Annotated in this window: 49 protein-coding genes, 1 tRNA gene, 1 other RNA gene and 1 pseudogene; 29 read left to right on the top strand and 23 right to left on the bottom strand. The window is 70.0% G+C overall.

The features are described from left to right. The first annotated feature begins 32 nt into the window (after positions 1-32). Entirely contained in the window at positions 33-1,289 is a 1,257-nt protein-coding gene (locus VMR06_RS00260; RefSeq protein ID WP_325371776.1) for an MFS transporter, read from the top strand. A 43-nt stretch (positions 1,290-1,332) separates the two neighbouring features. Here VMR06_RS00260 and VMR06_RS00255 read toward each other — a convergent pair whose 3' ends face one another. From VMR06_RS00255 to VMR06_RS00235, 5 genes are all read right to left on the bottom strand, one after another. After that, positions 1,333-2,298 carry a DMT family transporter gene (locus VMR06_RS00255; RefSeq protein ID WP_325371774.1) on the bottom strand — a complete coding sequence of 322 codons (966 nt, stop codon included), beginning with the start codon at positions 2,296-2,298 and terminating at the stop codon, positions 1,333-1,335. Between the two features lie 12 nt (positions 2,299-2,310). Next, on the bottom strand, positions 2,311-3,144 hold the full coding sequence (gene hutG / locus VMR06_RS00250; protein WP_325371772.1) for an N-formylglutamate deformylase: 834 nt from the start codon (positions 3,142-3,144) through the stop codon (positions 2,311-2,313). A 240-nt stretch (positions 3,145-3,384) separates the two neighbouring features. Further along, positions 3,385-3,714, bottom strand: a complete 330-nt coding sequence (locus VMR06_RS00245) for a DUF6587 family protein (protein ID WP_325371770.1) — start codon at positions 3,712-3,714, stop codon at positions 3,385-3,387. Next, positions 3,702-5,516, bottom strand: a complete 1,815-nt coding sequence (gene feoB / locus VMR06_RS00240; RefSeq protein ID WP_325371768.1) for a ferrous iron transport protein B — start codon at positions 5,514-5,516, stop codon at positions 3,702-3,704. Before feoB ends, VMR06_RS00245 begins: the two co-directional genes overlap by 13 nt. Next, positions 5,513-5,764: a FeoA family protein gene (locus tag VMR06_RS00235; protein WP_325371766.1), complete on the bottom strand. Its 252-nt coding sequence runs from the start codon at positions 5,762-5,764 to the stop codon at positions 5,513-5,515. The genes feoB and VMR06_RS00235 overlap by 4 nt, the downstream gene beginning before the upstream one ends. 268 nt (positions 5,765-6,032) lie before the next feature. Between VMR06_RS00235 and VMR06_RS00230 the strand changes: the two genes are divergently transcribed. The 4 genes from VMR06_RS00230 (at position 6,033) to ffs (ending at position 7,466) form a co-directional block, all read left to right on the top strand. Beyond that, positions 6,033-6,353 (top strand): cytochrome c, encoded by a 321-nt coding sequence (locus VMR06_RS00230; protein WP_325371764.1) that lies wholly within the window; start codon positions 6,033-6,035, stop codon positions 6,351-6,353. Positions 6,354-6,382: 29 nt separating this feature from the next. Next, entirely contained in the window at positions 6,383-6,754 is a 372-nt protein-coding gene (locus VMR06_RS00225; protein WP_325371762.1) for a cytochrome c, read from the top strand. A 429-nt stretch (positions 6,755-7,183) separates the two neighbouring features. Further along, positions 7,184-7,275 (top strand) — tRNA-Ser (locus tag VMR06_RS00220). Positions 7,276-7,369: 94 nt separating this feature from the next. Further along, positions 7,370-7,466, top strand: an RNA gene (ffs, locus tag VMR06_RS00215) — signal recognition particle sRNA small type. Positions 7,467-7,684: 218 nt separating this feature from the next. Here ffs and VMR06_RS00210 read toward each other — a convergent pair. Together VMR06_RS00210 and VMR06_RS00205 are read right to left on the bottom strand one after the other, a co-directional pair. Next, positions 7,685-8,041: a tRNA-binding protein gene (locus tag VMR06_RS00210; protein ID WP_325371760.1), complete on the bottom strand. Its 357-nt coding sequence runs from the start codon at positions 8,039-8,041 to the stop codon at positions 7,685-7,687. Next, complete coding sequence (locus VMR06_RS00205; protein ID WP_325371758.1) at positions 8,038-8,964, bottom strand: hypothetical protein; 927 nt, start codon at positions 8,962-8,964, stop codon at positions 8,038-8,040. Before VMR06_RS00205 ends, VMR06_RS00210 begins: the two co-directional genes overlap by 4 nt. 117 nt (positions 8,965-9,081) lie before the next feature. Here VMR06_RS00205 and VMR06_RS00200 point away from each other — a divergent pair, with 117 nt between their 5' ends. After that, positions 9,082-9,513: a hypothetical protein gene (locus tag VMR06_RS00200; RefSeq protein WP_325371756.1), complete on the top strand. Its 432-nt coding sequence runs from the start codon at positions 9,082-9,084 to the stop codon at positions 9,511-9,513. Between the two features lie 9 nt (positions 9,514-9,522). Here the strand turns inward: VMR06_RS00200 and ftsY are convergent, their stop codons facing one another. Then, the gene (gene ftsY, locus VMR06_RS00195) at positions 9,523-10,668 is read right to left on the bottom strand and encodes a signal recognition particle-docking protein FtsY (protein WP_325371754.1); all 1,146 of its coding nucleotides are present in this window, start codon (positions 10,666-10,668) and stop codon (positions 9,523-9,525) included. Positions 10,669-10,721: 53 nt separating this feature from the next. On the opposite strand from ftsY, the gene rsmD reads away from it, so the two are divergent. The 9 genes from rsmD (at position 10,722) to VMR06_RS00150 (ending at position 17,504) form a co-directional block, all read left to right on the top strand. Continuing rightward, positions 10,722-11,309: a 16S rRNA (guanine(966)-N(2))-methyltransferase RsmD gene (rsmD, locus tag VMR06_RS00190; RefSeq protein ID WP_325371752.1), complete on the top strand. Its 588-nt coding sequence runs from the start codon at positions 10,722-10,724 to the stop codon at positions 11,307-11,309. Between the two features lie 56 nt (positions 11,310-11,365). Further along, positions 11,366-11,875, top strand: coding sequence for a pantetheine-phosphate adenylyltransferase (gene coaD / locus VMR06_RS00185; RefSeq protein WP_325371750.1), 510 nt, complete (start codon positions 11,366-11,368; stop codon positions 11,873-11,875). Positions 11,876-11,968: 93 nt separating this feature from the next. Continuing rightward, positions 11,969-12,478: a hypothetical protein gene (locus VMR06_RS00180; RefSeq protein ID WP_325371748.1), complete on the top strand. Its 510-nt coding sequence runs from the start codon at positions 11,969-11,971 to the stop codon at positions 12,476-12,478. Between the two features lie 58 nt (positions 12,479-12,536). Further along, complete coding sequence (locus VMR06_RS00175) at positions 12,537-12,794, top strand: YfhL family 4Fe-4S dicluster ferredoxin (protein ID WP_325371746.1); 258 nt, start codon at positions 12,537-12,539, stop codon at positions 12,792-12,794. After that, complete coding sequence (gene ggt / locus VMR06_RS00170; RefSeq protein WP_325371744.1) at positions 12,791-14,515, top strand: gamma-glutamyltransferase; 1,725 nt, start codon at positions 12,791-12,793, stop codon at positions 14,513-14,515. The genes VMR06_RS00175 and ggt overlap by 4 nt, the downstream gene beginning before the upstream one ends. A gap of 10 nt (positions 14,516-14,525) precedes the next feature. Then, a complete protein-coding gene (locus VMR06_RS00165) occupies positions 14,526-15,395 on the top strand; it encodes an MBL fold metallo-hydrolase (RefSeq protein ID WP_325371742.1) in 870 nt (289 codons plus the stop codon). Positions 15,396-15,449: 54 nt separating this feature from the next. Continuing rightward, positions 15,450-15,971: a DUF4920 domain-containing protein gene (locus VMR06_RS00160; protein WP_325371739.1), complete on the top strand. Its 522-nt coding sequence runs from the start codon at positions 15,450-15,452 to the stop codon at positions 15,969-15,971. 7 nt (positions 15,972-15,978) lie between these two features. Beyond that, on the top strand, positions 15,979-16,638 hold the full coding sequence (locus tag VMR06_RS00155) for a TMEM43 family protein (RefSeq protein ID WP_325371738.1): 660 nt from the start codon (positions 15,979-15,981) through the stop codon (positions 16,636-16,638). Continuing rightward, a complete protein-coding gene (locus VMR06_RS00150; protein ID WP_325371736.1) occupies positions 16,635-17,504 on the top strand; it encodes a hypothetical protein in 870 nt (289 codons plus the stop codon). Before VMR06_RS00155 ends, VMR06_RS00150 begins: the two co-directional genes overlap by 4 nt. A gap of 63 nt (positions 17,505-17,567) precedes the next feature. On the opposite strand, the gene VMR06_RS00145 is transcribed toward VMR06_RS00150, so the two are convergent. The 3 genes from VMR06_RS00145 to VMR06_RS00135 all read right to left on the bottom strand — a co-directional run bounded on the left by VMR06_RS00145 (position 17,568) and on the right by VMR06_RS00135 (position 25,281). Beyond that, positions 17,568-20,459 carry a hypothetical protein gene (locus tag VMR06_RS00145; protein ID WP_325371734.1) on the bottom strand — a complete coding sequence of 964 codons (2,892 nt, stop codon included), beginning with the start codon at positions 20,457-20,459 and terminating at the stop codon, positions 17,568-17,570. A gap of 150 nt (positions 20,460-20,609) precedes the next feature. Continuing rightward, positions 20,610-21,536, bottom strand: coding sequence for a hypothetical protein (locus VMR06_RS00140; RefSeq protein ID WP_325371732.1), 927 nt, complete (start codon positions 21,534-21,536; stop codon positions 20,610-20,612). Between the two features lies 1 nt (position 21,537). Then, on the bottom strand, positions 21,538-25,281 hold the full coding sequence (locus VMR06_RS00135; RefSeq protein ID WP_325371730.1) for an IPT/TIG domain-containing protein: 3,744 nt from the start codon (positions 25,279-25,281) through the stop codon (positions 21,538-21,540). 656 nt (positions 25,282-25,937) lie between these two features. Between VMR06_RS00135 and VMR06_RS00130 the strand changes: the two genes are divergently transcribed. From VMR06_RS00130 to VMR06_RS00120, 3 genes are read left to right on the top strand one after another with little or no spacing between them, the layout of a single operon-like run. Further along, entirely contained in the window at positions 25,938-26,822 is an 885-nt protein-coding gene (locus tag VMR06_RS00130; RefSeq protein ID WP_325371728.1) for a carbon-nitrogen hydrolase, read from the top strand. Between the two features lie 51 nt (positions 26,823-26,873). Then, positions 26,874-28,103, top strand: a complete 1,230-nt coding sequence (locus tag VMR06_RS00125; protein ID WP_325371929.1) for a TraB/GumN family protein — start codon at positions 26,874-26,876, stop codon at positions 28,101-28,103. After that, positions 28,103-30,766: a DUF349 domain-containing protein gene (locus VMR06_RS00120; protein WP_325371726.1), complete on the top strand. Its 2,664-nt coding sequence runs from the start codon at positions 28,103-28,105 to the stop codon at positions 30,764-30,766. The genes VMR06_RS00125 and VMR06_RS00120 overlap by 1 nt, the downstream gene beginning before the upstream one ends. 82 nt (positions 30,767-30,848) lie before the next feature. On the opposite strand, the gene VMR06_RS00115 is transcribed toward VMR06_RS00120, so the two are convergent. Next, the gene (locus tag VMR06_RS00115; RefSeq protein ID WP_325371724.1) at positions 30,849-31,997 is read right to left on the bottom strand and encodes an NAD-dependent epimerase/dehydratase family protein; all 1,149 of its coding nucleotides are present in this window, start codon (positions 31,995-31,997) and stop codon (positions 30,849-30,851) included. 287 nt (positions 31,998-32,284) lie between these two features. Here VMR06_RS00115 and VMR06_RS00110 point away from each other — a divergent pair, with 287 nt between their 5' ends. From VMR06_RS00110 to VMR06_RS00095, 4 genes are read left to right on the top strand one after another with little or no spacing between them, the layout of a single operon-like run. Further along, positions 32,285-33,709 carry a PLP-dependent aminotransferase family protein gene (locus VMR06_RS00110; RefSeq protein WP_325371722.1) on the top strand — a complete coding sequence of 475 codons (1,425 nt, stop codon included), beginning with the start codon at positions 32,285-32,287 and terminating at the stop codon, positions 33,707-33,709. 35 nt (positions 33,710-33,744) lie between these two features. Continuing rightward, positions 33,745-34,500, top strand: a complete 756-nt coding sequence (locus VMR06_RS00105) for a c-type cytochrome (protein WP_325371720.1) — start codon at positions 33,745-33,747, stop codon at positions 34,498-34,500. After that, positions 34,497-35,804: a c-type cytochrome gene (locus VMR06_RS00100; RefSeq protein ID WP_325371718.1), complete on the top strand. Its 1,308-nt coding sequence runs from the start codon at positions 34,497-34,499 to the stop codon at positions 35,802-35,804. Before VMR06_RS00105 ends, VMR06_RS00100 begins: the two co-directional genes overlap by 4 nt. A gap of 2 nt (positions 35,805-35,806) precedes the next feature. Beyond that, on the top strand, positions 35,807-36,124 hold the full coding sequence (locus VMR06_RS00095) for a hypothetical protein (protein WP_325371716.1): 318 nt from the start codon (positions 35,807-35,809) through the stop codon (positions 36,122-36,124). A 57-nt stretch (positions 36,125-36,181) separates the two neighbouring features. Here VMR06_RS00095 and VMR06_RS00090 read toward each other — a convergent pair. Beyond that, positions 36,182-36,938, bottom strand: a pseudogene (locus tag VMR06_RS00090) (IS5 family transposase). A 233-nt stretch (positions 36,939-37,171) separates the two neighbouring features. On the opposite strand from VMR06_RS00090, the gene VMR06_RS00085 reads away from it, so the two are divergent. Further along, positions 37,172-38,149, top strand: a complete 978-nt coding sequence (locus VMR06_RS00085) for an AraC family transcriptional regulator (protein ID WP_325371714.1) — start codon at positions 37,172-37,174, stop codon at positions 38,147-38,149. 15 nt (positions 38,150-38,164) lie between these two features. After that, complete coding sequence (locus VMR06_RS00080) at positions 38,165-39,199, top strand: aldehyde reductase (protein WP_325371712.1); 1,035 nt, start codon at positions 38,165-38,167, stop codon at positions 39,197-39,199. A 161-nt stretch (positions 39,200-39,360) separates the two neighbouring features. Here VMR06_RS00080 and VMR06_RS00075 read toward each other — a convergent pair whose 3' ends face one another. Beyond that, entirely contained in the window at positions 39,361-40,053 is a 693-nt protein-coding gene (locus tag VMR06_RS00075) for a hypothetical protein (protein WP_325371710.1), read from the bottom strand. Between VMR06_RS00075 and VMR06_RS00070 the strand changes: the two genes are divergently transcribed. Beyond that, complete coding sequence (locus VMR06_RS00070; protein WP_325371708.1) at positions 40,046-40,666, top strand: class I SAM-dependent methyltransferase; 621 nt, start codon at positions 40,046-40,048, stop codon at positions 40,664-40,666. The genes VMR06_RS00075 and VMR06_RS00070 overlap by 8 nt on opposite strands. Positions 40,667-40,798: 132 nt before the next feature. Here the strand turns inward: VMR06_RS00070 and VMR06_RS00065 are convergent, their stop codons facing one another. The 3 genes from VMR06_RS00065 to VMR06_RS00055 all read right to left on the bottom strand — a co-directional run bounded on the left by VMR06_RS00065 (position 40,799) and on the right by VMR06_RS00055 (position 46,360). After that, positions 40,799-43,171: a S8 family serine peptidase gene (locus VMR06_RS00065; protein ID WP_325371706.1), complete on the bottom strand. Its 2,373-nt coding sequence runs from the start codon at positions 43,169-43,171 to the stop codon at positions 40,799-40,801. A 317-nt stretch (positions 43,172-43,488) separates the two neighbouring features. Next, entirely contained in the window at positions 43,489-45,480 is a 1,992-nt protein-coding gene (locus tag VMR06_RS00060; RefSeq protein WP_325371704.1) for a hypothetical protein, read from the bottom strand. 214 nt (positions 45,481-45,694) lie between these two features. Next, positions 45,695-46,360 (bottom strand): helix-turn-helix domain-containing protein, encoded by a 666-nt coding sequence (locus tag VMR06_RS00055; protein WP_325371702.1) that lies wholly within the window; start codon positions 46,358-46,360, stop codon positions 45,695-45,697. A gap of 647 nt (positions 46,361-47,007) precedes the next feature. Between VMR06_RS00055 and VMR06_RS00050 the strand changes: the two genes are divergently transcribed. From VMR06_RS00050 to VMR06_RS00040, 3 genes are all read left to right on the top strand, one after another. Then, positions 47,008-49,857, top strand: coding sequence for a TonB-dependent receptor (locus tag VMR06_RS00050; RefSeq protein ID WP_325371700.1), 2,850 nt, complete (start codon positions 47,008-47,010; stop codon positions 49,855-49,857). Positions 49,858-50,008: 151 nt separating this feature from the next. After that, entirely contained in the window at positions 50,009-50,557 is a 549-nt protein-coding gene (locus tag VMR06_RS00045; RefSeq protein ID WP_325371698.1) for an RNA polymerase sigma factor, read from the top strand. Next, positions 50,554-51,534: a FecR family protein gene (locus VMR06_RS00040; protein WP_325371696.1), complete on the top strand. Its 981-nt coding sequence runs from the start codon at positions 50,554-50,556 to the stop codon at positions 51,532-51,534. Before VMR06_RS00045 ends, VMR06_RS00040 begins: the two co-directional genes overlap by 4 nt. Before the next feature lie 13 nt (positions 51,535-51,547). Here VMR06_RS00040 and VMR06_RS00035 read toward each other — a convergent pair whose 3' ends face one another. The 4 genes from VMR06_RS00035 to VMR06_RS00020 form a co-directional block, all read right to left on the bottom strand. Next, positions 51,548-51,979 (bottom strand): hypothetical protein, encoded by a 432-nt coding sequence (locus VMR06_RS00035; protein WP_325371694.1) that lies wholly within the window; start codon positions 51,977-51,979, stop codon positions 51,548-51,550. A gap of 323 nt (positions 51,980-52,302) precedes the next feature. Beyond that, entirely contained in the window at positions 52,303-52,644 is a 342-nt protein-coding gene (locus tag VMR06_RS00030) for a hypothetical protein (protein ID WP_325371692.1), read from the bottom strand. Positions 52,645-52,655: 11 nt separating this feature from the next. Continuing rightward, the gene (locus VMR06_RS00025; protein WP_325371690.1) at positions 52,656-52,967 is read right to left on the bottom strand and encodes a hypothetical protein; all 312 of its coding nucleotides are present in this window, start codon (positions 52,965-52,967) and stop codon (positions 52,656-52,658) included. 155 nt (positions 52,968-53,122) lie between these two features. Continuing rightward, positions 53,123-53,770 carry a DUF922 domain-containing Zn-dependent protease gene (locus VMR06_RS00020; protein ID WP_325371688.1) on the bottom strand — a complete coding sequence of 216 codons (648 nt, stop codon included), beginning with the start codon at positions 53,768-53,770 and terminating at the stop codon, positions 53,123-53,125. Between the two features lie 146 nt (positions 53,771-53,916). On the opposite strand from VMR06_RS00020, the gene VMR06_RS00015 reads away from it, so the two are divergent. Next, positions 53,917-55,938 (top strand): ferritin-like domain-containing protein, encoded by a 2,022-nt coding sequence (locus VMR06_RS00015; RefSeq protein WP_325371686.1) that lies wholly within the window; start codon positions 53,917-53,919, stop codon positions 55,936-55,938. A 201-nt stretch (positions 55,939-56,139) separates the two neighbouring features. Here VMR06_RS00015 and VMR06_RS00010 read toward each other — a convergent pair whose 3' ends face one another. Continuing rightward, positions 56,140-57,033, bottom strand: a complete 894-nt coding sequence (locus tag VMR06_RS00010) for an NAD(P)/FAD-dependent oxidoreductase (protein WP_325371684.1) — start codon at positions 57,031-57,033, stop codon at positions 56,140-56,142. A gap of 136 nt (positions 57,034-57,169) precedes the next feature. Beyond that, on the bottom strand, positions 57,170-57,671 hold a 502-nt coding region (locus VMR06_RS00005; RefSeq protein WP_325371682.1), incomplete at its 5' end, for a cytochrome b.

Below are 57,671 nucleotides of genomic sequence, written 5' to 3'. Positions count from 1 at the left end.
CTGTCTGGTTTGACCGCCCTCGATCCCGCCCGATGTCCGCATCCTCCAACGATCTTCCGCTGCCCGCCCCGGCCGCTCCGGCACCGGCCGTCACCGCGTTCCCGGTATTGGCCACGCTGAGCGTGTGTCATCTGCTCAACGACCTGATCCAGTCGCTGCTGCCGGCGCTGTATCCGCTGCTCAAGGACGCCTTCGCGCTCGACTTCGGCCAGATCGGCCTGATCACGCTGACGTTCCAGTTCACCGCCTCGCTGCTGCAGCCGGTGATCGGCCTGTACACCGACCGCCATCCCAAGCCGTACTCGCTGGCGATCGGCATGTGCTCGACCCTGCTCGGCCTGCTGCTGCTCTCGCGCGCGACGAGCTTTCCGGTGCTGCTGGTCGCCGCCGCCCTGATCGGCACCGGTTCGTCGGTGTTCCATCCGGAGTCCTCGCGCATCGCGCGCATCGCATCGGGCGGCCGCCACGGCCTCGCGCAGTCGCTGTTCCAGGTCGGCGGCAACGTCGGCTCGGCGATCGGGCCGCTGCTGGCCGCGTGGATCGTCATGCCGCGCGGCCAGGTCAGCGTCGCCTGGTTCGCGCTGGCCGCGCTCGCCGCGATCGTGCTGCTCACGCGCATCGGCGGCTGGTACGCCGCGCGGCTGGCGGCGGCACCGCTGCGCCGGGGCGGCGGCGCCACCGCCGAGCTGCGGCTGCCGTCGCGGCGCATCGCCGGCGCCCTGCTCGTGCTGGGCCTGCTGATCTTCTCGAAGTATTTCTATCTGGCCAGCCTGACCAGCTACTACACGTTCTATCTGATGCACCGCTTCGGCATCGACGCGCAGGGTGCGCAGCTGCGCCTGTTCGTGTTCCTCGGCGCGGTCGCGGTCGGCACGATCGCCGGCGGTCCGATCGGCGACCGCATCGGGCGCCGCTACGTGATCTGGGGCTCGATCCTCGGCGTGCTGCCGTTCACGCTGCTGCTGCCGCATGCGGACCTGCTCTGGACGACGCTGCTGACGATCCCGATCGGCCTGATCCTGGCGTCCGCCTTCGCGGCGATCCTGGTCTACGCGCAGGATCTGGTGCCGGGCCGCCCCGGTACGATCGCCGGCCTGTTCTTCGGTTTCGCGTTCGGCATGGGCGGCCTCGGCGCGGCCGTGCTCGGCCAGCTCGCCGACCATGCCGGCATCGCCACCGTCTATGCGCTGTGCGCGTGGCTGCCGGCGATCGGCCTGCTCGCCTGGTTCCTGCCGGCGCTGGCGCCGTCGCCCGCCGCGGGCGGCGCGGCGATCAACGGCAGAACCTGAGCCGGGCGCGCGCCGGCGCGGTCTCCGGTCGCGCCACCGAGCCTCAGCGCGGACCGCGGCGCGTGTCGATCGGCCCGGGATCGGCAAGCGCGCCGGCCGGCGGGCGCTCGTCGGGACGCGCCGGCTCGCGCCGCGATGCGGCCAGCACGCCGATCAGCACCAGCACGGTGCCGGCGATCTGCCACGGACCCATCGCCTCGCCGAGCACCAGCATGCTGAGCACGATCGTCGAAACCGGACCGAGCATGCCGATCTGGGCGGTCAGGCCCGGGCCGATCCGCGCGATCGCGAGCATGACCGCGGCGACCGGAAACACCGTGCAGAGCGTGCCGTTGAGCAGCGACAGGCCCCAGACCGCCGGTGCCACCTCGGCCAGCGCGCCGACCCCGTCGACCAGTGCGAACTGCACCAGGCACAGCACACAGGCGACGATGCTCGCATAGGCGGTCAGGCGCAGCGCACCGATGCGGCCGACCAGCTCGCCGCTGCCGACCAGATAGACCGCATAGCTCAGCGCGCTCGCGAACACCAGCGCGCCGCCGAGCAGGACGTCGCGGCCGCCGAGGCGAAGATCGTGGCCGAACGCGAGCAGCACGCCGGCGTAGCTGAGCGCCAGCGCGGCCAGCTGGCGGCCGCCGACGCGGCGCCCGTGAACCAGGAAGCCGATCGCGAGCACCAGCGACGGCGTCAGGTACAGGATCAGCCGCTCCAGCGTCGCGCTGATGGTGGCCAGTCCGGCGAAGTCGAGAAAGCTCGCGAGGTAGTAGCCGAAGAAGCCGAGCGCGCCGATGCGCCAGGCGTCGCCGCGACCGATCCGCGCGCGTTCGCCGCGCCGCGCCCACACTGCCATCGCGACGAACGGCGGCAGCGCGACCAGCATGCGCAAGGCGAGCAGCGTGACCGCGTCGACGCCGTGGCGATAGCCGAGCTTGACGATGATCGCCTTGCCCGAGAACGCGATCGCGCCGGACGCCGCCAGCAGCACGCCGGCCAGCCGGCGATCGGCCACGGGCGCGGCCACTCAGCGGCCGTCGGGCCGGGCTGCCTGCCCGGCCGGCGGCGGCGAGGCCGGTTCGGCCAGCGTCGCTTCGAGCAGCGCGCGGATCAGCGCCTGCGTCGGCGCTGCCAGATCCTCGCGATAGGCATAGCGGTCCTCGTCCATGTAGCGCGCCTGCGCGAGCTCGAGCTGGACCGCCTCGACGCCGTGCTCGGGACGCCCGTAGTGGCGCGTGATGTAGCCGCCCTTGAAGCGGCCGTTGACGACATGGCTGTAGCCGGACTGCCGCTCGAGCACGCCGCGCAGGCGGTCCTGCAGCGCGGCACTGCAGCTGGCACCGTCGGCGGTACCGAGATTGAAGTCCGGCAGACGCCCCTCGAACAGGAACGGCACGACGCTGCGGATCGAATGGCCCTCCCACAGCACGACGCGGCCGTGCCCGGCCTGCAGCCGCGCGAGCTCGCCGGCGAGCGCCTCGTGATACGGCCGCCAGTAGATCTGCACGCGCTCGGCGATCTCGTCCGCATCGGGCGCCTGTCCGTCGAGATAGACCGGCTCGCCGCTGAACTGCACGGCCGGGCACAGGCCGGTCGTGTTGCGGCCCGGATACAGCGAGGTGTCGTCGGGCGGGCGGTTCAGGTCGACCACGTAGCGCGAATGCCGCGGCACCAGGACCGACGCGCCGAGTTCGCGCGCGAACGCGTACAGGCGCGAGACGTGCCAGTCGGTGTCGGGCGCGCGCCGCGCCGACGGCGTCAGGCGCGCCGCGATCGCGTCGGGAATCGCCGATCCGTCGTGCGGCAGGCTGACCAGGAGCGGCCGCGTGCCGCGGTGCAGGGTGTAGATCGTCGCGGACATGGATCTCTCGTCTCGGTGCATGCGCCGGACGGGTGTGGCGTCCGGCCGGTTCGCGATGCTAGCAGGCGGTGCCGGATCGCCGTCGCGGCATCGCGGCGGGACGCCGGGCGGCCGCCTCGTGACCGGCCCGGCCGATGCCGGCGCGCGGACTCGCGTTCGACCGATGCATGCGAGGGAGCCGCCTGCCATCGCGAGGGGGCGCGCGAAACGATGACGGCCGCGGCGGCCATGCGGCGAACGCTACGGCGCGCCGCGGCCGCGCGAGGTCGGCGGGCGGCGATGGAACACCAGCGGCTGCACGCGATCGGCCTCGGCCGGCCGTGCCGGGCCGCAGCTCGCGCAGGGACCGCAGCCGTCGCCGCAGGAACCGCCCTGCACACGCTCGCGCCGCAGGCGGCGGCCGAACGCGCGCAGCATCGCGGCGTGCTCCGGCCGGTCCAGACGCGCGGCCAGCGCCGCCAGGCCGCGCCGGCGCAGACGTGGCGCGAGCCGCCCGAACGCGCTCCACGCCGCCCAGACGACGATCGCCGCGACCGCCGGGATCTGCAGCCAGGCGCTCACGTCAGCCACCGTGCGATCTGATAGGTCAGCAACGAGGCCAGATACGCCAGCGCGAACAGATAGCCGGCCATGATCCAGACCTGCCGCCACGAATTGGTCTCGCGGCGCACCGTCGCCAGCGTCGACAGGCACATCGGCGCGAACACGTACCAGGCCAGCAGCGACAGCGCGGTCGCCAGCGACCACTGCGTCGCGACGATCGCCGAGAGTCCGTCCTCGTTGCCGGACAGTGCGTAGACGGTCGCCAGCGACGCCACCGCGACCTCGCGCGCGGCCAGGCCCGGCACCAGCGCGATGCAGATCTGCCAGTTGAAGCCGAGCGGCGCGAACACGACCTCGAGCAGGCGGCCGATGCGGCCGGCCAGGCTGTACTGGATCGCCGGCCCGGCCGCGCCGTCGGGCGGCGCCGGAAAGCTCGACAGGAACCACAGCAGCACGGTCAGCGCGAGGATGATGCCGCCGACGCGCTTGAGGAAGATCATCGCGCGTTCCCACAGGCCGATCGCGATGTCGCGCGCGTGCGGCCAGCGATACGAGGGCAGCTCCATCATCAGCGCGTGCTCGCTGCGGTCGCGGCGCAGGCGCTTGATCACCCAGGCCACCGCCATCGCGCTGACGATGCCGGCCACGTACAGCGCGAACAGCACGATGCCCTGCAGATTGAACACGCCGGCAACTGCGCGCTGCGGGATGAACGCCGCGATCAGCAGCGTGTAGACCGGCAGCCGCGCCGAGCAGGTCATCAGCGGCGCGATCAGGATCGTGGTCAGCCGGTCGCGCGGATCGGCGATGCTGCGCGTCGCCATGATGCCGGGGATCGCGCAGGCGAAGCTCGACAGCAGCGGGATGAACGAGCGTCCGGTCAGACCGACGCGCAGCATCAGGCGGTCGAGCAGGAACGCCGCACGCGGCAGATAGCCCGATTCCTCGAGCACCAGGATGAACACGAACAGGATCAGGATCTGCGGCAGGAACACCAGCACGCCGCCGACGCCGGCGACGATGCCGTCGACCAGCAGGCTGCGCAGCACGCCGTCCGGCAGCAGCGCGCCGAGCGCCTCGCCGAGCGCACCGAAGCCCGCCTCGATGCCGTCCATCAGCGGCGTGGCCCAGGCGAACACGGCCTGGAAGATCACGAACATCAGCGCCGCGAGTATCACCAGTCCGATCACCGGGTGCAGCACGATGCGGTCGATCGCCTGATCGGTGGCGGCGCTGTCGCGCGCACTCGACACCGCGGCAGCCAGGATGCGCCGCACCTCGGCATGGAGGTCGGCAACCGGATGCGCCTGCGGCGCCGGCAGTGCCTGCGCGTCGACGCGGTCGATCAGCGCCTGCGCGCCGTGGCGGCGCACCGCGACGGTCGGCACGACCGCGATGCCGAGTTCGCGCGACAGCGCCTCGACGTCGACCGCGATGCCGCGCCGCTCGGCGGCGTCGATCATGTTCAGCGCCAGGATCAGCGGTCGGCCGAGCGCCTTGAGCTCGAGCACGAAACGCAGATGCAGCCGCAGATTGGTCGCGTCGACGACGCAGACGATCAGGTCCGGCACCGGCTCGCCGGGATGCCGGCCGAGACAGACGTCGCGCGTGATCGCCTCGTCGGGACTGGCCGCATCGAGGCTGTAGGTGCCGGGCAGATCGAGCACGCGGACGCGCCGGCCCGACGGCGCCGTGTAGTGGCCTTCCTTGCGCTCGATCGTGACGCCGGCGTAGTTGGCGACCTTCTGGTGCGCGCCGGTCAGCCGGTTGAACAGGGCGGTCTTGCCGGAGTTCGGATTGCCGACCAGGGCGATCTGCAGCGTGCTCATGCGCCGGCTCCGTCCGCGTCGGCGACGGTCACGCGCGCGGCCTCGCTGCGGCGCAGGGCGAAACGCGTCGAGCCGATCTGGACCAGCAGCGGATCGCCGCCGAACGGCGCCAGCGCGACGATGCGCACCGGTTCGCCGGCGACGAAGCCGAGTTCGCGCAGACGGCGCGCGATCGCATCGTCGGCCACGGCATCGACCACGCCGGCGACCGTCGCGGGGACATTCTTCTGGAGTTCGGACAGACGCACGGACAACCTTGATCGATCGCGACCCGCACAGCCGCCGTTCGGCAGCGAGCGCGGGCGCAAAGAAGCAGTATAGCCGCAGATGGGGGCGATACCCATTCGCATCCAGTGCCGCGCGCGACGCGGCCAGTCGCCTCCCGCGTCCGGGCGGCACCTGCGTCGAATGGCCGCAACGGCGGCCGCGCGGCGGCGCGCCGATTGCCAGGAAACGGCCGCCGCAGGCTATACTCCCGCCGATTTTTCCGCGTAGCCAGACGGATCCGAGCCCGACATGACCCGAGCTTTGCTGTTCGCCACGACTCTGCTGTTTGCCCTGCCTTGCCTGGCCGAAACCGGCAAGGGCGATCCTGCCGCCGGCAAGGTCAAGGTCTACACCTGCACCGGCTGCCACGGCGTCACCGGCTGGCGCAACGCGTATCCGAGCTATCACGTGCCGCGCATCGGCGGCCAGAACTACGACTATCTCGTCGCCGCGCTGCACGGCTACAAGAGCGGCGACCGCCAGCATCCGACGATGCAGGCGCAGGGCGAGAGCCTGTCCGACGAGGACATCCGCGACATCGCCGCCTACCTGTCCTCGATCAAGCCGTGAGCCGCCGGAGCCCGACCTGCATGCACCTGATGAAGCCGCTGTTCGCCACGCTCGTCCTGCTGGGCACCGCCGCGCTGCCCGCGTTCGCCGCCGAGGGCGGCCGCGCCGGCCGCGGCAACGTCGAGGCCGGCAAGGACAAGTCGCTCGCCTGCCAGGCCTGCCACGGCCAGGACGGCGCCGCCGCGATCGATCCGCAGTATCCGCGCCTGGCCGGCCAGTACGCCGACTATCTCGCGCGCGCGCTGCACGAGTACCGCGCCGGCGCGCGCAAGAATCCGATCATGGCCGGCTTCGCGACGACGCTGTCGGACCAGGACATCAACGATCTGGCCGCCTACTACGCGAGCCTGCCGGTCACGCTGGTCGACCTGGCCAAGAACCCGACCGTCGCGCGCGACTGAACTGGCACGCCCGCGCGCTTGTGTGCCCGGGGGCCCTCCGCTATTCTGCGCGGCCCTCCAAGCCCCGCCATGCGAAGCGCGCTGCGCGACTCATGCGCAGGGATGCCGAATGGATGGCGCTTCAGGGATGAAGTCGGAGTGATGATTGACGTGGTGCGCAGAGGTGTCCGAGTGGTCGAGCGCGATGGCTTTCGCCGTCGTCCTCGGACGACGGCGCATCGCGCGAGGATGAGGCAGGGATGCCGAATGGATGGCGCTTCAGGGATGAAGTCAGAGTGATGATTTACGTGGTGCGGAGAGGTGTCCGAGTGGTCGAGCGCGATGGCTTCGCCGTCGTCCTCGGACGACAGCGCATCGCGCGAGGATGAGGCAGGATGCCGAATGGATAGCGCTTCAGGGATGAAGTCGGAGTGATGATTTACGTGGTGCGGAGAGGTGTCCGAGTGGTTGAAGGAGCACGCCTGGAAAGTGTGTAAACGGGTCAAACCGTTTCGCGGGTTCGAATCCCGCCCTCTCCGCCAGTAAGCCGGCACCGCGCCGGCAACCGAACGGATCGCGATGAAGGCGCGCTCCGGTCGAATCGGCCCACGAGGCCGAAGACGTCTATGGTGGCTCCGTCGGTTCTCCCGCGACGATAGCCTGCAAATCCCGCCAGGTCCGGAAGGAAGCAACGGTAGCAGGTGATTCGGGTGCCGGGATCCGGCTGGCGGAGCCGCCACCCTTATCTCCCGATCGAATCGATCCCCCGCCCGGATCGGTGGCGCATGCCGCCGCAACGGCCGCCTGCCCGCGCGTTCGCGCCTGCCTGCCCGTGCGGTGCCGGATGCCGGCGCGTCCGACGCGGCATGGCGCGATGCGCGTGCGACGCTCGTGCCGAACGGCTCGCATGCACCTCGTGCCGACGCCGGCGGTCCGGCCGCCGCCCGGCGATCACGCCATGCGTGTCCCGTTCGGCACCGGCCGTTCGAGCGCGGTGACGACGACGCCAGCCTCGGTCGGGAAACCGGTCAGCAGGAACTGCGAGCGAAACGGCCCGATCTGCTTCTCCGGAAAATTGACGACGCCGACGATCTGCCGGCCGACCAGATCCTCGGGCCGGTACAGGCCGGTCACCTGCGCGCTGGTCTTGCGCTCGCCGTACGGGCCGAAATCGACCCACAGCTTGTAGGCGCTCTTGCGCGCCTCCGGGAACGGCTCCACGCGCAGCACGGTGCCGGCGACCAGATGCACCTTCTCGAAATCGTTCCAGCTGATCGTCGGCGTCTCGCCGTTCGCCGCCGCCCTCACCGGTTCGACGCCTGTGCCGCGCCGGTCTCGCGCTCGAGGCCGACCTGGATCCAGCCCAGATTGATGCCGATGCGCGCGCTGTGCGGATCGGCGAACGCATAGGCCAAGGCGCGGCCGTCGGCATCGTCGAGGATCGACAGCTTCAGCACCGGCGTATTGCCTTCGCGAAACGTCAGACGTTCCAGCAGCAGCGACCAGCCGCTCGGCGTGCCGTCGCGCCAGACCAGCGCGCTGCGGCCGCCCTCGTTGGACAGTCGCAGCTGCCGGTTCATGTGCCAGTCGCGGTTGTCGGCGCTGGCCTCCGGTCCGGCGCCGTTGACGGCGGCCCATCCGCCGTACCAGTCGACGCGGCGCGCTTGCGACACGGCGTCCGGACCACGTGCCTGATCGGCATACAGCCGCAGGTCGACGCCCTCGGCGCTGCGCGCGGCGGCGATCGGCAGAAACGCCGCGGCGGCGCCGATGCCCGGCGCGATCGTCGCGCAGGCCGCCGCATCCGCGGCGACGCGCCAGGCCGCGCCGCCGGCCGGGCCGGTCAGCGTGCAGGCGTCCAACGCGGTCCATTCGGCCGGATCGGGACGCGGTTCGAGCGTCGGCGCGGCCACGCGCGGCCGGTGCGGCAGCATGCGCGGCGTGCCGTCGGCAGCCGCGTCCATCTGCATCAGCCACAGCGTCGGCGTGCCGCCGTCGGCCTCGACGCGCCAGAGCTGCCAGCCGCCCTTGTAGGTGGCGATCGACAGACGCAGCCGCGGCGGCACGAGGCTGCCAGCCGCGCTGCCGGCCTGCCAGACCTGCTCGTGATTGTCGTAGAGGCCGTCGGCCGGTGCGGCCGCGACCGAGGGCGCCGGCGGCGTCGCCGAGGGGCGCAGGCTGTGACAGGCCGCGAGCATCAGCACGGCGGCGATCGGGACGAAGCGCTTCATCGCGAAAGCATAGCAGTCGCGACCGGCGGGACGACGGGGCGACGAACGGCGCCGCGCCTGCGCCCGCAGCGACTATGCTCGCGCTCGGCGACCGCCGCCGACCGCCCGGAACGGACGATGCCCCCGGAGATCCATCCCGCCGACCCGCGCCTGCGCCGCACGCTGGCGATCGTCATGGCGCTGGCCGTGCTCGCCGCGATCGCGGTGACGCTCGCGTTCCGGCACTGGATCGGCGCCACCGCCGATCTGCTCAGCACCGAACGCCTGATCGCCCTGCTGCGCCAGCTGATCGGTGCGCTGATGATGATGAGCGCAGCCTGTGTGCTGATGCTGGCACTGCATGCGCTACGCAGCGCTGCCGGCATCGACCGCGAACGGCGCTGGCCGCTGGCGGCCTCGCGCACGCTGCGCGACGTGCCGGTACGTCGCGACGCGGCGGCGCGGCGGATCGCGCGCGCGGCGCGCGCCGGCGCGCTGCTGCTGACGCTGCTGGCTGGGGCCGCGGCCGTGCTGGCCTGGCGCCTGCTCGGTCTGCCCTGGCCGGCCTGAGACGCGCGCTCAGTCCAGCACCGGCGGCAGCAGGCCGTCGACGAAGGCCGCCGCGTCGAAGATGCGCAGATCCTCGATGCCTTCGCCGAGTCCGACGAAGCGGATCGGCAGGCCGAACTCGCGCGCCAGCGCGAACACGACGCCGCCCTTGGCGGTGCCGTCGAGCTTGGTGACCACCAGACCGGTCACGCCGATCGCCTCGCGGAACTGGCGCGTCTGGTTGATCGCGTTCTGGCCGGTCGTGCCGTCGATGACCAGCAGCACCTCGTGCGGCGCCTCGGCGTCGAGCTTGGCGAGCACGCGGCGGATCTTCGACAGCTCGTCCATCAGGCCCGACTGCGTGTGCAGCCGGCCGGCCGTGTCGGCGATCAGCAGGTCGGCGCCGCGCGCCCGCGCGGTCTGCAGCGCGTCGAAGATCACGCTGGCCGAGTCGGCGCCGCTGCCCTGGGCGATCACCGGCACCTGGTTGCGTTCGCCCCAGGTCGTCAGCTGCTCGACCGCCGCCGCGCGGAAGGTGTCGCCGGCGGCGAGGATCACGCCGAGCCCTTCGCCGCGGTAACGCCGCGCGAGCTTGCCGATCGTCGTCGTCTTGCCGACGCCGTTGACGCCGACGACCAGCACCACGTGCGGCTTGTGCCCGGTGCGCACCTCGAGCGGCTGTGCGACCGGCGCGACCAGCGCGATCAGCTCCGCGCGCAGCGCCGCCAGCAGCGCCGCGGCATCGGCGAACTCGCGCTTGTCGACGCGGCGGCGCAGGCGCTCGACCAGATCGGTGGACGCGGCGACGCCGACGTCGGCGGTGATCAGTGCGGTCTCCAGGTCGTCGAGCAGGGCGTCGTCGAGCTTGGGATTGCGCACGAACAGCGCGCCGAGGCTGCGCGCGAACGCGCTGCCGGCCAGGCGGTCGCGCCAGCTGCGGCGCGCCGGCTCGGCCGTCGCGTCGTGCGCGCCGGCCGCTGCGGCGGATGGCATGGCGTCGGTGTCGGTGTCGGTGTCGGCCGACGGCGGCTCGACCTGCTCGACGTGCCCGGCGAGCGGTTCGACCGGCGCAGCGGGCGCTGCGGCATCGAGCGGCCGGTCGTCCGACGGCGCCACCGAGTCGGCCGCCGCCGGCGGCGCATCGGCGGCCGGCTTCTTCTTCCAGAACTTGAGCATTACAGGGGCGATGGGGCGAAAATGCGGGCGCCCATCCTATCACCGGCCTTTCCATGCACGGTTCCCGACAGGCGCCCGGCCGCCTGCGCATCATCGCCGGCCGCCTGCGCGGTTCGAAGCTGTCCGTTCCCGACGCGCCGGGCCTGCGGCCGACACCCGAACGCGTACGCGAGACGCTGTTCAACTGGCTGGCGCCGACGATCGACGGCGCGCACTGCCTGGACCTGTACGCCGGCACCGGCGCGCTCGGTCTGGAAGCCTTGTCTCGCGGCGCCGCGCACTGCGTATTCGTCGAGCGCGACGCGGCGCTGGCGCGCGCGCTGGCCGATACGCTGGCGCGCCTCAAGGTCGACACCGGCGAGGTCGTGCGCGGCGACGCGCTGAGCTGGCTCGCGCAGGCCGGCGAGCGGCGCTTCGATCTGGTCTTCGTCGATCCGCCGTTCGATGCCGACGCCTGGCAGGCCACGCTGCACGCGCTCGAACAGGGCGGCCGCCTCGCGCTCGGCGCCTGGATCCACGTCGAAGCCTCGGCGGAGCAGGCGCCGGCACCGCCGGCGAACTGGCATCTGCATCGCGAAGGACGCGCCGGCAGCGTGCGGCACCGGCTCTATCGGCGCGATCCGGCGCCCGCGCCGGCGTAAATCTTCGAACACGCTCCTGGTAAGCTTGCGCCGTCGTTTCCCACAGGCGATTCTCGATGCCGACCTCCGCGCAACGCTCCCGGCTCGCGATCTATCCCGGCACCTTCGATCCGATCACCAACGGCCACATCGACCTGGTCCACCGCGCCAGTCCGCTGTTCGAGCGCCTGATCGTCGCGGTCGCCGAAAGTCCGAGCAAGGGGCCGGGCTTCAGCCTCGAGGCCCGCATCGAGCTGGCACGCATCGCGCTTGCCGACGTGCCCAACGTCGAGGTGCGCGGCTTCTCGTCGCTGCTCGCGCACTTCGTCGAGGAGACCGGCGCCGGCGTGATCCTGCGCGGCCTGCGCGCAGTGTCGGACTTCGAATACGAGTTCCAGCTCGCCAGCATGAACCGCCATCTGATTCCGCAGGTCGAGACGCTGTTCCTGACGCCGGCCGAGAAGTACAGCTTCATCTCCTCGTCGCTGGTGCGCGAGATCGCGCGGCTCGGCGGCGACGTATCGGGCTTCGTGCATCCGGCCGTGCAGAACGCGCTGCGCCGACGCTGGGCGGCCGCCGACGCCTGAGCCCGGAAAGCACCGCCGCGTCACCGACGCGCCGGCAAGCTGGTACTCTGTCGCGACCCGACACTCGATCCCCTCAACGGAATCCTTAACATCATGCGCAAGCTCCTTCTCCCCCTCGCCGTCGCCGTCGCCTCGACGTTGGTCCTGAGCGCCTGCGACAAGGCTGCCGAGACGACGACGCAGACCGCCGCACCGGCCGTCGAGACCGTGCCGCTGCCGACCGATCCGGCCGACACGGCCGCCTGGAAGAAGTACCTGGCCAACGTCGTCACCAACAACATGCAGGGCGTGACCACGACGCGTCCGTACATGTACTACATCCCCGGCGGCGAGGACGACAAGGCGCTGGAGGATCGCAGCAACCAGCTCGAGAACGTGCGTGGCGTGGTCGGCCGCGGCGTGCTGCCCGGCAACATGATGGCGTTCGGCGGACCCGATTCGAAGATCACCGCGGACTTCGTGATCGAGGCGTTCCAGAGCGCGCAGTCCGGTTCGTTCAAGGACGTCGTCGTGCTGGTCATCGGCACGCCCGAGGACACCACCCGCGTCAAGGAAGCCCTTGCCGCGAGCGGCGCCAACGTGCGCGTCGCCGAACTGAAGTAACCCCTCTGCACACGGCCGGCGGCGCCGCGACGGCGGTCGCGCGCCGGCCCGAACGGCCATGTCGCTCAAGATCACCGAAGACTGCATCAACTGCGACGTCTGCGAGCCCGCCTGCCCGAACACGGCAATCTCGATGGGCGCGGACATCTACGAAATCGCGCTCAGCCGCTGCACCGAGTGCGTCGGCCATTTCGACACGCCGCAATGCGTGGAGGTCTGCCCGGTGGAATGCATCATCGTCGACCCGGCGCACCCCGAATCGCGCGAGCAACTGTTCGCGAAGTATCAGGCGCTGATCGCGAAGAACGCCGCATGAGCGCCGCGTTCCCCCGCACGCCGCGCCGCCGTCGGTGCGCGCTCGCCGCCCCGCTGATCGGCCTGGTCCTGCTGCTGGCCTGCGCGCTGGCGCAGGCGGCGCCGGACGCGCGGCCCGGCAAGGCTGCGATCGCCAGCGCCCATCCGCTGGCGACCGAGGCCGGCCTGGAGATTCTCGCCCAGGGCGGCAACGCGTTCGACGCGGCGATCGCGGTCGGTGCGGTGCTGTCGGTCGTCGAGCCGCAGAGTTCGGGCATCGGCGGCGGCGGCTTCTTTCTGCTGCATCGCGCCGGCGACGGCCAGGACCTGTTCCTCGACGCGCGCGAGACCGCGCCGGCGGCGACGCGCACCGAGCTGTGGATCGGCGCCGACGGCAAGCTCGATCGCGACAAGTCGGTCAACGGTCCGCTATCGGCCGGCATTCCCGGCGAGCCGGCCGCCTACGCCTGGCTCGCCGAACACCAGGGCCAGCTGCCGCTGGCGACCTCGCTGGCACCGGCGATCCGCCTCGCGCGCGAGGGCTTTCCGGCCTACGGGCGGCTGGTCTCGGCGATCGGCCAGCGGCGCCCGGTGCTCGAGCGCTGGCCGGCCTCGGCCGGCCTGTACCTCGTCGACGGCCAGGTGCCGGGCGAAGGACAGCGCCTGCGCTTTCCGGATCTGGCCGCGACGCTCGAGCGGATCGCGAAGGACGGCGACGCCGGCTTCTACCGCGGCGCGTTCGCCGCGTCGATGGTCGAGGCGGTGCGCGCGGCCGGCGGCACCTGGACCGAGCGCGACCTGGCCGACTACCGCGTGAAAGTGCGCACGCCGCTGACGCTCGACTATCGCGGCTGGCGCATCGTCACCGCGCCGCCGCCGTCGTCGGGCGGCATCGCGCTGTCGGAGATGCTCAACATCCTGTCCGGCTACGACCTGTCCGGACTCGATCGCGTGCGCCGCACGCACCTGACGATCGAGGCGATGCGCCGCGCCTACCGCGACCGCGCCGAGTACCTGGGCGACCCGGACTACGTGACGATGCCGGTCGCCGAGCTGACCAGTCCGCTCTACGCGGCCGGCCTGCGCGCATCGATCCATCCCGAGAAGGCCACGCCGAGCGCCCTGCTGCCCGGCTACGCGCCGCCGGTCGAGCCGACGCATACCACGCACTACTCGATCCTCGACGCCGACGGCAATCTGGCCGCGGTGACCAAGACCGTCAACCTGACGCTGGGCTCGGGCTTCGTCGTGCCCGGCGGCGGCTTCGTGCTCAACAACGAGATGGACGATTTCGCGCTGCGCCCCGGCGAGCCGAACGCGTTCGGCCTGATCGGCGGCGACGCCAACGCGCCCAAGCCGGGCCGGCGGCCGCTGTCGTCGATGACGCCGAGCTTTGTGATCGGCGCCGACCGCATCGGCGTGATCGGCACGCCCGGCGGCAGCCGCATCATCACGATGGTGCTCGAAGGCATCCTCGCCTTCGTCGACGGCGACGCGCCGGCCCAGGTCGCCGCCAATCCGCGCTTCCATCACCAGTACCTGCCCGACGTGGTCTCGGCCGAGCCGAACGCGTTCAGCGCCGAGGAGCGCCGCGCGCTCGAAGCGATGGGCCATACCGTCAACGCCGGCGAGCGCACCTGGGGCCTGATGAACGTGGTCAGCTGGGACCGCAGGAGCGGCGCGGTCGAGGCCGGCTCCGACCCGCGCGGCAGCGCCGGCAGCGGCAGCGCCGCGGTGCGATGAGGACGCTGCGATGAAACTGTGGTCGATACTCGGCAACTCGCAGCGCCTCGACGGCGGCGCGATGTTCGGCAACGCGCCGCGCGCGGTCTGGCAGCAGTGGATCGCGCCGGATGCCGACAACGGCATTCCGCTGGCCTGCCGCTGCCTGCTGGTCGAAGACCTCGACGGCCGCACCGTGCTGTTCGAGACCGGCATCGGCGCGTTCTTCGAGCCGAAGCTGCGCGAGCGCTACGGCGTGGTCGAGGAACGCCACGTCCTGCTCGATTCGCTGGCCGCGGCCGGCTTCGGTCACGAGGACATCGACGTCGTCGTGCTCTCGCATCTGCATTTCGATCACGCCGGCGGCCTGCTCGCGGCCTGGGAGGCCGGGCAGCCGCCACGGCTGCTGTTCCCGAACGCGCGCTTCGTCGTCGGCGCTGCGCACTGGCAGCGCGCGCTCGCGCCGCATCCGCGCGATCGCGCCTCGTTCATTCCGGAGCTGCCGCAGCTGCTGCTCGACAGCGGGCGTCTGGAACGCGTCGAAGGCGCGCCTGCGCCGAGCCTCGGCGAGTCGGTGCGCTTCGAGGTCTCGGACGGCCATACGCCCGGCCTGCTGCTGGCCGAGATCGTCGCGCCGGGCGGCGGCGTGGTGTTCTGCGCCGACCTGATCCCGGGCCGGCCCTGGGTGCACCTGCCGATCACCATGGGCTACGATCGCTACCCGGAGCTGCTGATCGACGAGAAGCGCGCGTTCCTCGAAGACAAGCTGGCCCGCAACGTCCGCCTGTTCTTCACGCACGACAGCGGCTGCGCGCTGGCCGCGCTGGCCCGCGACGCCAAGGGCCGTTACGGCACCCGCGACGAACACGAACGGCTCGAGGCCTGGCCGCTGGCCGCCTGAGCTTCCATACCGGCGCGGCGCATGCCGCGCCCGCGCCACCCAAGGAGAACACCAATGCGCACCGTCACCGTTCTGGTCCTGTCCTTCCTGCTCTGCGGCATCGCGTCGGCGCACGAAGGCGCGCACGACACGCCGGCCGCCGGCGGTCTCGACCACAGCCGCGAGCCGGCCGGCGCGACGCCGGTGCAGACCACCGAGGCCGGCGCCGTCTACGGCGCCGCGCTGTCGACGCCGGCCGCCGAGCCGGTCGCGATCGACGCCGCCTACGAGGATCTCGCCGCGCAGGTCGGCAAGGACGGCGCCTGGAGCGGCCGCATCACCCAGGTCTGCCAGAAGATGGGCTGCTGGCTGGTGCTGACCGGAGAAGGCGACCGCCACGCGCGCGTCTTCATGCACGACCATGCCTACAGCGTCCCCAAGGACGCCAGCGGCCGCGCGATCGTCTACGGCACGCTCAGCGAGAAGCAGCTCGACGCCAAGGAAGTCCAGCACCTCAAGGACGACGGCGCCAAGGCGCCGGCCGAACGCGAACTGCAGATCGACGCGCGCTCGGTCCTGATCCTCAAGAGCGCCTGAGGCGCCGATGCGCCGCCTGCCCGCCGTCCTCGTCGCGCTGGTCGTGGTCGCGCTGGCCGCGGCCTGGTGGTGGTGGCGTCCGGCCGGCGTCGACGGCGGGACGTCCAGCGCCGTGCCGGCGGTCGATCCGGCCGATCCCGACCCGGCCGACGAGGGCCGCACGGTCAGCCTGACCGGCGAGCTGACCGTCAGCGGCACGCCGCGCGACGATCAGCTCGGCGTCAGCGCGCATGCCGCCCTGCTCCATCGCGACGTGGCCATGTTCCAGTGGCGCGAGCACTGCGAAGGCGACGGCTGCCGCTACGACACCGGCTGGGAGGACGGCGCGATCGACTCGCGCGCGTTCCGCCGGGCCGATGCGCACCGCAACCCGGCCGAGCAGCCGTTCGCCGATGCAGTCTTCGAGGCCGACGCGGTGCGTGTCGGCGCGCTGACGATCGAGCCGGCCCTGCTGCGCACGCTGCCGACGCAGCCGCTCGCGGTGACGCTCGGCCAGCTGCCGCCGAATCTCGCCGCGAGTTTCAGCGTGCGCGACGGCGCGCTCTACAGCGGCGATCCGGACGCGCCCGCGGTCGGCGACGTGCGCATCCGTTACCGCCAGCTTCAGGCGCAGACGGTCACCCTGACCGGCATCCAGCGGGGAACCCATCTGCATCCGATCCCATGATCCAAACCGGCGGAACGGCGCGCGCGCATCGACCCCACTTCCCTTCCGCGGGCCGCAGCGGTGACACCGACCGCCGCAGGCACCTCGCTTCTGCACTCGCCGTCGCCGGCCTGCTCGCTGCGAGCGCACCGGCCGCCCGCGCCGACGACGACCGCTTCTCGCTGACGATCTCCGGCTTCCGCCCGACCTCGACGACCGAGTTCGAAGGCCGTTCGTCGGCGGTGCCCGGCGAGACGCTCAATCTCGAAGAGGACTTCGACCTCGCACGCAAGGCGACGCGCACGCGCATCGAGGGCATGGTGCGTCTCTCCGAGCGGCAGCGGCTGGTGTTCGTCTACTACAACATCAACCGCAGGCGCAGCCTCGCCGTCGACGAGGAGTTCACCTGGAACGGCCGGCACTACGACATCGACACGCGGGTCAGGACGCGCTTCGACTTCTCGCTGGCGACGCTCTCCTACGAGTACGCCTTCATCGATACGCCGACCTGGCTGGTCGCCGGCTCGATCGGCGCGCACTGGGCCGAGGCCAAGGCGAGCATCACGGCCGAGGACACCTCGCTGATCGACGAGAAGGAGCGCACCAGCGGCGGTTCGCCGGCGCTCGGCCTGCGCGTACTGGCGACGCCGACGCCGCGCTGGCGCCTGTCCGGCTATGCGCAGGCATTCAAGGCCCGCGTCGACGGCATCGATGCGCGCTTCACGCGCGCCGGCCTCGCCGCCGAGTACCGGATCTGGGACAACCTCGGCGTCCAGCTCGGCTACGACTGGTTCAAGCTCAGCGCCGACTACGCGCAGACCTACTGGTCCGGCAAGCTCGACATCGCGATCCGCGGCCCGACCGCCGGCGTCACCGTCGCGTTCTGAGGCGACTCCACCGTCTCCGCTAACTCGCTCCAGGGCCGCGCGCTGGCATCTGGGCAGTCCACCTTAACCACTGCTCCCTTCCGGCTCCGGGCCACTAGCTCGTTGCGAATGCCCTGTCGGCAATGTGCTGCGCGACGATCCGTCCGCCTTCGCGGCCGACGGCTCCGCGAAGTGCGTCTCGCACAACGGGTGGGGTACACCGGAGAACGATGCCGTCAAGGGCTTGGGGATGCCCGGCGTCGAAGCGCTGCCCAGCGGCGGCGTCAGGGCAGCCGCCTCGGGGAAGTTGAACAGCCACCAGCTGCCTGTGAAGTACTGGAAGTACAGCGTGAGATCCAGGCCCAGCGTCGTGCCGCGGCCGTAGTACCAGGGCGTGCTTTCGAAATTGCCACCGTATTCCTGATCCGACTGCCTCGGGAATGTCAGCGGCTGCGCCGCCGCGCGTGCGACGGTTGGACCGTCGGCGTAGGTCGCGACGGTACCGAGCGCGACCTCCTCGCGGTCGGTCAGGAACGCCACCCGCACGAACTCGGCCGGTGCCAGCTGTGCCGGCAGCGGAAGATGCCCGATCAACTGGCGGCCGAAGCAAATCGAGAGATCTTCCAGCGCGACCGCTTCGGCCCCGTCCGGGCCGGGCGGCTCGGGCACGTTCTCCGGCCGCAGCCACTGGTCCTCGTAGAGGTACCAGTCGGTGTGGTTCCACGACGTGAAGAACTGCGGCTCGACCAGATCCATCGCGCCGACGGCAATGCCGTCATGTTCCTCGCCGAGCTGTCCGCGATACGCCACCTGCAGGAACAAGTCGGTCGCATTGACTGGGATCGGATCGTCGCCAAAATCGAACTCGAGTAGCGCGCTGTCGTGCTCGCAGTCACCGGCTGCGCCAGTGTTGATGTTGCCAACGTTCGCGCAGGCGTTCGTCGCCCCGGGCAGTGGCCCGGGCAATCCGCCGTAGGCATCGATATAGAGCGGCTTGGAGACCGAAATCTCCGGCACATTGGAGCGGGTCTGCTCCGGCAGGCAGCCAGACGGCACGAATGGCTCCTGCGGCGTGAAATCCGGATTCAGCCGGACCACGTATTCACCCGAGAGGTCGTTCTGGTAGCACGGATTCCTGTGATAACGGGCGATCGCGACTAGCATGCCGGTCGCATTGCCATTGCCATCAGAGCCGCCCTTCATCGTCTGCGCAACCACGCGCCCGCTTCCTGATTCGGTGAGGCGTCCGTTCGCGTCTCCGGTGCTGTTGCGCGCCCGCACGCGGATCGCCGTGAAGCCAAACGTGCGATCGCTTGCATCGGCCTGAATCGGGACGCCATCAACTACCGTGTGCGGCTTCCCTTGGTCGAGCACACCGAACAGGCCATCGGGCGGAGCGGAAAGCGTTAGTTGACCGCGGAAGAAAAAATCGATCAGGCCGGCACTGTAGGCGATTGCTCGCGGAACACCGAGGTTCCCCATGGCCTCCAACTCCTCCAGCCCGATCGCATAACGCGGAGGCAAAGGAACTCCAGTGAGCGGTGCAATGGCGTTGAACGCGCTTTCCGTCAGGAGCGGCGGTGCTTCGAAGCTCGAGCCGTCACCCGCCTTTGGCATTGTGTCGGTGTACGCCGGGGAGACGGTATCGGGGACGGCACGAACCCAATGGACGCAGTTCGCCACCAAGCGAGCAGCGAGCGGCGCGCTGAGCCGGCAAGGCACGACGGACCGCGTGTAGCCTTCAGTCTCATCGACTGGCGTCGGCGGCTGATCGAAGAGGTTGCCGGAAGCGTGCGGCAGCGTTCCAGCCGTGAAGAAGCCGCGATTCGTGTAATCCATCAGGCCGTGACGTGAAAGCGTCGAGGCTTCCGGCCCGTCGCTTTGCTGCCTCGTCGAGAAGAAGCGAAGCGGTGTCAAGAACATTGGTGTCGCGTAGGTCCCCAGCTCAAGCTGGCGTGGAGCAGTGTCTTCATCCAGATGGAAGAATCCAGAGAGATAGCTGTTCTTCAGCACCGGAGGTTCGTCATCGTCGGCTCGCGTCACCCTGAGATTCGTATAGTACTCGTATGCCTTTTGCGCGCTTGAGTTGACCAGAGAGTGCGGGTCAATTCGCACATGCTGGGGCTGCGCACCGTCCTGCAGCAGATGCACGACGTCACCGAGGGACCTAAACACGGTGGCCCAGCGGTGTAGCCGATTTCTGGCATCAGCCTCACGCGCAGCCGTGGTGTAGGGAAGCGAGGCGGTGCCACGCTGATCAGTCAACGCGAACCACATGTTCTGGCGCGCATCTGCGTAGCTAAAATGGTTCCGCCGGGTCGAATCGGGAGAAGAAGATGCGGCGAAACTGTCTTGCTGGCCGAGCGCCCAGTTTACAGATTTCGACTCAGACAAGTCTCCATTTGCCAATGACCTATCGTGTACGGGGTCATAGAAATGGTTAAACACGCGCATGAGCCAGCCATGCGGATCGCCATCGGGCCAGATCACGTTACAGCCCGGCTTCGTTCCGTACATAAGGGGCCAGAGATCATCTTCTCGGATAGCCCCTCGAATGAGCCAGTTCTGGATGGAAAGCGACCCAGCGACGTTATCCAGTGCGGGCTCCCTGCCGAACCACCCCACGGACTGCAATGTCTCGATCTGGCAACTCTCATACCGATGTGGCAGCCGCACGTAGTCCACTACAGACGGATAGATGGGCGGATACGCATAGGGCTGAGAAACAGGAACATTGTCGAAGTAGGCCGTGGTGACCGAGGGAGACCAGTGGGACGCGAACGGTTGGGCGACAGGTAACCGATCCAACCCAAGAATCCACCGAATAGATCCTACCCCATCATCGGCGATCACGGATCGCTTGTAGGCATTGTATGTAATCAGGCCATGTGTCTCTGTCTCGAAGGCGGCCACCGTATGTCCGGCGAGCAAACCGATGACGGTCCCAATGGCCATCCAACTGACTCGGGCATTCATCTCCATCTCCTTCAATTGAGCGACTGTGACGATACTGGCCTAACCAACCCACGTGCCTCAGTCCTAACCGACGATCTCGGCTGGATAACAGAGATGTGCCGCGAGCGCGCAGAAGTCATCCCTACGCACGCACACATCTCACATTCGGCGTCAGTCGGATGGCTCGGCCGATGGCGGCCCCAGCTTTGTCACGATTCTCAACGATGGCCTTTTGGGATTGGATCCCTGGCACTCGTACTCATCGGGCACGTAGCGGAACGACTCGCAAAGGGCCCCGACAGTCAGGTTCCAATTGTCTCCCGCCCTCTCTCGTTGCTTCTTGAGTCCAGTCGATGCAGCGCAGTCCAGGAACGTGTCCGTGTGGACCTGTTCTGGCAGCACCCTGTCAGGCGGCAGGCCGCAGATCACGTGCCGGATGGACGTCTTCATCGCGCTCCGTAGATGCTTTGAGTCCTCCGAGTTCCCTTTCTCTTCAAGGAAGCACTTAGCCTGTCTCGCTACCGAGCTTGTGCGCACGATATAAGCGTCGAGCGCTACATCCGGCGTCCTGATGTCAATGGCTCGCATTTCGACCGGTGGCACGATGTAGGCGTCACCTTGCTTTGTATACGGGATACGCAGGGCCACATTAGGGACGGGCCGCCCTTCAATGACGTCCACTGCCCGCTGATGGTCCTTCGCTACGACATACCCATCCTTGTGATACAGCACGACCCACCCGTAGGCGTGGCTGAAGCCGGGCAGCATTCGCCGAAGCAAATCATCGGCGACGTCGATGTCTCCCGAGACTTCGGGTACCACGTAGTTTCCATCTGCGTCGGTCCGGACGATCTTCTGATATATGCAGCCTCGACCGACCTGGAACGGCGTGACCGACTCCAGCTGATAGTTCACAACGACCACAACGTCGGGTATTCCATGCCCCGTCTGGGAGTCGACTACGCGGCCGCGCTTCTCCGACAGCGTCTTCTCAAAGCGATAGGGCTGGATCATGACGAGGAACAGGTAGACCAGACCGAAAGCTGCAACGACCATCAGTAGCCGCTGCAACCATCGAACGAAGCGCGAACCTGCCATCTCACATCTCCAGGATGCGCCAGACGCCGTCGGGTCCCTGCATTAGGCGCAACGGGTAGCCGCTGCGCGTCTCGGCGTTCTGATCGCGAACCAGCGTCAGGTCCGCCATGGTTCCGGTGAACTGACCGTCCACGACCGTCCCGAGGCGCTCAGCGAACAGTGGCATCTGCGCGCCGAGCGTTGTGAGCACATCGAGGTACTCGGTCCGCCGGTCTGGGTGGAACGCGTGGGCTGCGCTGACCAGGTCTTGTGCCGCCAGCCGGTCTCTGAGATAGCCAAAGATGTCGCAGAGCATGCTGCGCTGCGCGACCCGGTCCCGTACGAGAATGTACCGATAGGCGACGATATCGCTCTGATTGATGTCGACCCTCGCCCGGTACAGGCCCGGGCGTGGGAAGGTGTAGGCGTTAGGAGCCCCATCCAGCGTCGCGCCGCGATACTCCGCAAGTCCGTCACCATTGAGATCCAGCCCAATGTTGGAGACCGTCACGCCACTGGGCAAATGGTCAAGGTCGACGCGGAAAACGGCCTGGAACGGACCCAGTCCAACTTGTCCCACCAGGTCCACGGCTTCGATCGCAAGCGGCGCAGGATCTGCATTAGCTTGTACGGTCACGCTCGCAGTCGCGGTGCTTCCGGTCATCGTGGTCGCAATTAAGTTGAGTGTGTTGGTGCCAGTCTCAATCGGGACGGCCACCGCCAGGAATTGTCCGTTGGCTGTGGCGGCCACGACGCCGTTCACGGTGATCCCGGTATTGACCGGACCCTGGAACGTGCCGGCGACATCGACCGAGTGGCCGTTGACGGTACTGCCGGCCATCGGGGATGTCACCACGACGCTAACTGGACCGCTGCCGTTGATGGAGCGCTCCAGCCCCAGTGAGGGAACGCCGCCGCTCAGCTGTGCGACAGGGACGAATCCTGATTGCGGCGGGTACTCGGCGTCCGGGTCGAACCCGCACAACTCCGTGCCGGGTGGCAAGGGTACGGCGCCACCGGGGGAACTGACCGATTGGGTGACCGGCTCCGACCAAGCGGTCGCATAGTTGTAGTCGCCGGGAAAGTAGGCCCTGATGGTGCGTGTGCCCGCCGCAGGCGAGCCGAGTGCACACCCGCCGCCCGAAAGCTCGGTAAACTGAGTGCCGTACGAGCAGTTGTTCGCGCCGTCGGTGATCTGCACATAGCCGATCGGCAGCAAGGAGGTGCTCCAGTTCCCTGACACAGGGGTGATCGTGAAGAACACAAACGATCCTTGTCCGGCCTGCGCGGTTTCGGGAACCATGTTGCCGATCTCGATGACCGCCTTGTTATAGGCGATGCGATGTTGGAACGTCGCCGAGGTAACTTCGCCGTAGACGGCGTCGCCCGCGTACGTTGCCGACAGCACGATACTGTTGGGCGAGGTCTGCGGCGCGATCAGGCTGCACCCGGTCTGCGGCAGCGTGAACGTGCAACTGACCAGGTTGGTCAAGTCGGTGACGGTCACCATGCCGCTCGGCGTCGGATCGGCCGGTGACGGCTTGGTCAAAGTGACCGTCGCTGTATAGGCGCTGCCGAACAGCGTCACCGGCGGATCGACGTTCGTGATGACGATTGCCGGTACCGGCAGCACGGTGAAATCGCCTGGGCTCGCCGCTGTCGAGCCGGACACGTGGACCGATACCGGTCCGGTCGTCGCGCCCACCGGCACCGTGACGACGATCTCCTCGTCTGTGCTGGTCGTCACGACGGCCGGAACGCCGTTGAACGATACCTCCGGTTCGATCGCCGAGTCCTGCTTCAGGTCGGTGCCGATGATCCGGACGGTAGCGCCCACCGGACCGCGGTCGGGATCCAGACCTGTGATGACCGGTTCGACCGTGCCGATCACGGCAAACGGAAGACTGGTCACCGGCGCCAGCGTGTCCCCCGACGTCGCCGTCAGCACTAGCTGCGCTGCCGACTGCCGGGTATCGATCACCAGCCCGCGTGCGAGACAGTAGCTGCCGCCCGCCGGAATCGTGCAGCCCCCCGAGCCGGTCAGAGTGCCAACCGTCCCCGACGCCAACGCAATGCTCACCACGGTGGGTGCAACGACGTTCGTCGGCCCATCGGCGTGGTGTGCCTGTACGACGACCTCGAACGGCACATCGACATGCACGTCCCCGAATGCCGTCTCATGCTGCCGCCTCGCAACGCGGAGCCGATCTGCCGTCACGGTGTTGACGACCAGGATCTGGCCCGGACCGCTGAGCAGCGCGGATACCAGAACAGCCTGGTCTTGAGTGCCGACAGCCTGCAAGGCACCCATTGCATCGAGTGCGTAGATCCGCTCCCCGCCGGCACTGGTGGCCAGTGCACTGATACTGTCGCCCCCCAGCGCGATGGTCGCCGACACGGCGGGGTCATGCAGATTTACGATGGAGAGCACGTCGGATCCCATCGGCAGGTAGGCTTCCGATTCCCCAGGTCCCATTACGATCCCATCCGGGTAGCTCGGCAGTTCGAGGTTCCAGCGCTGGTTACCGGTTGCGGGCTCGATCGCATAGAGATTGCCGGGCGAAGCGAAACGCAGTGCATACACCGGGTCACCCGTGATGCCGAGTAGCGGACGCACCCGGAACGATCCGAAGTCGATGAAGAAGGTGTTGCTGACGGAACCGGCAACGACGTCGAACTGATGGAGCTGCGAGTACTCCTCGAAGTAGAAGCGCGCGCCGCTAGGATCTGCGGCGAAGCTGCCGAAGTTCGCCACGCCAGCCATCGGGCGGCTGTCGATGAGTGCGCCGGTCGCCATACTGATACGGGCGATGTGGAAGTTGTCGGCCCCACCGCTGCGGTAGTAGACCACGTAGAGCCGATTCGCAGCAGCATCGCGCATGGCGGCGTAGGTATTCCCGTAGCCCACACCGATGCCCGGATCGATTGACGCGGCCACCGTGTTCGCGGCGAGGTCGATGACGGTCACTCGATCCGTACACACCACGTAGAGGAAGCTGCTGGAGGTATCGAGAAATAGACGCGCCGGAGCCGAGTCCGTGTCGATCGTGGCCAGCACGGTATGGGTCGCCGTATCGAGAACAGATACGGTGTCGTCCAGCGAATTGATCGCGTAGACCCGCGAGCCGGCCGGGTTCGAGATCATCCCTCCCGTGAGGCCGCCGGTCGCGATTGCGGCGATAGGCTCGTAGGATTCGGTGTCGAGCACGATCACGCCACCGCTGTCGGCCGCGCCATTCGAGGAGACGTAGAGCAACTCGCTGCTCGTCGATACCGGCGCAGATGTGACGACAAAGTTGACCTGTGAGGCGGTCGAGAAGCTGTAGGCGCCGAGGGTGATCGGACCGGTGGTGGCACCGTTCGGCACGGTTGCGACCAGCTCTGTCGCGGAGGCCGACACGACGGTGGCAGCGACGCCATTGAAGCTGACCTGGTTCGCCGCCGGCGTCTCGCCGAAGTTGATGCCTCGGATCGTCACGTTGCTTCCGACCGCGCCCCCAGGCGTCAGGCCAAGAATTCGAGGCGCCGCGCGAAAAGTGCCGCTGCTGGTCGCGGTCTGGCCGTTGACGGTTACGCTAATCGGACCACTGGTCGCCTCGTATGGAACATAGACATTGAGGCGCGTCGACGTACCGCTTCCGATTGACGCCTCCGCACCGTTGAAGGTGACGATGACGTCTTCCGTACTCGTGCCGAAGCCTGTGCCATTGATCCTGACGAGCGTGTCAGGTTCTCCACGTGTCGGCGTGAACGAGGTGATGGTCACTGCAGATGCTGGGCTGGACCATGCTCCTGTCCAGAAAACGAGCGCTGCGAACAGTAGGGCCGCCCATCGCCGCAACGTGCAAGCGACGGCGTTCGATGCGGCTGACGGAGGACTCCGCCTTGGAAAAGTCCCAGGTGCCGATCTCGCCCCTTCCCCACCGACCGCGGTGCAAACGGTGCGACGCGCGCTGTAGCTCATCCCTTGCTCCCTGTTCCGCTCCCTCGACGCGACGCGACGCGTCCGCGGACGCGCCGATTAATCTGCTTATCACAGGTCAGCAGTAAACCACATAATTGCGCAACCGCTGCCTCGGCAATTCGTGGTTTTTGTCCAGCCCCGCCTGGGCAGAAAGACAGGGTGATTGACGAGGCAGTCCAGAATCGAGGCGCCTTCGCCATTCCGCCGATGACCTTATCTTCGAATCTCAAGTGACGTGCACGCCACGTCGAAGGCGATTCGACACCCTTGGCGACGAATGCATCCGCGATGCTGACGTGCCTCACAGAGTGGCCGCTTCCGCGGCAGACAGGCCATGACGAATGCAATCCGATCAAAGGGTTCCGGTGCCTCGACAGGCAGCAGGTGCCGAGGTCGATGACGAAGCCCGAACCGCGGTACCATCGCCGGCCTTGCGTCGCTCGCTTTCCGGGACACCGATGAACAAGACTCTCAAGGTCGCGCTGCTGCAGGAATCCAACCGCGGCAGCCGCGATGCCAACCTCGCCGCGATCGAGGCCGGCCTGCGCGAAGCCGCCGCGGCCGGGGTTGAACTGGTGCTGCTGCAGGAGCTGCACAACGGCCCGTACTTCTGCCAGCACGAGAACGTCGAGGAGTTCGACCGCGCCGAGGCGATTCCCGGCTACAGCACCGAGAAGCTCGGCGCGCTGGCTGCAGAGCTCAAGCTGGTGCTGGTGTCCTCGCTGTTCGAGCGGCGCGCCGGCGGCCTCTACCACAACACCGCCGTCGTGTTCGACCGCTCGGCGACGATCGCCGGCAAGTACCGCAAGATGCACATCCCGGACGATCCGGCCTACTACGAGAAGTTCTACTTCACGCCGGGAGACCTCGGCTTCAATCCGATCGAGACCTCGGTCGGCCGCCTCGGCGTGCTGGTGTGCTGGGACCAGTGGTATCCGGAGGCCGCGCGCATGATGGCGCTGGCCGGCGCCGAGCTGCTGCTGTACCCGACGGCGATCGGCTGGGATCCGTCCGACGAGCCGGCCGAGAAGACGCGCCAGCGCGATGCCTGGATCACGATCCAGCGCGCGCACGCGGTCGCCAACGGCATTCCGGTGCTGGCCTGCAACCGCTACGGCTTCGAGGCCGCGCCCGACGGCGGCCGCGGCATTCAGTTCTGGGGATCGAGCTTCGTGACCGGTCCGCAGGGCGAGTTCATCGCGCAGGCGGCGGAGGACCGCCGCGAGCTGCTGATCGTCGAGGTCGACCTCGCGCGCAGCGAGTCGGTGCGGCGGATCTGGCCGTTCCTGCGCGACCGCCGGATCGACGCCTACGCCGATCTGCTCAAGCGCTACCGCGACTGACGGCGCCGCATCGTGTCGATCCCGCCCGAAGCCGCCACCGCGCCGGCCACCCTGCCCGAACCGAACACCCCGCCCGCAGCGGCCGACGCGCTGGCCGGCCAGCCGATCGCGCGGGTCCGCCGCGACGGCGTCGAGTACGTGATCCTCGGCACCGCCCACGTCTCGCGCGCCAGCGTCGAGGCCGTGCACGCGATCGTCCGCGACGAGACCTTCGACGCGATCGCCGTGGAGCTGTGCGAGCCGCGCTTCCGTTCGATCAAGGATCCTGACGCGCTGCGCAACCTGGACCTGTTCCAGGTGATCCGCCAGCGCAAGGTCGGCCTGGTCGCGGCCAACCTCGCGCTCGGTGCGTTCCAGCGCCGCATCGCCGAGCAGTTCGGCATCGAGCCGGGCGCCGAGATGAAGGCCGCGATCGACGAGGCCGAGTCGCGCGGCCTGCCGCTGTGGCTGATCGATCGCGAGGTCGGCATCACGCTGCGCCGTGCGATCCGCAGCGTCGGCTTCGTCGAGCGCATGGGCCTGATGGCCGGCCTCGCCGGCAGCCTGCTCTCGCGCGAGGAGGTGGAGGAAAGCGAGATCGAGAAGCTCAAGCAGGGCGACATGCTCGGCAGCATGTTCGGCGAGTTCGCGAAGGAATCGCCGCCGCTGTACGAGGCCCTGATCGCCGAGCGCGACCGCTACATGAGCGCGCACCTGCGCGAGGAGGCCGAACGCGCCACCACGCCGGTCGCGCGCGTCCTCGTCGTCATCGGTGCCGGCCACATGGCCGGCATCGAGCGCGAACTGGTCGAGCAGACCGAACCGCCCGGGCCGCTGCAGCAGCGCCTGGCCGAATCGCCGCCGCCCTCGCCGTGGCCGAAGATCGTCGGCTTGGCGGTGTTCGCGGCGATCGCCGCGGCGATCGCGCTGCTGTTCGCGCGCGGCGCCGACTTCGGCACCGACGCGCTGCTGGTCTGGGTGCTCGGCACCGGCATCGGCGCCGCGCTCGGCGCGCTGGCCGGCGGCGGCCATCCGCTCAGCGCCTTGGCCGCGTTCGTCGTCGCGCCGCTCAAGCCGTTCCGCCCCGGCGTGCCGTCCGGCGCCGCCAGCGCTGCGGTCGAGGTCTGGCTACACCGGCCGCGCGTGGCCGACTTCGATCAACTGCGCGACGACGTCACGCACTGGACCGGCTGGTGGAAGAACCGCGTCTCGCGCACGCTGCTGGTCTTCATGTTCACGAACATCGGCATGATGTTCGGCACCTGGGCGGCCGGCCTTCGGATCTTCGGGAAGCTGATCTAGTGAACTTCGTCCGCAAGCTGTTCAAACCGCGCTGGCAGTCCGCCGACGCCGCCGTGCGCCTGGCCGCCGTCAGCGCCGACGCGGCGCCCGAGCTGGCGGCCGCGCTGCCACAGATCGCGCGCGGCGACGCCGATGCCGGCGTGCGCCTGGCGGCGCTCCGGCGCCTGGCCGATCCGGGCCTCGCCCAGGCGCTGGCGCAGGACGATCCGGATGCCGGCAACCGCGAGGCGGCGCGCGCGCTGTGGTTCGACCTGCTGGCCGGCCGCCATGCGCAGTCGCCGCCGCTGACCGAACGCCTGCGGCTGGCCGCCGCGCAGGACGCGCCGCGGCTGATCGAACATCTCGCCGAGCACGCCGCCGAGACCGAGCTGCGCGCCGCGGCGCTGATCCGCGTGACGCGGCCGGCCCTGCTGGTCGAGCGCGCGACCGCCGAACCCGATGCGAAACTGCGGCTGTCCGTGGTCGAACGCATCGACGACGAAGCCCTGCTCGAACGCATCGCCGAGCGCAGCCGCAAGCGCGACAAGCAGGTCTACCGTCGCGCCAAAGACAAGATCGAGGCCGGACGCCTCGCGCGCGGCGACGACGCCGCGATCGCCGAGGAAGCGCGCCGGATCTGCGAGCAGCTCGAACGGCGCCTGCGTGAAGGCGATCACTCCGCGGCCGATGACGACGCCGCGCTGCAGGCGCGCTGGAATGCGATCGCCGATCGTGCGCCGGCGTCGTTCCGGACCCGCTTCCAGGCCGCCGGCGACCTGCTCGCGCTGCGCCGCGATCCCGAGCAGATGGCCGCGCTGCGCCGCCGCGGCGCCGAGATCGAGGCGATCGGCGAGGAGATCGCGGCGATCGAGCACGCGCTGGCCGGGCGCGATGCGGTCGAGCAGCGCGACGCGATCGGCCAGCGCTTCGATGCACTGGCCGAGCGCTGGAGCGCCGTCGACGACGCCGGCGGCAGCCTGCGCGAAGCGCACGAACAGCGGCTGTCGGCGATCGTGGCCCGCCTCGGCGAGCTCGCCAACGCGCCGGCGCCGGTGCCGGCAGCGCCGACGCCGGCCGCGATGCCGGCGGCTGCACCGAAGCGGCGCGACGACCCGGCCGAGACCGAACGCCGCCGCGCCGAGCGCGAGCGCCGGCACGCCGCGCTCGGCGCGGCGCTCGGCGCGCTGGAGGCGGCGCTCGACGGCGGCCAGAGCGGCCCGGCCCATCAGGCGCATGCCCGCCTCGCCGCGGCGCGCCAGGCCCTGCACGAGGCGCCGGACGAGGCGATCGCCCGGCGCCTGGCCGATGCCGAGGGCCGCTACGCGCAGATCGCACGCTGGCAGCGCTGGAGCGACGATCAGCGCCGCGAGGCCTTGTGCGGCGAGATCGAGGCGCTGGCCGCGAGCGGCCTGCATCCGGACGCCGTCGCCACGCGCGTGCGCGAAGCGCAGGCCGAATGGGCACGACTCGATGCGCACGACGGCGGACGCGGCGGCGGCGGTCTGATCCGCCGCTTCCATGCCGCCTGCCGCGAAGCGATCAAGCCGACCCGCGCCTATTTCGAGAAACGCGACGCGCTGCGCCAGACCCAGGCCCAGGCGATCGCTGCGCTGCTCGAAGGGCTCGACGATCCGAACGCGGCGGCGCTCGACGTGCGCGCGCTGGCCGCGCGCCGCCGCGAGATCGCCGACGCCCTGCGTGCGCTCGACCGCGTCGATCCGCGCGAGCGCAAGACGCTGGCCGAACGGCTGCGCACAGCCTTGGCGACGCTGGACGCGCGCATCGCCGAACATGACGGCGCGATCGAGGCCGCCAAGCAGCGCCTGATCGGCGCCGCCGAGGCACTGGCCGCCGACGCGGACCTGCGCAGCGCGATCGCGAGCGCCAAGGATCTGCAGCGCCGCTGGCAGGCCGCCGGCAACGGCCGGCGCGCACGCGACCAGCAGCAGTGGACCGCGTTCCGCGCGGCGATCGACGCGGTGTTCGCGCGCGCCGACGGCGAACGCGCGGCGCGCGATGCGCAGGCGCAGGCGGCGCGCGAGAGCGCCGCCGCCCTGTGCGCGGAGCTGGAATCACTGGCCGCCGCGGAGCGCGCCGAGCGTGCCGCGCAGACCCGGATCGAGCAGGCCTGGCAGGCGCTCGGCCTGCGCGACGACGACCTGCAGCGGCGCTTCCGTACCGCGCAGGATGCGTTGCGCGAAGCTGCCGAGCGGCGCCTGCGCGCAGAACGGCGCGCCGGCTTCGACGCCTGGCTGACGACCTATGCACTGTGCCGCGCCGCCGAGCGCGGCGAGCGCGACGCGGACGGCGTGCGCAGCGACCTCGCTGCGATCGACGCGACACCGGTGGCGGCTGCGGCGCTGTCCGCACGGTTCGAGCGCGCACTGGCGGGCGCCGCGATCGCGGCGCCGTCGGCCGCGGACACAGAGGCGCTGCGCGACTGCCTGGTCGAGCTCGAAGCGCTCGCCGGCATCGATTCGCCGGACGAGGACCGTCAGCGCCGTCTCGATCTGCAGGTCGGCCGGCTGTCGGCGCGGCTGCGCGGCGGCGACGCCGAAGGCGGACCGGAAGCACGGCTCGTGGCCCTGCTCGAGCGCTGGACCGCACAGGCCCCGGTCGCGGATCCGGCGCTGGACGACCGGCTCGAGCGCGCGGTCCGGCACGTGCTCGCCGGCTGGCGCTGAGCACCGCGCCCGGGCGCTCCGTTCTACCGCCGGGACCGGCGTACGGCGCGACCGCAGTGCGGCCGCGCGCGCCTGTCGCGCCTCAGCCGGCCTGCCTGGCCTGCCAGGCCTTGAGCACCTCGGCCTCGCGCTCGCGCTTCAGGCCGGCGCCGAGCTTGGCCTGGCGCTCGGCCGGCTGCTGCTGGAACCAGGTCAGCGTGTCGGCCGCGGTCGTCGCCAGCGGACGGAACGTCAGCCCGCGCTCGAGCGCACGCCGGATGCTGCGCCGCGCGAAGCCGGCGGTCTCGCCCGTGCCGGGCAGCCATACCGGCATGTCGCGCCAGGGCGCGACGTCCTGCGCGGCGAGGAAATCGGCCGGAATCCAGTGCAGGCGCGCGCCGGCGGTATTGGTCGCGCGGATGCCGTAGAGCATCGCGTCGGTGCGCATCGTGTAGTCCGGTCCGGTCGCGTTGTAGATGCCGGTGACCTTGGCCTCGACCAGGCGGATCATCCATTCGGCCAGATCGCGCGCGTCGATGAACTGCACCGGATCGCTGCCGTTGCCCGGTGCGACCACGTCGCCGCCGGCGGCCAGCCGCACCGGCCAGTACGTGAAGCGATCGGTCTCGTCGCCGGGACCGACGATCAGGCCCGGCCGCACGATCGTCGTATTGTCGCCGAACCACTTGCGCGCCTCGGCCTCGCAGGCCGCCTTGAGCGGTCCGTACAGGCTCATGTCGGCGCGCAGCGAGGTCTGCGTCTCCTTCATGATGTCCTTGCCGGTATAGGTCGCCAACGCCGCGGTCTCGTCGGCGTCGGCGGCCGTGCTGGCCTCGTAGACCGAGATCGTCGAGACGAACACGTACTGGCCGACCTTGCCCTTGAGCACCTTGCCGACATCGCGCACCCAGAACGGGATGCTGGTCGGATTGTCGATGCACACATCCCATTCGCGGCCCTTGAGCGCATCCAGCGCGCCCTCGTTGCGGTCGCCGGTCAGCTGCTCGACCTCGGCCGGCCATTCGCGCGTGCGGCGGCCGCGATTGAACAGCGTGACCTTGTGGCCGCGCGCGAGCGCGTAGCGGACCTGATGCGGCCCGACGAAGCCGGTGCCGCCGAGGATCAGGATGCGCAGCGGCCGCGCCGCGGCCGGCGGCGGCGTCGGTGCGGCGGCGCCGAGCACGTTGGCCGACAGCGCAGCCGCGCCGGCCAGCGCGCCAAGACGGAATAGATCGCGACGGGTGATCGACATCGGCATCTCCGGCAGGTGTGCGGTGGTGTGGGCCGCATTGGAGCCTGCGCCGAAACGCCGCAGCAGGGCCGAAGGTCACGGTCGTGACCTCTGGCGCGGCGACGGACGCGCGAACGCGCACGGATCGCCCCGCGGATCGCCGGTTCGCCGACCGGCGGCCGGATCAGTCGCCCCGGACGCGGCAACTGATCCGGTGTTTTTCCGGACAACTGGCTCTGTTGCGCCGCGGCCGCGGGCCCGACAATGCGGCAGCCCGCTCCCGACCGTGTTCCGCGCCGTCCCCTGCCATGAAGCGCTACGAAGCCCTCGCCGACGCCATCGCCGAATCGATCCGCAGCGGCGTGCTGCGTCCCGGCGACCGGATGCCGTCGGTGCGCCAGGCCAGCGTGGCGCGCCAGGTCAGCCCCTCGACGGTGTTCCAGGCCTACTACCTGCTCGAGGCGCGCGGCCTGATCCGTGCGCGCGACCGTTCCGGCTACTACGTGACGGCCGGCTCGCAGGCGCTGCTGCCCGAAGCCGAACAGGCCGACCTGCCGGAACCCGAATCGGCGCCGGTGGCGATCAGCGAGCGCGTGTTCGAGGTGCTCGAATCGACCGCCGAACGCGACGTGGTGCCGCTCGGCTCGGCGTTCCCGAGCCCGCAGCTGTTCCCGCTGCAGCGCCTGGCGCGCGTGATGGCGGCGACGGTGCCGAGGCTCGATCCGTGGAGCAGCGTCGACGACCTCGGCCAGGGCAATGCGCGGCTGCGCCGGCAGATCGCGCTGCGCTACCTGACCGACGGCCTCCACGTACGTACCGAGGACATCGTCGTCACCAACGGCGCGCTCGAGGCGCTGAACCTGTGTCTGGCCGCGGTGACGCGGCCGGGCGATGCGGTCGCCGTCGAGTCGCCGACGTTCTACGCAGCGCTGCAGGCGCTGGAGCGCAACGGCCTGCATGCGATCGAGGTGCCGACGCATCCGCGCGAGGGCATCGACCTGGCCGCGCTGGCGCAGGTTTTCGAACGCCACCGGCCCAGGGCCTGCTGGCTGATGACCAATTTCCAGAATCCGCTCGGCAGCCTGATGCCCGATGCGAAGAAGCGCGATCTGGTCGCGCTGGCGACGCGGCACCAGGTGCCGCTGATCGAGGACGACGTCTACGGCGAGCTGTACTTCGGCGCGCGCCGTCCGGTGCCGGCCAAGGCCTACGACGGCGAGGGCTGGGTCATGCACTGCGCCTCGTTCTCCAAGTGCCTGGCGCCCGGCTACCGGATCGGCTGGACCGCACCGGGCCGCTTCACGCGCGCGGTCACCCGCCTCAAGCTCAGCAGCAGCCTCGGCGCGTCGATCCCGGCGCAGGCGACGCTGGCCGCGTATCTCGAGAAGGGCGGCTACGACAAGCATCTGCGCCAGCTGCGCCACACGCTGTCGGTGCAGCAGAACGCCCTGCTGCAATCGGTCGCGCGGCATTTCCCGGACGAGACGCGCACGACGCGGCCGGACGGCGGCTATTTCCTCTGGGTCGAGCTGCCGCCGCACGTGCGCACGCTGGACCTGCACCGCTACGCGCTCTCGCACGGCGTCAGCATCGCGCCGGGCCCGATCTTCTCGGCGCGCGGCGGCTTCGACCACTGCCTGCGCCTGAACTACGGCCATGCCTGGGACGAACGCAGCGAGACCGGACTGGCCACGCTCGGCCGGCTGGTGCGCGCGTTCGGTGCCGCCGCATGAGCCTCGCCCCTTCGACCGACCGCGAAACCTCGCCCGTGAACGCTCCGCACCCCGCCCCGCCCCGACCTGGAGCCTGTGCCCGCACCCTTGCGCGTCTGGCCTGTACCGCCCTGCTGGCGTTCGGCGCCGCATCGGCGCAGAGCGCCGAAGCGGATCTGCGCGAACGCCTGGCCGCCTGCGCGGCCTGCCACGGCGAGCGCGGCGAAGGCGTCGCCGGTTCGACCTACTATCCGCACCTGGCCGGCAAGCCGGCCGGCTATCTGGTCGAGCAGCTGCAGGCGTTCCGCGACGGTCGCCGTCACTACTGGCAGATGGTCTGGCTGACGCAGTACATGGACGATGCCTACATCGCCGAGATCGCCGCCTACTACGCCGCGCAGCCGCCGCATACGCAGGCCGCCGACGTCGGCGCGCCGGCGCTGCCGGCGGCGGTACGCGAGCGCGCCGAGCAACTGGTCCATCACGGCGATGCGCAGGCCGGCGTGCCGGCCTGCACCGCCTGCCACGGCGCGGCGCTGACCGGCCTGGAGCCGGCGGTACCGGCCCTGGTCGGTCTGCCGCAGGACTACATCGTGTCGCAGATCGGCAGCTGGCGCGACGGCACGCGCCGCTCGAAGACACCGGACTGCATGGCCAGGATCGCCGCCGCGCTGTCGCCGGCCGACATCCGCATCGTTGCCCAGTATCTGTCGCACCAGTCGCCCGGTGCGCACGACCGGCCGGCCGCGCCGGGCAGCCTGATGCCGCCGCTCACCTGCGGCGATCTCCCGCATGCGCAGGTGACGCCATGATCCGCCGCATCGCGTTGTGGAGCGTGCTGATCGCATTGCCGCTGCTGCTGCTCGGCGCGGCGATCGGCGGCGTCCTGCTGCTGCGCCAGGGCGGGCTCGCACCGTATCGCCTGCCGGCCGGCACCGCGGCCGCGCCGGCGGCCGGCGACGCGGCCGAAGGCGCCTATCTGGCGCGGATCGGCAACTGCCTGACCTGCCACACCGTGCGCGGCGGCGTCGCATTCGCCGGCGGGCGTCCGTTCCGCACCGACTACGGCACGCTCTACAGCACCAATCTGACGCCGGATCCGAACACCGGCCTCGGCGACTGGTCGGTCGAGGCGTTCCGCCACGCGATGCGCCACGGCGTCAGCCGCCACGGCGTGCTGTATCCGGCGTTTCCGTACGCGAACTTCGCGCACCTGACCGATGCCGACCTCGATGCGCTGTTCGCGTACCTGCGCACGCTGCCGCCGGTCGAAGCCCTGCCGCCGCCGAACGACCTCCAATGGCCGGCCAGCTGGCGCGGTGCGCTGGTCGGCTGGCGCATGCTGCACTACCGGCCGGCGCCGCTGCCGCCGGCCCCGGCCGATGCGCCGCCGGGATGGCTGCGCGGGCGTTACCTCGTCGATGGTCTGGGCCACTGCGCGATGTGCCACGGCACGCGCGGTGCGCAGGGCTCGCTGCCGACCGAGGGCTATCTCGCCGGCGGCCGCATTCCGGGCCAAGGCTGGTATGCGCCGCCGCTCGACGCACGCCAGCTCGCACGCTACGACGTCGACCAGCTCGCCGACTACCTCGTCACCGGCAACGGCGAGCACGGCGCCGCGTACGGCTCGATGGCCGAGGTCGTCTATACGAGCCTGCGCCATCTGCGCGCGGACGATGCGCGCGCGATGGCGACGTATCTGAAAAGCGTGCCGCCGCACGGCGGCGACGAGAAGCCCGACGCCGGCCGCTTCCTCTACGCCGCCGCGCAGCCGGCCGCCAATCCGCACAACGGCGGCCGCCTCTATCAGGACCACTGCGCGAGCTGCCACGGCGACAGCGGCGAAGGCCGCGGCCACGACTACCCGCCGCTGCGCGGCGCGGTCTCGGTCACCGCGCCCGATCCGGTCAACGCGGTGCGGCTGGTGCTGTACGGCGGCATGCCGCCGACGACGGCCGGCAATCCGCGGCCGCATTCGATGCCGCCGTTCGCGGGGCGCCTGGGCAATGCCGAGATCGCCGCGATCGTCACCCACATCCGCCGCAACTGGGGCGAGCAGGACCGGCCAGTCAGCGCCGCCGACGTCGCCGCCTACTACGGCATCCGCGGAGACTGACGATGCAGCCGGCGATGAACCCGACGATCGAGATCGGCCTGTCCTTCATCCTGTTCCTGCCGTGGTTCGCGATCCTCGGCGCGCTGTACTGGCTGTTCCCGCGCCAGCCGCGCCATCTCAAGCGCAAGCTGTTCGATCTGGCCGTGCTGGTCCTGTCGATCGTGCTCAGCATCGCCGGCATGCGCTGGGGCTATGCCATCGCCAATCCGGCCAGCGGCGCGATCTGGAAACAGGTGCTGGCGATGCTGGTCGCCTACGGCGTCTTTCTGGCAGTGCTGACCGTCGCGGTGCCGTTGCGGCGCTGGTCGATGCGGCGCTGACCGCCGGCCGCGTGCGACCGCGGCGCCGGTCCCGGCCGCCGCCAGGCCCTGTTAACACTAATGCAGTGATTCGACGATCAATGCGAAGTGGATGAAGCCAGCGAACATGACGTCGAGTTTATCGAAGCGGCTGAAGATGCGGCAGAAACCTTTGAGACGCCGGAAGAGCCCCTCGATTTCATTTCTTCTTCGATAGATCTCGGTGTTGTAGCGCCAGGGGCTTGTTCGCAGTGGGTGCGGCGGCACGACCGGCTCAAATCGAGGTCCAGGGCCAGTTGGCGTGTTTCATTGCTCTCGTAAGCACGATCCATCACTAGATGGCAGCCAGCCGGCGGTGCGGGCAGCGTGCGCAGCAGGACACGGCCGGCCGGTGTGTCGCCGGCTTGGCCGGGAGACCGCGAGAAGGCTAAGGCGCAGCCGGAATCCGCGGCAGCCATATGAATTTTGGTGGTCCAACCACCGCGGGATCGTCCGATCGATTGCGGACCGTTCCTTTTCGCGCGCCGGTGCCCTCGGGATGCACTTTCACGATCGTGCTGTCCCGGCTGACCGCCTCAAGCCGGACGCGCACCAGCTGGGCGGCCTGCATCCGCTCGAAGATTCGATCCAGAACCCCGGCCTTGGCCCAGCGATTCATCCGGGTGTAGATCGTGTGCCAGTTGCCGAAGCGCTTGGGCAGAGCGCGCCATTTGCAGCCATTCTCGGCCACAAACAATATAGCGTTGAGCACATGGATGTTGCTCAACGTTACGTTGCCCCGCTGGCGGGGGAGGCAGTCTTCGATGATGGCGAATTGCGCAGGTGTCAGTTTCATGCGCATAGTCTAACAATTAGTGTTAACAGGCCCTAGTGCAACGCGTGACCGCCCTGCCGATGCGTCGCGCGCCCCGACCCAAGCCGGCATTGGGCCCATTGGATCGCATTGCCGGCGGGCGGTTGGACGTCACCGCGCCATGCCTTGCCCTCGAAGGGGGATCGCAAGGTTGGCGTGATCGGATTTGCCGGCATCTCTCATCTGCCTATAGTCGCACCATGGAAGGGCCAAGCATGTTCTCGATCCACCAGGACATCCTGACGGACGCCGGCCTACCGTTTGCCCGGCTTCTGGCGCACGCGGGCGTCGAACCGTCGAACAGATGGACGACCAAAGACTTCTTCCGCATCTGGGAAGCCGCAGACCGGGAGTTCGACGACCGGTCCATGGGTCTGAGCTTCGGAGCGAAAGCGATCAGTTCCGGCTATGGCATCGCATCGTTGGTCGCCCTGCATGCCCCGGACTTCAGGGGCGCGCTCGCCTCGCTGTCCCGCTACAAGCGCCTGACATGTCCGGAACTTGTCGAGGTCGAAGTCACGCAGAGCGAAGCGATCGTCCGTTACCGCTGGCTGCAAGCCACGAGCGAAGTGCCACGACTGCTCGTCGACATGACGATGGCCTCGTTGTTCGAGCTGGCCAAAGTCGGGACAGGCTTGAAGGTCAAACCGATCAGGCTCGAGCTGTCGCGCCCGGGCAAGGATCGCGACATGCTCCGGAACCACTTCGGTTGTCCTGTGATCTTCGGGGCGATGTCCGACGCCATGGTATTTGAGAGATCCGCGCTCGATGCGCCTCTCGTCACCGCCGACGGAGGCGCGTTTGCTCGCCTCGTAAGGGATCTCGATGGGGAGTTGGCCAGAGGGGCGGGGTATCCAGCTCCGATCGCGGAACTGCGAGTGACCATCGCTCGCCAGCTCAGCGAAGGTCGCCAGGCAAGCGTTGCGGCAGTCGCCGACCGACTTCATGTCAGCAAGCGCACGCTCCAGCGTCGCCTGGACGGACACGAGACCAGCTTCCAGCAGCAACTTGCTGACGTGAGGCGGACGATCGCCAGGCGTCTCCTCGCCAATACCAAGTTCGACACCGTGGCCATTGCCATGGCGCTCGGCTTCGTGGAGCCGAACTCATTCACACGCGCGTTCCGCTCCTGGGAACAGCAGACACCACGTCATTGGCGTCAACGCAACGAAGGCGCGCGTAAGCGCTACTAGATAGGGAACCCCCTTGTGAGACATTCGCATGTTCTTGTGACCGGAGGCTCCGGTTTCATTGCCGGCCACTGCATTCTCGAGCTTCTTGAACAGGGATATTCCGTACGGACCACGGTGAGATCCCTCGACAAGGAGGCGGCCGTGCGCTCAGCGCTCGAGGACGCCGGTATGGTGCACTCGGACAGGCTGAGTTTCACTGCAGCAAACCTCGACAATGATGCGGGCTGGACGGAAGCTGCTTCCGCCGTCGAGTTCGTGTTGCACGTGGCTTCTCCGGTGCAGCCCGGATACGTTCGAGATGAGAACGAGGTGATAGCGCCTGCACGAGAGGGCGCATTGCGCGTGCTGCGTGCCTCGCGGGACGCGGGAGTGAGACGGGTCGTGTTGACCTCGGCGTTTCATGCCGTCGGTTGGGGGCACCCGCGCCGCAGCCATGCTTTCACCGAGAGCGACTGGACCAACATCGACGGTCCGGGTGTGGATGCGTATGGAAAGAGCAAGACGCTCGCGGAACGGGCGGCATGGGACTTTCTTTCCGGCGCCGCTGGCGCCATGGAGTTGACGACGGTGCTGCCCGTTGCGGTGATGGGGCCGGTCCTCGGCAAGGAGATCACCGGCGCGAATCACCTGATTCAGCTCATGCTCTCCGGGCGGATGCGCGCCCTGCCGGACATCCATGTGCCCATCGTGGACGTCCGGGACGTGGCCAAGGCGCACGTCCTGGCCATGACGAACCCGCGCGCCGCCGGCGAGCGGTTTCTGCTCTCGAGCGGCCGCGCGCTTTCCATGAAGGAGATCGCGTCCATCCTCAGGGCCGAGTTCTGCGATGCGGCCGGGAGAGTTCCCACCCGGGTGGCTCCAAACCTGTTGCTGAGGATTGCGTCCCTCTTCAATCTGACCGTCCGCGGCATTCTTCCCGATCTCGGCTACGCAAAGAAGACGTCTCACGAGAAGGCAACAAGCATGCTCGGCTGGACGCCGCGCGACTCGACCGAAGCGATCGTCGCCGCGGCCGAAAGCATGATACGGAAGGGATTGACCGATGCGTGATCTTCGAACATCGCCTGCCGTGCGAACCCGCCGTCACAGCCATCTGGGCGGCATCAGTCCCGAGGCCTTCGAACAGGCCGCGGCGTGAGGCTGGGAAGTGTCTTAAAACTCGGGACAGTCCAACGCTCTATCTGATTGATCCAATATAGTGTTGACACGCCCTAGCCGTTCGCATCGATGGGCATGCACCGGCGCAGCCGCTCCAGAGCGGCGCGCTCGGTCAGCGCATCGGCCTCCAGCGATACCGTCGCCGGCACCCATTGCGGAAACGAAATGGTGCGGACGGCATGGCGCCCGGCCGCAGTGTGCGTCTCGGTCACGCGTGCCAGGCGGTCGGCCTGCAAGCGACCGGCACAGCGGACCAGGGCCGGCCAGAGCAGACGATGGACCAGCGTGATCTTGCCGTCGATCAGGCGGCAGACCAGGACCTCGTCCGCGGCGCGCACCGCACGGGTCGCCCGGAATATCGCCTTGCCACGAGGATGCGGCCACCAGCTGCCTTGGATCGGCGCGCCGGCGATCGCCTCGGCCAGCGAAGGCACCGGGCCGGCTGCCGCTTCGAGCACGATGCCGTGCGTGCGGACAAAGGCGATGGCTTCCTCGGGCGTCATCTGCATGGCCTGGGTGGCCGACCCCACCGAGGCCGGATCGGCATCGTAACGCCGCGCGAGTATGCTCGGGCGGCTCTCGGCCCGAAAAGGCCCAGCCTCCGCCGAATCCTGCATCCGCCGGCCGGACAGCGCCAGCCGGTCGCACGCAGCGACTGCCGGCCGGCAGACGGGGGCGTGCCGGACCGGACCGAATCGAGCCGTTGCGATCGGCGGACGCGATGCTAAGGTGCTCGTCATGGCCACGCCCGCCGCTCGGATCATCGACCTCTACGAACGCCACGCCGATGCCTATGCGTCCGACCGCCGCGCCTGTGCGCCGGTCGAACGGGACTGGCTCGATCGCTTCATCGCGCTGCTGCCGGCCGGCGGCCGCGTGCTCGATCTGGGCTGCGGCATCGGCGAGCCGATCGCGGGCTACCTGATCGAGCGCGGCTTCGACGTCGACGGCGTCGATGCCTCCCCCTCGCTGATCGCCCATTGCCGTGCCCGTTTTCCGATGCAGCGCTGGCAGGTCGCCGACATGCGCGGGCTCGATCTGGGCCGGACCTATGACGGCATCCTCGCCTGGGACAGCTTCTTCCATCTGAATCACGATGATCAGCGCGGCATGTTCACGGTGTTTCGGCGCCATGCCGCGCCGGGTACGGCGCTGATGTTCACAAGCGGACCGGCACACGGCGAGGCGATCGGCGAGTACCGCGGCGAACCGCTGTACCACGCGAGCCTGGCGCCGGAGACGTACCGCGCGCTGCTGGCGGCACACGGATTCGAGGTCTGCGCCCATCGCGCGGAGGATCCCGACTGCGGCGGTCATACGGTCTGGCTGGCGCGGTGCGGGCAGCAGGAAGCCAGCTGAGACGCAGCCGCGGCGTCGCGCAAGGTCGTGCCGGCAGGCCGGTGACGCCCTATCCTCGGTTGCCGGATCGCCTTTCCTCGCGAACGTGCCGCCGGCCCCGCTCGCGAGCACGAACGGGGCCGGAAGCTGCGGCTACTGCGGATCGAAACCATCCGTGAAGATGAAGTCGCGCGGCGCCCGCACGGCGACGCTGAGGTGCAGCGGCGGCGACAGGCCGCCGGTCTCGCTCAGCACGACCGCGCCGAAGCCGGGCATGTTCGGCGCCGTCAACGGCCGTCCGCTCGGATCGACGCTGACGGTGATCTGCAGCGTCTGGGTCGCACCGGGCGCCAGAGAGAAGCTGGCCGGCGTCACCGTAGCCGTGAGATCGGCCGCGGTGTCGAAGCCGACGCTCCAGTCCGACGCGGTGGCGAGCGTGCTGCGGACCGTGCGCGTGAACGTGCACGACGGCGTGCAGGCGGTGTTGCGCATCGAAGGCAGGTTCAGCGCCTTGACGTCGAGCGTACCGCTGCTCGGGTTGGCGGCGAGAAAATTGGCGTAGGTCTCGTCCATCACCAGACCCGCCCGCTCGGCCAGCGACACGTCGATGCGGCCATTGCCGACGCCGTCACCGTCCCACCATGCTCCCATCGGCCGGATCGCCGTCATCTGCAGCGCGGACTTGACCTCCATCGGTGTCCAGCCCGGATGGATTGCGCGCAGCAGGGCCGCGGCGCCGGCGACGTGCGGGGACGCCATCGACGTGCCCGACAGATATCGATAGCTGCCATCGGCCGTACGCGCCGCCGCATAGATGTCGGTGCCGGGCGCGGCGACGTCGGGCTTGGTCAGGTCAGCCAGCGCACCCGGCGTCGGACCGCGCAGGCTGCCGGGATTGAGCATGTCGGTCAGCTCGGTGTCGACATCGAGACTGCCGGTGACGCTGTCAGCCGGGGAGGTGCGAATCAGCTCGATGAGACGATCGGACTGGACGAAATCGCCCAGGCTGTAGGCGGGTACCGTGGTCGGCGCGCCGCTGGTGGTCATGCTGAGCGAACCGTACTGGTTGTTGACGATCAGGACGGCGGTCGCACCGGCGTTGACGGCATTGGTGACTTTTTCGGCGAAGCCGCAGGCCTCGGTCGCCGGCGTGTTCGAGCCGCGCCGCACCACCGCGACCGCACCGGCGAAGTAGCCGGGAGCGAAGCCGCCGGTGTTCGTGCAGCCGGCGAGATTGGCTGGATCGATGCGCAGCGGCTGTCCGCTGAACGCGCTGCCGACCGGCGTCGTGCTGCCCTTGAGCGCGTACAGATCCTGCATGCCGTCGACCGGGTCCGGGGCAGCGACCGAGAAGCGTCCGCCGAGCGGCCGCACCGTCGCATAGGTATTGGCGACCGACATCACCCAGGGCCCGCGATGGTTGACGGCGCCGACCGGGTTCTCCGGCCCGCCCTCATTGGCCGGACGCGTATTGCCCGACGCGGCCGCGACGAAGATGCCGGCATTGACCGCATCGAGAAACCTGCGATCGTTGTCGCCGGCACTCCAGGGTGACGTGCCGCCGCTGATCGAGAAGTTGAGCACGCGCACGCCGTCGCCGACCGACGCGATCGCCATGTTGATCGCCGCGGCCGAGTCGGCGGCCGCGCAGCGCCCGTTGGACTCATTGCAGACCTTGTAGCTGTTGACGCCGGCGCACGGCGCGATGCCCGACAGCTGCGTGAACGGCACCGGCAGCGTCGGTGCCGGCGTCGTCGAAGCGGCGATCAGCGTATTGCCGGCCGCGGTACCGGCGACGTGCACGCCATGACTGCTCGACGTGGCGTCGGCTTCCGGGTTCGGACCGTTGCAGGCGCCGCCGGGCCCGGTCGCGGTCGCGCAACTGACCGCGACCAGCTTCGGATTGGCCGCCGAGAAGCCGCAGGTGGCGTCGTTTGCGAACGAGGGATGCGCCGAGTTGGCACCCGAGTCGAGGACCGCGATGCGGATTCCCGCGCCACGATTGGCCGGGCCGCCCGGTGCGGGAAGATTCCACACGGTTTCCGCGCCGACCAGCGGCGGGGTGCGATAGGTCGCCAGCACGTCCGGCTCGCGCGTCGTGACCGAACGAACGCCCGGCACGCGTGCGACCTCGGCGGCCTCGGCGTCACTGAGTTCGGCCGCGATACCGCTGTGCGTGTAGAAGTAGCGGTGCGAGACCTCCAGGCCGCGGCCGAGCGCCGATCCGATCGCCGCGGTATGCATTGCCGTGGTGTTCTCCAGATAGCCGACGTAGGCGCGCACCTCGGCAGCCTGTGCGTCGAACACCTGCGCGCCGGCCGAACGCGGCGCAGTCGCCGACAGCGTGCCGACGCTGCCGTCGTACTGCAGCGCACCGGCTTCCTCGAACTCGATCAGATAGGTCTTGCGTGCCGTCACCGACGCGTCGTCGGGCGCCGGCTGCGAGAGCGCAGGCCAGGCGGCCAGCGTGCCCAGATGGATCGCCATCAACGCGGCGAGTGGCTTGGAACGAATCGACTTGCGCATGGGTTCTCCCGTTGGAATGGACCGCGGCCGGCCTGCGCCGCCACGCGCCGAGCCGTTCGGCCGGACGTGCGGCAGCGGCGACAAGGCCGTTTCGTGCAAGGCACGGGAGTCAGAACGCGGAGACAGCCGGCTTCCCCACTGGACGATGTCGTGATCGGCGTCCAGGCGGCGGGGCGCGCGCGTCGTGAGGACAGCGCGACACGTTGCCGGCTGATGAAACGGCGCGGCCGCGCCCATGGCCGGGTGCGGCGAGAGCGCCCACGGAACCGGGCGCGACGAAGGCGCGGGCCCGCTGCGGGCCCGCGCCGCGGCGGTGCCTACTCGAAGCCGTTGCCGAAGATCTCGTCCGCCTGCGCACCGGGCACCGGCACGGCAACGTCGTAGAACGCCGGCGTGCCGGTCTGGGCGATGTCCAGCCGGCTCTGACCGGGCGTGGGCGGCGCATCGACGGTGACCGAGAACAGGTACAGCGTGCCCCAGTCGAGCGACGCGCCGGCAGGAGCGGTCCAGGTCAGACGGCCGCCGGCCGAGCTGAACGTCCAGTCGTTGCCGGGCTCGAGGTCGCCGTCGCTGAAGCGCTGCGTGCCGACGACGGCGCCGGCCTGCAGCGGCACGCTGAACGCACCGAAGCCGCGGTTGCCGAGCACGCGCAGGTTCGGCTCGCTGCCTTCGGTGACCGCGCGCGCGAAGTCGAGATTGTGGACGGCGTAGTGATACGTCCACTGGCCGTTGCCGAGATCGACGACGCGCACCGCGACCTTCGCATGACCCTCGGTGACGGCCAGTTCGGTGTTGGCGACCGTGGTGCCGCTCGGCGCGCCCTCGACCCAGCGATCGGTCACCGAGCCGAGCCGGAAGTTGCCCTGCCCCGCGAACGACCAGTTGCCGCCCGAATAGGTCGGCGTGCCGGTCAGCGAAGCCATCGAGTTGTAGATGTTGATGTCCTGGCGCGCCAGGTACCACGAGTCGAACAGGTACGTCGCTCCGGGGTTGCGCGTCGGACTGATCTGCGACTCGTTGACGACCAGACGGCGCTCGTACTCGTCGTCTTCCGGCCAGTCGTTGGTGTTGCTGCCGACGCAGCCGGGGTCGAACAGCGATCCGCAGCGCCCCCACTGGTTGGTCGCCGGAATGATCTCGGAGCGGAACGACAGGTCGGAGTTGTCGTCGTTGTTGAACGTGCTGTAGGTGTCCGAACAGCCGCGGCCGAGGATCTGGCCGCTGATGTTCTCGCCCGGCGCGCAATCCCAGTTGGTCGTCAGCCAGGCATGCTTGACGCCGGAACGGCCGATCTGCTCGATGCCGCCGTCGGCATTGATGCGGTACATGTTCCAGATCAGGAACGGATGCTGGTCGTTGTTGTACGGCGCGAAGTTGCCGCTGAACTTGCTGTACCACGGAATCCGCGCGGTCCACAGCGCGCTGCTGGTGCCGAGCGCGCCCTGTCCCGGGATCGTCTCCACCGCGCTGCCGTTGTTAAGGTTGTTGCGCAGCGTCGAGTCCGGCGCGAACACGACGCGGCCGTTGCCCTCGTGGCCGCTGGTGCCGGACTGGCGCATGCGCGTGACCGAGACGTGCTGCATGAACAGGTCGGCCTCGTAAACGGTGCCGGCCGGCTGCCCGTCGACCTGCTCGCCGTGCCAGTGGCCGCTGCCCTGCGGATCGAGGTCGCCGCCGGTGCCCTGGCTGCGCACCTCGGTCAGCAGTTCCACGTCGGCGACCGGATGGCCGGCCAGTTCGGGCCGCCCGACGCGCTCGGCGAGCGCGCGCGTGGCGCGCACGTCGGCCGTATAGACGGCCAGCACCTGATGGCTGCGGACCATCTCGTACATCAGGTGGTCGATCGTGAACCAGGCGGTACCGTCGCGATCGGCCAGATCCAGCCGCATCGAATCGGCCGGATTGGGCTGCAGGCGGAAATCGGTCAGATCCAGCATCGCGCCATCCGGCAGCTCGAACCGGAAGCCGCCGCGGGCCTGGATCGCGCCGCCGAGGAAGCCCGCGAACGAGCCGCGCTCGGCACGGAACGCGATGCTGCCTTCGCGGCGCAGATCGAACGAGGCCATCGCCTGCGCCTGGCGCACCTGCAGGCCGTCGGTCAGGCGCGCCGCGCGCGCCGGCAACTTGCCTTCGGTCGACGCCACGGCGATGCCGAGATCGCCGAGCAGATGGGGATTGAAGCGCAGCCCGACCGTGCCGCCCCAGGCGGTCCATTGCGGGGATGCCGGTTCCTGGGGCGGCGCGGCGAATGCCGCGCCCGCCATGCAGGCGGCGATCGTCAGAGCGAGGAGACGCACGGGCGTATTCATGGACACTCCTTTGTTGCGGTTCAGGGGGACGGGCGGCATCGATCCAAGCGCACGCGGCGCGCAGGCGCGGCGGCGACCGGTACGACGAGCGCGATCTCGGTCGCGCCTACATAGCAGGTTTCGCATCCGAATGCCGCAGCCGATGGCCCGATCCCGACGACGCATGTGCAGCTCCATCGCGAGAGCAGGCCGTGATCGGCGCGACGGCCCATGTTCAACGCGAATGGACCAGTCCGAGCGCCACCGCCGCTTCGCCGCGACCCGGATGCCGCAGGCCCGGCGATGCCGCGAACGGCAGCTGCGGCGCGGCGCCGCCGGTCAGGCCTGCCGCATCGCGCCGCAGCGCGGGTTCGAGCACCAGCTGGCCGAACACCTGCACGAAGACCTGGGCCGACCACGGCAGCAGCGGATCGGGACTGCCGGCGCGCATCACGTCGCTCACCTGTCCGAGGATCTGCCGGATCTGCTCGAGCGACAGCGACAACACCAGTGCCTCGCCGCGCACGTCCTCGAGCACGGTGCGCCGCAGATAGGCGCGCATGTCCGGCTCCACATCGAGTCCGGCCTGATAGCCGCGCGCCAGTTGCGCGGCGGCCTCGGCCAGCGGCGCGCGCAGGTCGATCGACGACAGCGCCGCCTCGCCGAGGCGGCGTACGATCCACTGATCGACCGCCTCGCGCAGCAGCAGCTTGCTGCCGAAGTGATGGCCGATCAGCGCGAGCGATACATTGGCGCGCTGTGCGATCCGCCGCAGCGAGGCCTGCGCGTAGCCCTTGCTCGCGAACAGCTGCAGCGCCGCGTGGCGGATGCGTGCCTTGCCGGTCAGATCGAGCGAGGGCGGCGCGGCGGACGGCTGCAATGCGACGGAAGAGATCGGCATGGGGGCACCTCGTATCGATCGTGCGGGAGCGCTCCCCCTCCAAACGCGGCGGACCTCCTCCCCCCTACCTGCCCCTGCACCGCCGCCGGCGGTCCACGCGGCAACCGCATGCCTCGTACGAAAAGCCTCGGCGTGCGAACGGTCTGGCGTACGGCGGCGATTTCGTTCAGTTCCGCCGGCACCTGCGACCGACGAAGATGACGACCGTCGGACGGCATTTCCTGGGCAAGAGGAAATCCGGACAGGCCTGCCGCACCGCCCCCCGAGGCATGCGCCGCGTCCTGCGCCGTCCGGCCACGGTCGCCCTCCCCCTAGTCGGGTCGCCGTGAAAGGCCCCCTGAGGAAGCAGGGGGCCTTTGCTTTTTTGCGCCGCGACCTGCGCACGAGGCCCTTCCGGTATGCTGATGCCCGACCCACTGCCTGCCGGCGGCACCCGCCTCGAGCGGGACGGCGCCCGGTGCCGCCTGCCCGACGTATCAGTTGTTTGCAGATCACCGGCCGCGGTCGCTGGCGAGTCGTGCGGTCCCATAGCAAGCTAGCCGCCACCGGCATCGACGATGCCGGGACGGCGTCCCGGCGGTGCGCCGCCGCGGGCCGTCTTCCGAACCGTCAAGGATCGATGTACGGGGTATCTGCACGAGCGCGCGATGAAGGGCCTAGCGTGTCTGATCGCCTTGCTGTTGCTCTGGGCCGGTCCTCCGGCCCGGGCGGACGCGGCCGCCGGCGTGGACTACCGGATCGAGCGCGGCCCGCTCGGCGAGGTGCTCAACGCCTGGGCCACGCAGAGCGGCGTGCAGCTGCTCTATCCGCCGCAGATCGTCGCGCGGCGGACCAGCGCGGGCCTGTCCGGGCGCCTCACTCCGCAGCAGGCACTTGAGCGCCTGCTGCGCGCGACCGGCATCGAGGCGACCGCGGTCGGCGGCGGCACCTTCGTGCTGCGCCGTGCCGCACCGGTCCGCGCCGAGCGGCCGGCGAAGCCGGCACCGCCGTCGGCGGTCGATGAGCACGCCCAGCTGCCGCAGGTCGACGTCCACGGCAATCGGCTCGGCCGTATCGTCACGGCGACCTCGACACCGACCACGACGATCACGCGCGAACAGATCCAGGCCAGCGGCTATCTGACGCTGTTCGATCTGCTGCGCTCGCAGCCGGGCGTCCAGGTCACGCGCCAGCCCGAGGCGATGAGCGGCGACAGCGCGGGCCTGTTCCGCGCCGGCAGTTCCGGAGCCGCCTCGGTCGCGCTGCGGCGGCTCGGCGCGCACGCGACGCTGCTGCTGCTCGACGGCCGGCGCCTGACCGATTACGGCCTGGCCGGCGGCGACGGCGGCATCGCCGACATCGGCTCGATTCCGCTGGCGATGATCGAGCGCATCGACATCATCCGCGACGGTGCCGGCACCCGCTACGGCGCCGCGGCGATGGCCGGCGTCATCGACATCACGCTGCGCAAGCGCCTGGACGGCGGCGAGATCACGACGCTGCAGGGCCTGTCGAGCCGCGGCGACGCCGGCCATCGCCAGCTGTCCGGAGCGCTCGGCGAGCATTTCGCGAACGGTGCCGATCTGCTGCTGATGGTCGACGCGGTCGACGCCGATCCGCTGCTCGGCGATCGCCGCGACTGGTATACGCTCGATCGACGCAGCGAGGGCCTGCGCGATGCGCGCAGCGTGTTTTCGTTTCCCGGCAACTTCAGCGATGACTTCGGACTCGAGAACCTGCGCGCCCGCGCCGGCTGCGCGGCGCAGGATCTCGACAAGGACGGCCGCTGCCTGGCCGACACCACCCGGGTGACGACGCTGCGCACCGGCAAGAACTCGCGCTCGCTGCTCGGCCACGTGCGCATGCCGCTGACCGGACCCTGGGACGCGTACGCGGATCTGCGTCTGGCGCGCGTGGACCATCGGCAGCAGTCCGCCCCATCGGCCGGCGTCATCGTCAATCCGGCCGCCGCCGGCCTGCCCGGCGGCGACTACCTCTACTACGGCTTCTGGGACATCGGCCCGATCCGCCAGCGTACGCGCTCGGAGGTCGCGCGCGCGCAGTTCGGGCTCGAACGCAAGGGGCACACCTGGACGTTCGACAACATCGTCGGCGTCGAGCACAGCCGCGTCGAGGAACGCATCACCGGCCTGGTCAACCGCGACCGCTTCCTCGACCTCACCAACGAGAACCACTACGGTTTCAATCTGCCGGTCGTCGACCCGCAGCTGGCGCTGGCGCTGGCGCCGCCGCTCGACAACCGGGCACGCACGCGCGTGCTCGATGTCGCCAGCACCGTCAGCGGCCACGTCGGCGGCTGGTCGTCCGGCGAGATCAGCATCGACGCCGGTGCGCAATGGCGCCGCGAGACGCTGCACCAGGCCCCCGATGCGTCGCTGAGTTCGGACGATCTGCTGATCGGCCGTCTCGAGGGACGCTACGATGCCACGCGTACGACCGGCTCGGGCTACGCGCGTGCCGGCGTGCCGCTGCCGGGCGGCATGCAGGTCGATCTCGGCTGGCGCGTCGAGCGCGACAGCCACTTCGGCTCGCGGACCTCGCCCGCGCTCGCCCTGCTCTGGACGCCGCTGCCGAGCGTGCTGCTGCGCGCCGGCGTGACGCGCGGCTGGCGCACGCCGGCCCCGCTCGAGCAGCGCCCCCCGTTCGTCGAGCAGGGCAGCTACGAGTACGTGGCCGTGCCCGAGGCGCTGCTGCCGTGCGCGCTGTCGGCCAGCAGCGGCACGCAGATCTACTGTCTGCTCGAGCAGCGCAGCGGCTACAACCGCAACCTGCGTCCCGAGACCTCGCGCGGCATCAACGCCGGCCTGATCTGGGAACCGGCCGAGCGCTTCAGCATCGGCCTGGACCTCTATCAGCTGCGCCGCAGCGACGAGATCGGCGACATTCCGCTGAGCTATGCGCTGCAGCATCCGGCTGCGTTCCCCGATGCGCTGGTGCGCGACGAGGCCGGACGGCTCGAGGCCGTCAATCTGTTTCGCGTGAACCTCGGGCGGACCACGACGCGCGGTGTCGACCTCGACCTGCGCTGGACGTCGGCGCCGACGCGCTACGGCACGTTCGGCTTCGACATCGCCGCCAACTGGCTCGACGAGCTGAGCGTCCGCCCGATGCCGGACGCTCCGGAGTACGAGCGCGCCGGCTACGCCGGCCAGCCGCGCCTGACCGCGATCGGGGCGCTGCGCTGGAGCCGCAACGCCTGGTCCTCGACGCTGCTGCTGCGCCACACCGGCCACTACCGCTACCGTCAGTACGACGCGGACACCCTGGACTGCCCGGACTACCGGGCCGCCGTGCACAAGTGCTCGACGCCCGGTTTCACGCTGGTCAACGCGAGCGTGGCCTACACCGGCTGGCGCGACTGGCGCCTCTCGCTCGGCGTCGCCAACCTGTTCGACCACACGCCGAAGAACTACGACGAGGCCAGCGGTGGCTACAACCCGCGGTTCGACGACCCGGTCGGCCGCTATTTCTGGCTCGGCGCGACACGCCGGTTCTGAGGCGCGGCCTGCATGCGCGTGCGACGGGTAGGGGGATCGCTGCCTGCCGCGTTACGAGAGGCCGTGGCGATCGGCCACATCACCCTCGAGTTTCGTGCTAGTCGCCAGCCCGTCGCTGCCTGCCCCCGCGGCCGAGCCTTATGATGCGCGCATGACCCCTGCCCCCATCAAGGCCGGCGGTGCCGCTGCGCACGAGGCGTTCGACCGTTTCGTCGCGGAGCGGCGCGTGCCGCTGCAGCGTTTCCTGGTCAATCTCGGCGTCAGCACCGAGGATGCCAGGGATCTCGTTCAGGAAGGATTCCTGCGCCTGTTGCGCTACCGCGACAGCGCTGCTCCGGCCGAATGGACGCCGCTGGCCTACCGGATCGTGCTGAATCTGCACCGCGACCGCCAGCGTCAGGCCGCACAGCGCGAAGCCACCATGCCACTGGAACTGGCCGAAGCCCCTTCCCACGACCCCACGCCCGAACACCACGTCGCCGACCATCAGCAGCTCATGCTCGCCCGCCAAGCCATCCTCGAACTGCCGCCGCGCTGCCGCGAGGTCTATCTGCTCAACCGCGTCGACGCGCTGAGCTACCCGGCGATCGCGGCGCGCTGCGGGATCTCGGTCAAGGCGGTCGAGAAGCACATCTCGCGCGCGCTGCGCGAGCTGCGCGCCAAGGTCGACCGCCTCCTCGCCTCGCGAGACCTGCCATGAACGCCTCCGTCCACGACTCCGCCGTCCTGCAACGGGCCGCCGACTGGCAGGCCCGGCTGAAGGCGCCGGACTGCAGCGCCACCGACCGCGACGCCTTCGAGCGCTGGTGCGCGGCCGATCCCGTACACGTCGACGTCTGGCTCGATGTCGCCGCGCTCGACGAGGCGGCCGCCGGACTCGGCGACACGCCGGCGATCGCGGCGGCGGCCCGGCCGGCGCGGCGCGGCACGGCCCACGCGCAGCACCGCCGCCGCTGGCGCAGCGGCATCTCGGTCGCCGCAGCGGCCGTGCTGATGCTGGCGGCCGGCCTGATCGGCTGGCTGGATCCGTTCGCCGGCGTCGCCACCGCCGAGTACGCCACCGCGATCGGCGAGCAGCGCGCACTGACGCTCGCCGACGGCACGCAGGTGCGGCTGGACACCGACACCGCGCTCGGCGTCCGCATCGACGATGCCGAGCGCGTCCTCGAGGTGCGCCGCGGTCGCGTCGACCTGACCGTCGCCGCCGACACGCGCCCATTCGAGGTATACGCCGGCCGCGGCCGCGTGCGCGACATCGGCACGCGCTTCCAGGTCGAGCACCGCGACCTGCGGGTCACGGTCGCCGTACTCGAAGGCGCGGTCGGCGTGCGCCTGACCGACGGGACGGCCGGCGAGACCGCCCTCGCGCCGGGCCAGCGCGTCGGCTACGGCGACAGCGGGCCGCTGGCCCAGGTGGAGCCGTTCGATCCCGAGCATGCCGAGGCCTGGACGCGCGGCGAGCTGATTTTCAGCGACCGCCGGCTCGACGAAGTCCTGACCGAGATCAACCGCTACACGGCCACGCCGCTGCGGCTGGCCGATCCCTCGCTCGGCGCGATGCGCATCAGCGGCGTGTTCCGCCCGTCCGACACCGCCTCGCTGCTCGCCGCGCTGGACGCCGGCTGGTCGCTGCACGCCCGCCACACCGCCGACGGCGCGATCGAACTGGCGCGTTGAGGCGCCCGCCGCATCACGCGCTGCGCGATCGGCCGGGCGCCGGCTGCAATCCGTAGCGGTCGATCGCGATCAGCAGCGCGGCGCCGAACGCGGTGCCGGCCAGTCCGTACAGCGCGTCGACCGGATCGGGCGTGTTGAGGACCGGGATCGCGGTCTCGTAGACCAGATTGGCGGCCGCGAGCACCAGACCCAGCCAGGCGATCGCACGCATCGGCACGCCGAGTGCCAGCCACAGGTAGCCGATGCCGGCGTAGAGGAAGTAGCTGATCGAGAAATTGGAAACGTGGCTGTAGAAGTCCGGCGCGCGGTCGAGCACGACCTCCCAGCGAAACGCCGCGAGCGTGCGCCCTGCGAACAAGGCGCCGGCCAGCGCGAGTGCGGCCAGATGCAGCAGCGCGGCCCATAGTCGCGGGATGCGCTTGAGCGCGGGGGCGGGTTGGGTCATCTTCGATTGCGATCTGGGGTGGACGGGCCCGCCGATGATAGGCAGTGACCGGTGATACCGGCCCCGGAACAATGGGCGGTGCGTGTGCAGCCCTGATCTCGTGAGCGCGAGGATCCGTCCCATGCATTGTCGTCACGGCCCGTGCCGTGTTTCGCTTTGCAGCGGGCGGCACCGGCGCCTTCTTTCCGCACGCCCCAGGCCGGAGGGTCGCTTTTCCTCGCGTGCCCGCAGCGCCGCAGGAGCGGCGCGAACATCGAAGGCGGTCCGAAGGGCGCGGCGCAGGAGGCGCGGAGTCAGGACAAACAACCCAAGGAAGGCCACCGTCATCGAACGCCCTTCCCCCGCCCTCCTCTGCGCAGCACCCGCTCCGCATGACAGTACGCGCTGTGGATGCGGTGATAGCACGCATCCGCGTACCCGGTCTCCGCGTAGCAGATCAGCCGGTATTCGTGCACTGCGTCGAGCCACTCGCCCAGGCGCTGGTGATCCTCACGCGTGCGGCACTGCGCAAGCAGACCGGACAGCGACGCGCCGAACGCCTGCATCGATCGGCGCCGCAGGCGCGCGATATCGCCGTCGCCGACGTAGCGCGATTCGTGAGCGGCGAGTTCGGCGGCGTCGAGCGTCTCGACGAAATCGTCGAGCAAGGCCGGATTGAACACCACGCGCGGCGATCTCATCGGCCGTCCCCGGACTTCGAGCGCGGCGATGATCCGGCCGTCCGACCGGATGTGCATGGCGGTGCGGCCGATCCACCTCCCCGCTGCCGACGATCGGACTGCGCGGCGACCCGCGCCGCATGCCGCGTCGGCGCCGTCACCACGATCGTCAGCGCCGGTGGCAGGATCGGCAGGCCCGTCGCCGCGCCGAAGAATACGGTCTCCTTCATCACGATGTCCTCTCCCTGCATGCCCGAACAGCCGGCCGGCTCGATCGACCGAAGCTGCGGGATCAGTCTGCGCCGGTTCGCCGCAGCGTCAACCGGCACGACGCACGAAGCGGCGATTTCCTACGCGCATCGTGGTCGCAATCCTGCACCGACGATGCCGACGATGCCGACGCCGCCGTCGCCGCACGACACCGCGCCTTTCCGTCGTCGAATCGCAGCACGCGCTCGCGCCGCACCGGCCTCATCGGGGAACCTCACGGAAAGCGCACGCCCTCGTTGCGGCCGTGTCCGGTCTCGACGTCGTAGGCGCGCTGGCGTGCCTTGTAGTCCTCGACGACGGCTTCGCCGGCCGCGTTGACCTCCGCTTCCAGCGTCTTGCAATCGTGGGCGCGGCCGATCGCGCCGACGCGCTGCTCGACGGCCTCAGCGGCCTCGATCGCGAGCGCTTCGTGACCGCGCTCGTGACGGTCCAGCGCGGCGACGTAGGCCTCCCAGCGTCGCACCAGGTCCGGTGCCGCATCGGCCGGCGCCTGCCAGCGCGGCAGGTGGATCGTCGTCGTCAGATCGGTGCGCAGCGAGATGCGCCGGCAACCGTCGCGCTGCTCGCGAAACCGGTACTGCCATTCGAGCTTCCAGCGCGTATAGGCGTCGTAGCGGCCGCCATCCTCGCCGCGCGGCCGCTGGGCTTGCAGCTGCGCGCGCAGCGCCTCGACGCTGTCGCCGACCACGTCGTAGTAGGTACGTTCGGCCTTGTGACGGACCTCGGCCAGCGCCGCCGGACCCGCCGCTGCGATGACCAGGCCGGCCAGCCAGCCTGCCGCCCGGCGCCGCCGCGCGGACCGGCAGCGGGCGAATGCGAGGTCTGGACGAGGCGGATGAGGGGTCGGTCCGATCGGCTGCATCGCCACAGCATAGACGCCCGGCCGGTGCGCGGGGCGACGGTGCCCGGAGCGCGGACCAGCATTTTCGTGCGGATGCGGATCGGCCCGCGCTCCGGGCGCCGCGGCCGGCGGCATAATCGGCCGCAGCCCGGCCATTGGATCCCGCGATGCCCCAGCCCGCCGCCGTACCGACCACCCGCGAACAGCTGTGGGCGCTGCTCGCCGAAGCCGCCGAGATCGAGCACCATCTGATGTGCTGCTATCTCTACGCGGCCTTCAGCCTGAAGGAGCGCGTCGAGGAGGACCTGTCCGAAGACGAGCTCGCCGCCGTCCGTCGCTGGCGCGGCGAGATCCTCGCCGTCGCGATCGAGGAGATGGGCCATCTGGCGATGGTCTGCAACATCCTGTCGGCACTCGGCGCGCCGGCGCATCTGGCGCACCAGAACTTCCCGGTCGAGCCCGGCTATCACCCGGCCGGCGTCGTCGTGAAGCTGACGCCGTTCAACTGGGAGACGCTGGCGCACTTCATCTACCTGGAACGCCCCGGCGGCGCCGACGTCGCCGACGGCGCCGGTTTCGAGCCGCCGCAGGCCTACGCGCGCGGCGCGCCGATGGACCGGGTGATGACGATCACGACCGACTACGGCACCGTCGGCGAGCTCTACGCCTCGATCGATGCGGGCTTGGCCGGGCTCGCCGCGACGATCGGCGAGGACCGCCTGTTCATCGGTCAGCCGGCGCATCAGCTCAGCGCCGAAACCTGCGGCCTGCCGGATCTGAAGGTCGTGCGCTGTCTCAAGACCGCGCATATCGCGATCGACGCGATCGTGCGCCAGGGCGAAGGCGCCGAGGCCGGCCAGTTGCGCTCGCACTACCAGCGCTTCCTGGCGATCCAGCGCGAGTTCGCCGCGCTGCGCGAGGCGCGGCCGGCGTTCCGGCCGGCGCGCATGAGCGCGCACAATCCGGTCATGCGGCGGCCGCCGACGCCGGGCGGCAAGCTGTGGATCACGCTGGAGCCGGCGGCCTGCCTGCTCGATCTGGGCAATGCGCTGTACAACCACTGCCTGCGCTGCCTGTCGCTGGCCTATGCCGGTGCCGATGCCGCCACCCAGCGCGCGCTGGTGCGCACCAGCGTGGACCTGATGCGTCTGCTGACGCCGATCGCGACGCGGCTCGGCAGCCTGCCGGCCAGCCCCGAGCTGCCCGAGGCGACCGCCGGCCTCAGCTTCGCGACGCTGCGCTCGGCCGCCGCGCTGGCCGCCGACGTCGAGAGCGTCGCGATCGTCGTCGAGCGCCTCGACGAACTCGCGCGCCGCGCCGAGCTGCTGGGCGCGCGCTATCCCGGCGAGGCCGGCCTACTGCACGAAGCGGCGCGCGGCCTGGATCATCTGGCGCGACGCCTGGCGCCGCATGCGGTGGCGGCGCCGGCAGCGGTCGCCGCGCCGACGACGGCCATCGCACCGACGCCGGCGTCGACACCCGCACCGGCGCCGGTCGCAGCGCTCACGCCCGGCAGCGGCGACGCGCCACCGCTGCCGATTCCTCTCGACGACGGCCGCGAACGCATTCCCGGCGCCGGCATCGATCTGATCTACGCCGGCAAGCGCTGCATCCATGCACGCCACTGCGTGCTCGGCCTGCCGCGCGTGTTCAAGGCCAATGTCGAAGGTCCGTGGATCGCACCCGATGCGGCGACCACCGAAGCCCTGGTCACGATCGCCCAGATGTGCCCGTCCGGTGCGATCCAGTACCAGCGCCACGACGGCGGCGCCGAGGAAGCGCCGCCGCCGGTCAACCTGGTGCAGCTACGCGAGAACGGCCCGCTCGGCATCCGCGCGCAGCTGCTGATCGACGGCCAGCCGGTCGGCATGCGCGCGGTGCTGTGCCGCTGCGGCGCGTCGAAGAACAAGCCCTATTGCGACGGCAGCCACAATGCGATCGGCTTCAAGGCCACCGGCGAGCCCGACACGATTCCGTCCGATCCGCTGCCGGCGCGCGGCGGTCCGCTCGGCGTCGAGCCGGAGCTCAACGGGCCGCTGGTCGTCACCGGCAATCTCGAGCTGTGCTGCGGCACCGGCCGCACGATCAACCGCGTGACCGCGACGCGGCTGTGCCGCTGCGGCGGCTCGGCCAACAAGCCCTACTGCGACGGCACGCACCAGCGCATCGGCTTTCGCAGCGAGGCCTGAGGCGTCCGCCGAGGCGAGCCGCGCAGCGCTGCGCCGGACAGCGTGGCCGCGGCGCGGAGCAGCCCGTCATGGGTGTCGGGACGTCCGCGCGAGGTCCGCGGTTATCCGCTGCGGTCCAGCGCTCGGCGGCGGCAACGGCGGCACGCAGTCGCCGCGCAAAGCATCAGCCGGGTCCGAACGCCGGCGCGTCGGACCGGCCGATTACGCACGCGCCACGAACGGCAGACGATGGTGCACGTGGGTCGCCGCGAGCGCCGCCTGCCCGACCGCCACTGCGATCTGGTTGAGTCCGCTGACGACGTCGCCGATCGCATAGAGACCCGGCAGGCGTGTCTGCTGATCGGCGTCGACCACGACCTCACCGGCCGCATCGAGCTCGGCGCCGGCCGCCGCGGCGATGCCGGCGATCGTCTCGCAGCCCAGATACGGATAGACGGTATCGAATTCGACCGGATCGCCATGCGGCGGCGTGTAGATGCAGCGCCGCCCGTCGAAATGCAGCCGGCCGCCGGCCGGCAACCAGCGCACGCCGGCCTCGCGCGATTCGCGGCCCGCGTCCGCGCCGTCACCCTCGTCGGTCGGCAGCACCGAGACCGAGCGCGAATAGGTGCGCAGAAAGCGTGCATGACTGGCGACGACGTCGCTGGCGCCGAGCACGCCGATGCGCAGATCGGTCGCCTCGTAGGCGTCGCAGACCGCGCACAGGCGCATCGCGCGGCAGGCGATCGCCTCGGCGACCCAGGGTTCGTCCGGCAGGCGATCGACGATGCCGGTCGCGAGGATCACCCGCCGCGCGCGCCAGCGGCGCTCGCCGGCCGACAGCTCGAACCCTTCCCCGTCGCGCGCGATGCGATCGACGCGCGCCTGCTCGATCGGCACGTCGACCGAGGCCGCCTGCTCCTGCATGCGCAGCAGCAGCGCCGGTCCCGACACGCCGTGCGGAAAGCCCGGACAGTTGTTGCTTTCGGGAATCCAGCGTACGCGGCTCTGGCCGGCGTCGAGCACGAGGCAACTGCGATGGAAGCGGCGCAGATAGGTCGCTGCGGTCAGGCCCGCCGGGCCTCCGCCGACGACGATGACGTCGATCAGGTCCATCGGGGATCCCCGGAGAAGAAGAGCAGCACGACCTCACGATAGATGCGCGATGTCGCAAAGGCAATCGGTGCTGCCGGCATGGAAGCGCCTGCTGCGCGCGCCCGGCGGCGCGGCCCCGCCGGGCCTGCCGTTTGCATCAACGATCGGCGTGGGCATCCCTATGTCGCTCCGACGCGTCGCGACGCTCGCCGGAGCCGCGCCAGGCATGCCGCAGCGCCGCGGCGGCATGCAGCACGACCAGACCGATCAACACCCAGGCGCCGTAGACGTGCAGATACCAGGCCCAGGCGCGGCCGGTTTCGTCGTCGGCCGGCGGCGTGAACAGGGCCGGCACTTGGAGCGGACCGATCAGCGCGCGATCGGCGCCCATCCAGATCCAGATCACGTAACCGCTCAACGGAAGCATCAGCAGCAGCGCGTACAGCAGGCGATGCACGCCGCGTGCGATGCGCCAGTGGCCGGCCGCGACGCCGGGCGGCGCATGTCTCGGCGTGCCGTGCCGCCAGCGCCACGCGAGCCGCAGCGCGACCAGCATCAGCACGACGATGCCGAGCCGGAAGTGTGCACCCAGCAAGGTATCCGACAACACGCGATCGCGGACCGCCTCGGACGCGTAGCCGAGCGCCAGCTGCACCGGC

The organism is Dokdonella sp., assembly GCF_035511235.1.
GTDB lineage: Bacteria > Pseudomonadota > Gammaproteobacteria > Xanthomonadales > Rhodanobacteraceae > Dokdonella.
The sequence above is the reverse complement of the archived record's forward strand: the minus strand, read 5'-3'. Positions and strand labels throughout refer to the sequence as shown.

Bases quoted from the DNA above. Each gene is read 5' to 3' on its own strand.
- VMR06_RS00015 (WP_325371686.1), top strand. From the start codon at position 53,917: ATGCCCCAGCCCGCCGCCGTACCGACCACCCGCGAACAGCTGTGGGCG.
- VMR06_RS00145 (WP_325371734.1), bottom strand. From the start codon at position 20,459: ATGAATGCCCGAGTCAGTTGGATGGCCATTGGGACCGTCATCGGTTTG.
- VMR06_RS00100 (WP_325371718.1), top strand. From the start codon at position 34,497: ATGATCCGCCGCATCGCGTTGTGGAGCGTGCTGATCGCATTGCCGCTG.
- VMR06_RS00225 (WP_325371762.1), top strand. From the start codon at position 6,383: ATGAAGCCGCTGTTCGCCACGCTCGTCCTGCTGGGCACCGCCGCGCTG.
- VMR06_RS00050 (WP_325371700.1), top strand. From the start codon at position 47,008: ATGAAGGGCCTAGCGTGTCTGATCGCCTTGCTGTTGCTCTGGGCCGGT.
- VMR06_RS00230 (WP_325371764.1), top strand. From the start codon at position 6,033: ATGACCCGAGCTTTGCTGTTCGCCACGACTCTGCTGTTTGCCCTGCCT.
- VMR06_RS00165 (WP_325371742.1), top strand. From the start codon at position 14,526: ATGAAACTGTGGTCGATACTCGGCAACTCGCAGCGCCTCGACGGCGGC.
- coaD (WP_325371750.1), top strand. From the start codon at position 11,366: ATGCCGACCTCCGCGCAACGCTCCCGGCTCGCGATCTATCCCGGCACC.
- rsmD (WP_325371752.1), top strand. From the start codon at position 10,722: ATGCACGGTTCCCGACAGGCGCCCGGCCGCCTGCGCATCATCGCCGGC.
- ftsY (WP_325371754.1), bottom strand. From the start codon at position 10,668: ATGCTCAAGTTCTGGAAGAAGAAGCCGGCCGCCGATGCGCCGCCGGCG.
- VMR06_RS00205 (WP_325371758.1), bottom strand. From the start codon at position 8,964: ATGAAGCGCTTCGTCCCGATCGCCGCCGTGCTGATGCTCGCGGCCTGT.
- VMR06_RS00040 (WP_325371696.1), top strand. From the start codon at position 50,554: ATGAACGCCTCCGTCCACGACTCCGCCGTCCTGCAACGGGCCGCCGAC.
- VMR06_RS00055 (WP_325371702.1), bottom strand. From the start codon at position 46,360: ATGCCGATCTCTTCCGTCGCATTGCAGCCGTCCGCCGCGCCGCCCTCG.
- VMR06_RS00180 (WP_325371748.1), top strand. From the start codon at position 11,969: ATGCGCAAGCTCCTTCTCCCCCTCGCCGTCGCCGTCGCCTCGACGTTG.
- VMR06_RS00150 (WP_325371736.1), top strand. From the start codon at position 16,635: ATGATCCAAACCGGCGGAACGGCGCGCGCGCATCGACCCCACTTCCCT.
- VMR06_RS00115 (WP_325371724.1), bottom strand. From the start codon at position 31,997: ATGTCGATCACCCGTCGCGATCTATTCCGTCTTGGCGCGCTGGCCGGC.
- VMR06_RS00140 (WP_325371732.1), bottom strand. From the start codon at position 21,536: ATGGCAGGTTCGCGCTTCGTTCGATGGTTGCAGCGGCTACTGATGGTC.
- VMR06_RS00110 (WP_325371722.1), top strand. From the start codon at position 32,285: ATGAAGCGCTACGAAGCCCTCGCCGACGCCATCGCCGAATCGATCCGC.
- VMR06_RS00130 (WP_325371728.1), top strand. From the start codon at position 25,938: ATGAACAAGACTCTCAAGGTCGCGCTGCTGCAGGAATCCAACCGCGGC.
- VMR06_RS00095 (WP_325371716.1), top strand. From the start codon at position 35,807: ATGCAGCCGGCGATGAACCCGACGATCGAGATCGGCCTGTCCTTCATC.
- VMR06_RS00035 (WP_325371694.1), bottom strand. From the start codon at position 51,979: ATGACCCAACCCGCCCCCGCGCTCAAGCGCATCCCGCGACTATGGGCC.
- VMR06_RS00175 (WP_325371746.1), top strand. From the start codon at position 12,537: ATGTCGCTCAAGATCACCGAAGACTGCATCAACTGCGACGTCTGCGAG.
- VMR06_RS00155 (WP_325371738.1), top strand. From the start codon at position 15,979: ATGCGCCGCCTGCCCGCCGTCCTCGTCGCGCTGGTCGTGGTCGCGCTG.
- VMR06_RS00085 (WP_325371714.1), top strand. From the start codon at position 37,172: ATGTTCTCGATCCACCAGGACATCCTGACGGACGCCGGCCTACCGTTT.
- VMR06_RS00020 (WP_325371688.1), bottom strand. From the start codon at position 53,770: ATGCAGCCGATCGGACCGACCCCTCATCCGCCTCGTCCAGACCTCGCA.
- ggt (WP_325371744.1), top strand. From the start codon at position 12,791: ATGAGCGCCGCGTTCCCCCGCACGCCGCGCCGCCGTCGGTGCGCGCTC.
- feoB (WP_325371768.1), bottom strand. From the start codon at position 5,516: ATGAGCACGCTGCAGATCGCCCTGGTCGGCAATCCGAACTCCGGCAAG.
- VMR06_RS00200 (WP_325371756.1), top strand. From the start codon at position 9,082: ATGCCCCCGGAGATCCATCCCGCCGACCCGCGCCTGCGCCGCACGCTG.
- VMR06_RS00260 (WP_325371776.1), top strand. From the start codon at position 33: ATGTCCGCATCCTCCAACGATCTTCCGCTGCCCGCCCCGGCCGCTCCG.
- VMR06_RS00060 (WP_325371704.1), bottom strand. From the start codon at position 45,480: ATGAATACGCCCGTGCGTCTCCTCGCTCTGACGATCGCCGCCTGCATG.
- hutG (WP_325371772.1), bottom strand. From the start codon at position 3,144: ATGTCCGCGACGATCTACACCCTGCACCGCGGCACGCGGCCGCTCCTG.
- VMR06_RS00070 (WP_325371708.1), top strand. From the start codon at position 40,046: ATGGCCACGCCCGCCGCTCGGATCATCGACCTCTACGAACGCCACGCC.
- VMR06_RS00045 (WP_325371698.1), top strand. From the start codon at position 50,009: ATGACCCCTGCCCCCATCAAGGCCGGCGGTGCCGCTGCGCACGAGGCG.
- VMR06_RS00160 (WP_325371739.1), top strand. From the start codon at position 15,450: ATGCGCACCGTCACCGTTCTGGTCCTGTCCTTCCTGCTCTGCGGCATC.
- VMR06_RS00065 (WP_325371706.1), bottom strand. From the start codon at position 43,171: ATGCGCAAGTCGATTCGTTCCAAGCCACTCGCCGCGTTGATGGCGATC.
- VMR06_RS00010 (WP_325371684.1), bottom strand. From the start codon at position 57,033: ATGGACCTGATCGACGTCATCGTCGTCGGCGGAGGCCCGGCGGGCCTG.